Source organism: Rhizobium sp. Root483D2 (assembly GCF_001426685.1).
Classification (GTDB): domain Bacteria; phylum Pseudomonadota; class Alphaproteobacteria; order Rhizobiales; family Rhizobiaceae; genus Pararhizobium; species Pararhizobium qamdonense.
This window is the reverse complement of sequence record NZ_LMFB01000037.1, coordinates 1-57,671: the sequence shown is the minus strand read 5'-3', so window position 1 is coordinate 57,671 and position 57,671 is coordinate 1. Positions and strand designations below refer to the sequence as shown.

General features: G+C 59.1%; 49 protein-coding genes (1 of these 49 running past the window's edge). 22 read left to right on the top strand and 27 right to left on the bottom strand.

Going from position 1 to position 57,671, the window contains the following annotated elements; translation table 11 throughout:
- The 6 genes from ASD32_RS22730 to ASD32_RS22705 form a co-directional block, all read right to left on the bottom strand.
- Positions 1–458 carry the 5' end (the start) of an ABC transporter permease gene (locus ASD32_RS22730; RefSeq protein ID WP_060640309.1) on the bottom strand. The gene continues 517 nt to the left of window position 1, outside the view, so the window shows 458 of its 975 coding nt (coding positions 1–458); the start codon lies at positions 456–458; the stop codon falls past the left edge of the window.
- A gap of 42 nt (positions 459–500) precedes the next feature.
- On the bottom strand, positions 501–2,051 hold the full coding sequence (locus tag ASD32_RS22725; RefSeq protein ID WP_060640308.1) for a sugar ABC transporter ATP-binding protein: 1,551 nt from the start codon (positions 2,049–2,051) through the stop codon (positions 501–503).
- 118 nt (positions 2,052–2,169) lie between these two features.
- The gene (locus ASD32_RS22720; protein WP_060640307.1) at positions 2,170–3,159 is read right to left on the bottom strand and encodes an ABC transporter substrate-binding protein; all 990 of its coding nucleotides are present in this window, start codon (positions 3,157–3,159) and stop codon (positions 2,170–2,172) included.
- A 239-nt stretch (positions 3,160–3,398) separates the two neighbouring features.
- Positions 3,399–3,845 (bottom strand): RbsD/FucU domain-containing protein, encoded by a 447-nt coding sequence (locus ASD32_RS22715; RefSeq protein WP_060640306.1) that lies wholly within the window; start codon positions 3,843–3,845, stop codon positions 3,399–3,401.
- Positions 3,846–3,874: 29 nt separating this feature from the next.
- On the bottom strand, positions 3,875–4,894 hold the full coding sequence (locus ASD32_RS22710; protein ID WP_060640305.1) for an aldo/keto reductase: 1,020 nt from the start codon (positions 4,892–4,894) through the stop codon (positions 3,875–3,877).
- A 31-nt stretch (positions 4,895–4,925) separates the two neighbouring features.
- Positions 4,926–6,431 carry an altronate dehydratase family protein gene (locus tag ASD32_RS22705; RefSeq protein WP_060640304.1) on the bottom strand — a complete coding sequence of 502 codons (1,506 nt, stop codon included), beginning with the start codon at positions 6,429–6,431 and terminating at the stop codon, positions 4,926–4,928.
- A gap of 283 nt (positions 6,432–6,714) precedes the next feature.
- Here ASD32_RS22705 and ASD32_RS22700 point away from each other — a divergent pair, with 283 nt between their 5' ends.
- A complete protein-coding gene (locus tag ASD32_RS22700; protein ID WP_060640303.1) occupies positions 6,715–7,593 on the top strand; it encodes a GntR family transcriptional regulator in 879 nt (292 codons plus the stop codon).
- Between the two features lie 14 nt (positions 7,594–7,607).
- Positions 7,608–8,702 (top strand): D-mannonate oxidoreductase, encoded by a 1,095-nt coding sequence (locus ASD32_RS22695; RefSeq protein WP_060640302.1) that lies wholly within the window; start codon positions 7,608–7,610, stop codon positions 8,700–8,702.
- On the opposite strand, the gene ASD32_RS22690 is transcribed toward ASD32_RS22695, so the two are convergent.
- Both ASD32_RS22690 and gabD read right to left on the bottom strand, forming a co-directional pair.
- Positions 8,703–9,506, bottom strand: coding sequence for an HpcH/HpaI aldolase/citrate lyase family protein (locus ASD32_RS22690; protein WP_060640301.1), 804 nt, complete (start codon positions 9,504–9,506; stop codon positions 8,703–8,705).
- Positions 9,507–9,617: 111 nt separating this feature from the next.
- Complete coding sequence (gabD, locus tag ASD32_RS22685; protein ID WP_060640363.1) at positions 9,618–11,072, bottom strand: NADP-dependent succinate-semialdehyde dehydrogenase; 1,455 nt, start codon at positions 11,070–11,072, stop codon at positions 9,618–9,620.
- A gap of 257 nt (positions 11,073–11,329) precedes the next feature.
- On the opposite strand from gabD, the gene ASD32_RS22680 reads away from it, so the two are divergent.
- On the top strand, positions 11,330–11,932 hold the full coding sequence (locus ASD32_RS22680) for a nitroreductase family protein (RefSeq protein WP_060640300.1): 603 nt from the start codon (positions 11,330–11,332) through the stop codon (positions 11,930–11,932).
- Positions 11,933–12,008: 76 nt separating this feature from the next.
- On the opposite strand, the gene gyrB is transcribed toward ASD32_RS22680, so the two are convergent.
- From gyrB to ASD32_RS22655, 5 genes are all read right to left on the bottom strand, one after another.
- Positions 12,009–14,444, bottom strand: coding sequence for a DNA topoisomerase (ATP-hydrolyzing) subunit B (gene gyrB / locus ASD32_RS22675; protein WP_060640299.1), 2,436 nt, complete (start codon positions 14,442–14,444; stop codon positions 12,009–12,011).
- Positions 14,445–14,594: 150 nt separating this feature from the next.
- Positions 14,595–14,969 (bottom strand): helix-turn-helix transcriptional regulator, encoded by a 375-nt coding sequence (locus tag ASD32_RS22670; RefSeq protein ID WP_060640298.1) that lies wholly within the window; start codon positions 14,967–14,969, stop codon positions 14,595–14,597.
- Entirely contained in the window at positions 14,966–15,535 is a 570-nt protein-coding gene (locus ASD32_RS22665) for a Smr/MutS family protein (protein ID WP_060640362.1), read from the bottom strand. Before ASD32_RS22665 ends, ASD32_RS22670 begins: the two co-directional genes overlap by 4 nt.
- Positions 15,528–16,637, bottom strand: a complete 1,110-nt coding sequence (locus tag ASD32_RS22660) for a murein transglycosylase A (RefSeq protein WP_060640297.1) — start codon at positions 16,635–16,637, stop codon at positions 15,528–15,530. The genes ASD32_RS22665 and ASD32_RS22660 overlap by 8 nt, the downstream gene beginning before the upstream one ends.
- A 28-nt stretch (positions 16,638–16,665) precedes the next feature.
- The gene (locus ASD32_RS22655) at positions 16,666–17,364 is read right to left on the bottom strand and encodes a Tim44/TimA family putative adaptor protein (RefSeq protein ID WP_060640296.1); all 699 of its coding nucleotides are present in this window, start codon (positions 17,362–17,364) and stop codon (positions 16,666–16,668) included.
- Positions 17,365–17,502: 138 nt separating this feature from the next.
- Here ASD32_RS22655 and ASD32_RS22650 point away from each other — a divergent pair, with 138 nt between their 5' ends.
- Together ASD32_RS22650 and secB are read left to right on the top strand one after the other, a co-directional pair.
- A complete protein-coding gene (locus tag ASD32_RS22650) occupies positions 17,503–18,027 on the top strand; it encodes an FxsA family protein (RefSeq protein ID WP_060640295.1) in 525 nt (174 codons plus the stop codon).
- A gap of 90 nt (positions 18,028–18,117) precedes the next feature.
- Complete coding sequence (secB, locus tag ASD32_RS22645) at positions 18,118–18,606, top strand: protein-export chaperone SecB (protein ID WP_060640294.1); 489 nt, start codon at positions 18,118–18,120, stop codon at positions 18,604–18,606.
- A 57-nt stretch (positions 18,607–18,663) separates the two neighbouring features.
- Here secB and dnaQ read toward each other — a convergent pair whose 3' ends face one another.
- The 5 genes from dnaQ to ASD32_RS22620 are packed head-to-tail and all read right to left on the bottom strand — an operon-like array spanning position 18,664 to position 22,265.
- On the bottom strand, positions 18,664–19,368 hold the full coding sequence (gene dnaQ / locus ASD32_RS22640; protein ID WP_060640361.1) for a DNA polymerase III subunit epsilon: 705 nt from the start codon (positions 19,366–19,368) through the stop codon (positions 18,664–18,666).
- Positions 19,368–19,961: a dephospho-CoA kinase gene (gene coaE, locus ASD32_RS22635; protein ID WP_060640293.1), complete on the bottom strand. Its 594-nt coding sequence runs from the start codon at positions 19,959–19,961 to the stop codon at positions 19,368–19,370. Before coaE ends, dnaQ begins: the two co-directional genes overlap by 1 nt.
- A complete protein-coding gene (locus ASD32_RS22630) occupies positions 19,958–20,818 on the bottom strand; it encodes a shikimate dehydrogenase (protein WP_060640292.1) in 861 nt (286 codons plus the stop codon). The genes coaE and ASD32_RS22630 overlap by 4 nt, the downstream gene beginning before the upstream one ends.
- Positions 20,811–21,410 carry a Maf-like protein gene (locus tag ASD32_RS22625; protein WP_060640291.1) on the bottom strand — a complete coding sequence of 200 codons (600 nt, stop codon included), beginning with the start codon at positions 21,408–21,410 and terminating at the stop codon, positions 20,811–20,813. The genes ASD32_RS22630 and ASD32_RS22625 overlap by 8 nt, the downstream gene beginning before the upstream one ends.
- A 30-nt stretch (positions 21,411–21,440) precedes the next feature.
- Positions 21,441–22,265 (bottom strand): pyruvate, water dikinase regulatory protein, encoded by an 825-nt coding sequence (locus ASD32_RS22620; RefSeq protein WP_060640290.1) that lies wholly within the window; start codon positions 22,263–22,265, stop codon positions 21,441–21,443.
- Positions 22,266–22,669: 404 nt separating this feature from the next.
- Here ASD32_RS22620 and hemE point away from each other — a divergent pair, with 404 nt between their 5' ends.
- The 8 genes from hemE (at position 22,670) to ASD32_RS22580 (ending at position 31,529) form a co-directional block, all read left to right on the top strand.
- Positions 22,670–23,704: a uroporphyrinogen decarboxylase gene (hemE, locus tag ASD32_RS22615; protein ID WP_060640289.1), complete on the top strand. Its 1,035-nt coding sequence runs from the start codon at positions 22,670–22,672 to the stop codon at positions 23,702–23,704.
- Positions 23,701–24,240: a protoporphyrinogen oxidase HemJ gene (gene hemJ, locus ASD32_RS22610; protein ID WP_060640288.1), complete on the top strand. Its 540-nt coding sequence runs from the start codon at positions 23,701–23,703 to the stop codon at positions 24,238–24,240. The genes hemE and hemJ overlap by 4 nt, the downstream gene beginning before the upstream one ends.
- Before the next feature lie 207 nt (positions 24,241–24,447).
- Positions 24,448–25,713: a transcription termination factor Rho gene (gene rho, locus ASD32_RS22605; RefSeq protein WP_099050890.1), complete on the top strand. Its 1,266-nt coding sequence runs from the start codon at positions 24,448–24,450 to the stop codon at positions 25,711–25,713.
- Positions 25,714–25,840: 127 nt separating this feature from the next.
- Complete coding sequence (mnmE, locus tag ASD32_RS22600) at positions 25,841–27,184, top strand: tRNA uridine-5-carboxymethylaminomethyl(34) synthesis GTPase MnmE (RefSeq protein ID WP_156383298.1); 1,344 nt, start codon at positions 25,841–25,843, stop codon at positions 27,182–27,184.
- Between the two features lie 88 nt (positions 27,185–27,272).
- Entirely contained in the window at positions 27,273–29,156 is a 1,884-nt protein-coding gene (gene mnmG, locus ASD32_RS22595; protein WP_060640287.1) for a tRNA uridine-5-carboxymethylaminomethyl(34) synthesis enzyme MnmG, read from the top strand.
- On the top strand, positions 29,153–29,791 hold the full coding sequence (gene rsmG, locus ASD32_RS22590; protein ID WP_060640286.1) for a 16S rRNA (guanine(527)-N(7))-methyltransferase RsmG: 639 nt from the start codon (positions 29,153–29,155) through the stop codon (positions 29,789–29,791). Before mnmG ends, rsmG begins: the two co-directional genes overlap by 4 nt.
- Positions 29,792–29,805: 14 nt before the next feature.
- Positions 29,806–30,600 (top strand): ParA family protein, encoded by a 795-nt coding sequence (locus ASD32_RS22585; protein WP_060640359.1) that lies wholly within the window; start codon positions 29,806–29,808, stop codon positions 30,598–30,600.
- A gap of 41 nt (positions 30,601–30,641) precedes the next feature.
- Positions 30,642–31,529 (top strand): ParB/RepB/Spo0J family partition protein, encoded by an 888-nt coding sequence (locus ASD32_RS22580; protein ID WP_060640285.1) that lies wholly within the window; start codon positions 30,642–30,644, stop codon positions 31,527–31,529.
- Positions 31,530–31,583: 54 nt separating this feature from the next.
- Here the strand turns inward: ASD32_RS22580 and holA are convergent, their stop codons facing one another.
- From holA to leuS, 3 genes are read right to left on the bottom strand one after another with little or no spacing between them, the layout of a single operon-like run.
- On the bottom strand, positions 31,584–32,618 hold the full coding sequence (gene holA / locus ASD32_RS22575) for a DNA polymerase III subunit delta (RefSeq protein WP_060640284.1): 1,035 nt from the start codon (positions 32,616–32,618) through the stop codon (positions 31,584–31,586).
- A 25-nt stretch (positions 32,619–32,643) separates the two neighbouring features.
- On the bottom strand, positions 32,644–33,177 hold the full coding sequence (gene lptE / locus ASD32_RS22570; RefSeq protein WP_060640283.1) for an LPS assembly lipoprotein LptE: 534 nt from the start codon (positions 33,175–33,177) through the stop codon (positions 32,644–32,646).
- On the bottom strand, positions 33,164–35,794 hold the full coding sequence (gene leuS / locus ASD32_RS22565; RefSeq protein WP_060640358.1) for a leucine--tRNA ligase: 2,631 nt from the start codon (positions 35,792–35,794) through the stop codon (positions 33,164–33,166). The genes lptE and leuS overlap by 14 nt, the downstream gene beginning before the upstream one ends.
- Before the next feature lie 210 nt (positions 35,795–36,004).
- On the opposite strand from leuS, the gene ASD32_RS22560 reads away from it, so the two are divergent.
- Both ASD32_RS22560 and ASD32_RS22555 read left to right on the top strand, forming a co-directional pair.
- A complete protein-coding gene (locus tag ASD32_RS22560) occupies positions 36,005–36,664 on the top strand; it encodes a YggS family pyridoxal phosphate-dependent enzyme (protein ID WP_060640282.1) in 660 nt (219 codons plus the stop codon).
- Between the two features lie 116 nt (positions 36,665–36,780).
- Positions 36,781–38,688 carry a propionyl-CoA synthetase gene (locus ASD32_RS22555; protein ID WP_060640281.1) on the top strand — a complete coding sequence of 636 codons (1,908 nt, stop codon included), beginning with the start codon at positions 36,781–36,783 and terminating at the stop codon, positions 38,686–38,688.
- A 379-nt stretch (positions 38,689–39,067) separates the two neighbouring features.
- Here ASD32_RS22555 and ASD32_RS22550 read toward each other — a convergent pair whose 3' ends face one another.
- Positions 39,068–39,769, bottom strand: a complete 702-nt coding sequence (locus tag ASD32_RS22550) for a DUF1013 domain-containing protein (RefSeq protein WP_060640280.1) — start codon at positions 39,767–39,769, stop codon at positions 39,068–39,070.
- 235 nt (positions 39,770–40,004) lie between these two features.
- Here ASD32_RS22550 and acs point away from each other — a divergent pair, with 235 nt between their 5' ends.
- Positions 40,005–41,954, top strand: a complete 1,950-nt coding sequence (gene acs / locus ASD32_RS22545; protein ID WP_060640279.1) for an acetate--CoA ligase — start codon at positions 40,005–40,007, stop codon at positions 41,952–41,954.
- 36 nt (positions 41,955–41,990) lie between these two features.
- On the opposite strand, the gene ASD32_RS29165 is transcribed toward acs, so the two are convergent.
- From ASD32_RS29165 to ASD32_RS22535, 3 genes are read right to left on the bottom strand one after another with little or no spacing between them, the layout of a single operon-like run.
- Entirely contained in the window at positions 41,991–42,287 is a 297-nt protein-coding gene (locus ASD32_RS29165) for a hypothetical protein (protein ID WP_244490239.1), read from the bottom strand.
- A 60-nt stretch (positions 42,288–42,347) separates the two neighbouring features.
- Complete coding sequence (locus ASD32_RS22540; RefSeq protein ID WP_348270748.1) at positions 42,348–42,845, bottom strand: thermonuclease family protein; 498 nt, start codon at positions 42,843–42,845, stop codon at positions 42,348–42,350.
- Between the two features lie 23 nt (positions 42,846–42,868).
- Positions 42,869–43,117: a DUF1674 domain-containing protein gene (locus ASD32_RS22535; RefSeq protein ID WP_060640357.1), complete on the bottom strand. Its 249-nt coding sequence runs from the start codon at positions 43,115–43,117 to the stop codon at positions 42,869–42,871.
- Positions 43,118–43,186: 69 nt separating this feature from the next.
- Here ASD32_RS22535 and htpX point away from each other — a divergent pair, with 69 nt between their 5' ends.
- From htpX to purH, 4 genes are all read left to right on the top strand, one after another.
- The gene (gene htpX, locus ASD32_RS22530; RefSeq protein WP_060640277.1) at positions 43,187–44,149 is read left to right on the top strand and encodes a zinc metalloprotease HtpX; all 963 of its coding nucleotides are present in this window, start codon (positions 43,187–43,189) and stop codon (positions 44,147–44,149) included.
- Between the two features lie 56 nt (positions 44,150–44,205).
- Positions 44,206–45,561 carry an RsmB/NOP family class I SAM-dependent RNA methyltransferase gene (locus ASD32_RS22525; protein ID WP_244490237.1) on the top strand — a complete coding sequence of 452 codons (1,356 nt, stop codon included), beginning with the start codon at positions 44,206–44,208 and terminating at the stop codon, positions 45,559–45,561.
- A 209-nt stretch (positions 45,562–45,770) separates the two neighbouring features.
- Positions 45,771–47,456 carry a heparinase II/III family protein gene (locus tag ASD32_RS22520; RefSeq protein WP_060640275.1) on the top strand — a complete coding sequence of 562 codons (1,686 nt, stop codon included), beginning with the start codon at positions 45,771–45,773 and terminating at the stop codon, positions 47,454–47,456.
- A 126-nt stretch (positions 47,457–47,582) separates the two neighbouring features.
- Entirely contained in the window at positions 47,583–49,196 is a 1,614-nt protein-coding gene (purH, locus tag ASD32_RS22515) for a bifunctional phosphoribosylaminoimidazolecarboxamide formyltransferase/IMP cyclohydrolase (RefSeq protein WP_060640356.1), read from the top strand.
- 49 nt (positions 49,197–49,245) lie between these two features.
- On the opposite strand, the gene ASD32_RS22510 is transcribed toward purH, so the two are convergent.
- Both ASD32_RS22510 and ASD32_RS22505 read right to left on the bottom strand, forming a co-directional pair.
- Complete coding sequence (locus tag ASD32_RS22510) at positions 49,246–50,634, bottom strand: MFS transporter (protein ID WP_060640274.1); 1,389 nt, start codon at positions 50,632–50,634, stop codon at positions 49,246–49,248.
- Positions 50,635–50,676: 42 nt separating this feature from the next.
- On the bottom strand, positions 50,677–55,464 hold the full coding sequence (locus tag ASD32_RS22505; RefSeq protein ID WP_060640273.1) for an NAD-glutamate dehydrogenase: 4,788 nt from the start codon (positions 55,462–55,464) through the stop codon (positions 50,677–50,679).
- Between the two features lie 284 nt (positions 55,465–55,748).
- On the opposite strand from ASD32_RS22505, the gene pdxY reads away from it, so the two are divergent.
- Both pdxY and ASD32_RS22495 read left to right on the top strand, forming a co-directional pair.
- Positions 55,749–56,624: a pyridoxal kinase PdxY gene (pdxY, locus tag ASD32_RS22500; protein ID WP_060640272.1), complete on the top strand. Its 876-nt coding sequence runs from the start codon at positions 55,749–55,751 to the stop codon at positions 56,622–56,624.
- 215 nt (positions 56,625–56,839) lie between these two features.
- Entirely contained in the window at positions 56,840–57,481 is a 642-nt protein-coding gene (locus ASD32_RS22495) for a carbonic anhydrase (protein WP_060640271.1), read from the top strand.
- Positions 57,482–57,671 lie beyond the last annotated feature (190 nt).

Genomic DNA, 57,671 nt, shown 5'->3' with positions numbered 1-57,671 from the left:
ATGGTCGAACCGTTTGTCACCAGGAGGCCGATGCCGCGCAGCGAGGTCAGCGTCGCCAGCGTGATGATGAAGGCGGGCAGGCCCATGCGGACGATGCCGAAGGCATGGAAGGCGCCGATCGCCACACCGACCAGAAGCGTAATGCCCATGGCCGGCCAGAGCGGCACGCCATGCTGCAGCAGCCAGGCGACCGTGACACTGGAGAAGCCGACCACGGCGCCGACGGACAGATCGATACCGGCAGTAATGATGACGAAGGTCTGCCCGACCGCAAGGATCGCCGTCATGGCGCCCTGCCGCAGCAGGTTGCTGATATTGTTGGAGGTCCAGAAACTCGTCGTGGAGAGGCCGAGAAGCAGCCAGAGGAACAGCAGGAGCCCGAGCAGGGTCAGGCCGAACAGGATGTTCATGCCCTTCTTCGGCACCGGGGCGGTTTCCGTTGTGGTCTCTACGCTCATGATTTTCCTCCACGCATTTTCTTATCCGGTCTTTTCATGATGCTAGACGCCGATCGCCTGGGTCAGCACTTCTTCATGCGATGCACTACGATAGGTGTGGCTGGCAACCAGTCTTCCCTGCCGGAACACATGCAGCCGGTCGGACAGCTCGTAGACCTCCGGCAGATAGGACGAAATCAGGATGATACCTGCGCCCTGCTCCAGAAGCCGGGCAAACAGCCGGTAGATCTCCGCCTTGGTGCCGACATCGACGCCGACGGTCGGCTCGTCGAAGATGAACAGCTTGGCGCCATGGCTCAGCCATTTGCCGATGACGATCTTCTGCTGGTTGCCGCCGGACATCGCCGAGGCCAGGACACGCCGCGTCGGTGTCTTGATCTTCAGGTCCTTGATCTGGCGATCGGCATTCTCGATCTCACGCGCGCGATTGATGGTCAGGCCGCGCGATAGCCGGTCAAAGACCGGAAGATTGATATTGAGCCCGATCGGCAGGTTAAGGCAAAGCCCCTGGTCGCGGCGGCTCTCGGGCGCGAGCGCAATGCCGAGATCCATGGCATCGCGCTCATTGCGGATCTTCACCTTGCTGCCCTGCCAGTAGACTTCGCCGGCGCTGAGCGGCTGGCGGCCATAAAGCCCGAGGGCGAATTCGCTGCGCCCGGCGCCGATCAGGCCATAGAGACCGACGATTTCGCCTGCCCGCACTGATAGCGAAACATCGGAAAATCCTGGACCGGAAAGGCCACGCGTCTCAACGATGGTGGCGCCGATCGGCAGCGTTTCCTTGTGATAGATCTGCTCGATGGTGCGGTTGATCATCATCGAGATCAGCTCGGCATCGTTGGTCTCCGCGATGTTGCGGGTGCCGATATGGGTGCCATCGCGCAGGACCGAAACCCGGTCGGCCAGCTCGAAAACCTCTTCCATGCGGTGGCTGATATAAACGATGGTGACGCCTTCGCCCTGTAGCCGGCGAATGAGCCGGAAGAGCTGCGCCGATTCCTGGCGGGTGAGGTAAGCGGTCGGCTCATCGAAGATCAGAAACTGGGTACCGCGCATCGCCGCGCGCGCCGTCGCCACCAGTTGCTGCTGGCCGATCGTCAGGTCGCTGAGAAGAGCGGCAGCGGGGAGATTGAAACCGAGATCGTCGAGCACGGCCTGGGCGGCATCGGTCATGGCGCGCTTGCGCATCAGGCCGTTTTTGTTGATTTCGTCGCCCAGAAACATATTGGCCGCAACCGACAGATGGCGGCAGAGCACGACTTCCTGATGCACTGCATTGATGCCACGCGAAATCGCTTCATTGGGCGTCGCAAGCTGCACCGCATCGCCGCACCAGAAGACCTCGCCGGATGTGCGCCGGATGACGCCGGTCAGGAGCTTGATCAGCGTCGATTTGCCGGCGCCGTTTTCGCCGACGATCGCGTGGATTTCGCCGGACAGGAAGGTGATATTTGCCGGCTTCAGGGCCTCGACGGCCCCGTATTTCTTCTGCAGGCCGCGCAGTTCCAGGATCGGTTCGCCCTTGGGAACAGGGTGCTTGGCAATTGCCGCCGCGCCCTCGTGCCGGTGGCTGACATCTTGAAGTCCGGTCATGGCGCCTCTCCTCCGGGTCCAAATTCCGTTTTAAAATGGCCAGCCATGTCGAAACGGATCTGGATGACATCATGCAACAGACGGCAGGCCGTTTGGACGGCCTGCCGCAATGTTCGGATCAGTTGACCTTGGGGTTCAAGAGCGCGTCGATCTTCGGTTCAGCCATGTTGGCCTTCGTCACCAGGTTTGCACCGGTATCGACATTGGCCTCGACCTTTTCCTTTTTCGATGCAGCAAGAGCGGTTTTGATGCCGTCATAGCCCATGCGATAGGGGTCCTGGACGACGAGGCCGGCGAGAACGCCTTCCTTGAGGAAGCCGACCGTCTTTTCGTCGCTGTCGAAGCCGATAACCTTGATCTTATCGCCGAGCTTGTTTTCAGCAATCGCCTGGCCAACGCCCTGCGCCATGATCAGGTTGGATGCAAAGACGCCAACGAGGTTCGGGTTTGCGGTGATCAAGTCTGTCATCATGTTGAGGCCGGTGGTGGCCTGGCCGTCGGCATATTTGTCGGCCACGACCTTGAGGCCCGGATATTTGGCCGTGATCTGCTCGACGAAGCCGTTATGGCGCTGATCCAGCGAACCGACGCCCGGCAGGCTGGTAATGATGGCGATATCCCCTTCTTCCTTGCCGGTTGCTTCCTTGATCGCCGCAGCAAGACCATCAGCGGCGATACGGCCCCCTTGGGTGTTGTCGGTGGTCAGGAACGAGGTGAAGGCCTTGGAATCAGCGCCGGAATCAATACCGATGATCGGCACGGCCTTGGCTGCCTCATCGATCGGCTTGCCAAGCGCCTTGAATTCCGTCGGCGAGATAACGACAGCGGCCGGAGCGCCGGCAACGGCATTTTCCAGGATCGTGATCTGGCCGTTGATGTCGGATTCCGACTGGGCGCCGAGTTCCGGCACGTTGACGCCGAGATCCTTGCCGGCAGCGCGGGCGCCGGCCAGAACGATCTGCCAGTAGAACGAGGTCGTATCCTTGACGATGATCGGGATGGTGACATCCTGCGCAAACGACGCCACCGGCATCATCGTCGCGAAAACAGCGGCACCGGCCAGGCTGGTAAAGGCGCGGCGCGACAGGATATTCTTCATAAGGGTCATGGTGTTGTTCTCCTCCAACAACGTCTTGTTCAGTTCTCCTCAGACCGGGCTGCAAGACGCAAACAGTTCGATCTTTTATCCATAAAAAACATTTTGCCTTGGCAAGCTATCTCAGCAATTTCGAAATTGCAAGCGGTCGAAATTTGCCTTGAACATTGCTTTCCTCCCAACGCCAAGCCTTTGTTTTTTCACCCCGAAGATGAACCGGCCCACCTCCATGGGCCGGGTACCAGCGTGCATCAGACGCGGTAGAGTTCTTGCGGATGCACGACACCCTTTTTCAAGATGATATTTCCGTAGAGCCGGAATTCTGTCGTCGCGACAATATAGGCGGCCTTGCGCGAACGCTCATAGAAGGCGAAGCGTTCGATCGGCACGACCTTGAAATCACCGGCAAGCTTGTTGACCAGGCTCTGGAACTTGACGCAGACATCCGGCACCGCCTGCGGATCGCCGACGACTTCCATGCGCCAGGCGGACTCATCCACGAATGTATCGAGCGGCATATGTGCCAGGATCGCCTCTGTTATGCTCAGCGCATCGACCCCGTCCGCCCGCACGACCTTCGGGCCCATGGTGCTGGCCGGAAAGTTGGCATCGGCAATCACGATCTCGTCCCCATGTCCCATCGTGCGGATCGCATGCAGCAATTCCGGACCGAGCAATGGATGTATTCCCTTCAGCATTCCTTATTCCTTTGTCTCTTGAAAGCCGGCTAGACCCGAACGGCATCCGTGCCGAGTTCCGGGGCGACCAGCGTATGCGCTTCATAGGCCGTGAAGTCATCCGGCTGCAAACGCCGCTCCGTCAACTCCATATTCCGTATCAGGCTCGACGGCTTGGCTGTTCCAAGCAGAACCGAGGCCACCGCCGGGCTCTGCAGAGGAAACTGGATCGCCGGCGCTGCCAGCGGCAGGCCCTCAGATCGCGCAATAGCCTCCATCGCCCGCACCTTGTTGAGAACGTCCGGCGTTGCCGGCATATAGTCGAAATGTGATCCCTCCACCGGACCGGTGGCCAGAATACCCGAATTGAATACGCCGCCAACCACCAGCGAGGTTTTCTTTTTCTCACAAAGCGGTAGCAGTTCGGCGGTGGCGGTTCGATCAAGAAGCGTATAGCGCCCGGCCAGAAGGATACAGTCGATATCCGCCTCGGCCATCACATCGAGGCAAACGGGCACTTCATTGACGCCCAGCCCGTAAGCCGCAATCGCGCCGCTCGACTTCAGCTCATCCAACGCTTTCAAACCGCCATCCAGCAATTGCCGAAGATAGACCGCGTTGCGCTCCGCTCCATGCGTATAGACGCCGATATCGTGGACGAAAAGAATATCGATGCGGTTGAGCCCAAGGCGGGCATAGCTGAATTCGACAGACCGCATGATACCGTCATAGGAATAGTCATAGTCCGTTTCAAAGGGCAGCGGATCGACGAAACCGTAGCTCGGCACCTTGTCATCGGCGACCGGCCGCTGCAGCCGCCCAACCTTGGTCGATAGAACGTAACTGCCCTTGGGCTTGTCGCGCAGGAAATCGCCGACGCGCCGTTCGGCCAGGCCAAACCCATACCAGGGGGCGGTATCGATGAACCGGAGACCGGCGGTCCAGGCGGCCTCCAGCGTTTCCATCGCGGTTTCGCGCGGGCAGGCCCGGTACATGCCGCCGAGCGGCGCCGTGCCAAAACTATATTCGGTAACGGACAGGTCGGTCTGGCCGATTTTTCTCACGTTCATCAAGTCTCTCCTCCGCTTTGGCGGCCGCCCGTCAAAGTGTCGCGCCGAGGTGCCAGGGCACGAATTCATTGTCGCCGTAACCGAACAGTTCGCTCTTGGTTTTCTTGCCCGACGCCGTATCGATGATCAGGTCGAAGATATCGCGGCCCATGCCGGCGATCGTCGCATCGCCGGTGGCGATCGTGCCGCAATCGATATCCATGTCCTCTTCCATGGCCCGGTAAAGCGCAGTGTTGCTCGTCAGCTTGATCGACGGGCAGGGGCGCGAACCGAAACAACTGCCACGGCCGGTGGTGAACGTGATGACATTGGCGCCACCCGCCACCTGCCCCGTTGCCGAGACCGGATCGTAGCCGGGCGTATCCATGAACACGAGGCCATGTTCCGTCACCCGCTCGGCATAATGATAGACCGCCGTCAGCGGCGAGCGGCCGCCCTTGGCGACGGCACCGAGCGATTTTTCCAGGATCGTGGTCAGGCCGCCGCGCTTGTTGCCCGGCGACGGATTGTTGTCGAGCGAAGCGCCATGCATGGCGACATAATCTTCCCACCAGGAAATCAGGCCGTCGAGCTTTTCGGCAACGCCATCATTGACGGCGCGGCTGCGCAGCAGATGTTCGGCACCATAGATTTCGGAGGTTTCCGACAAGATGGCCGTGCCGCCGGCGCCAGCCAGAATATCGACGGCCGCTCCCAGAGCGGGATTCGCCGTGATGCCTGAAAGCCCATCGGAACCGCCGCATTGCAGGCCGACGATGATTTCGCTGACCGGGATCGCAATCCGCCTGGCCGTTCCGACTTCCGCTGCTATTTCTTCGAGCACACCGAGCGCGCGGGCGACAGCACGGCGCGAACCGCCGGCATCCTGAATGTTGAAATGCCGTTTTCCGGCACCCGCTCCGGATTGACCGTAGAGCGTCAGCTGGTTCACCTCGCAGCCGAGTCCGACCATTAGCACGCCGCCGAAATTCACATGGCGCGTATAGCCGGCCAGCGTTCGATGCAGGTTCTTCATGCCGTCGCCGGTCGAACTCATGCCGCAGCCCTGATCATGGACGATCGGCACGAAACCGTCGATACCCTCATAACGCGGCAGGATGACCTTGTTGGCCTCCTCGGCGATTGCGCGGCAGACGGTGGTGGAACAGTTGACGCTGGCGATGATGCCGATGAAATTGCGGGTCGCGGCGCGCCCGTCGGCGCGGCGGTAGCCCATGAAGGTGCGCGCCCTGTCGGCACTGCTCGCCGCTTCCGGCGGCACCGGCGCGCCGATCGACAGCCGGTCCTGATCGAAGGCCAGATTGTGGGAATGAACGTGGTCGCCCGCAGCGATCTCGACGGTTGCCCGGCCGATCGCCTGGCCGTATTTCACCACCGGCTCGCCGACATAGACGGGATGGATCGCCACCTTGTGGCCGGGATCGATCCTGCCATTGGCGCGCACGCCACCCGGCAGTTCACCGCCCGCCTCAATGGCCAGCGATGCGACGGCGACATTGTCGTCCGGCGACAAAACGATGAAGGAAGGTGCGGTCACCCTTGGTATCTCCCTGGACGGTTTTATCCGAATGAGCCTCTCATTCATTTTGTCTTTTATCCACAATAGACAGTTTATCGTCAATGGGTATTATGGGATGCGGCTGCCATGCTCCCCGTCACCACCATGCCAAAGCAAAATCAGATCAAAGACAAATCAGGGACGAAACACGATGAAACCTTACTTCAAAACCCAAGACAGGATCGATCGGACCGGATAGAGCACCCTCAAAAACAAAGCCCGCGCTTCGGGTCTACAGAACTCACATCCGGTCGATACAGTCATGGCGAAACAGAACACCGTCTTCAAGGACGCCTTCAACCGTTGCCTCAAGCTCCTGGCGGAAACCTCAAGCCTGCCATCCGAGCCGGAGCTCGGCACGACGCTCGGCGTCAGCCGCACCACCATCCGCGCCATCCTGACGCGGATGGAAGAGCTGCAACTGCTGGCCTGGGACAAGCGGGCAAAGGTGGTGCTGCGCCAGCCGAAACCGGAGGATTATTACCCGGCGGAGGAAACCGATTCGCTATCCGATATCATCGAGCGCAGTTTCATGCGCCGGATTCTGGCCGGTGGTGCCGAGCCCGGCATGCAGATCAATGAATTGGAACTCGCCCGCGACATCGGCACCGGCACGACCAGCGTGCGCGAATTCCTCATCCGCTTCAGCCGCTTCGGCCTGATCGAAAAACGGCCGAACAGCCATTGGATCCTGAAGGGTTTTACCCGCGAATTCGCACTGGAACTGACGGAAGTGCGCGAAATGTTCGAACTGCGCTCGGCCGCCAGCTTTACGGCGCTGGCCCCGGAGCATCCGGCCTGGGCGGATCTTGACCGGATCGAAACGCTGCACCGCGAAATCCTTGCCGATATCGACAATCGCTACAGGGAATTCTCGGAACTCGACGAGCGCTTCCATCTTCTCGTGCACACATCGTCGAGCAACCGGTTTATCGTCGATTTCTATGACATCATCACCATCGTCTTTCACTATCACTACCAGTGGAACAAGACGAATGCGCGCGAGCGCAACGCCCGGGCGCTGGAAGAACATCTCGACTATATCGCTGCGCTGCGCTCCCGAGACCCTGCGCGCGTCGAGGCGGCCTGCCGCCGCCATTTGAAATCGGCGCGCGAAACGCTGCTCCAGTCCATTCAATAGCCGGATTCAAAGATATGACCACGACGCCTATCGTCCAGTTTGGAACCAGCCGCTTCCTGCAGGCCCATGCCGATCTCTTCGTCAGCGAAGCCCTGGAAAAAGGCGAGGCGCTGGGAAAGATCACCATCGTCCAAACCACGGGATCCGTGGAACGCGCGGGACGGCTGACGGCCCTTTCGGCGCCGGACGGTTTTCCAGTCATCATTCGCGGGCTCGCGGAAGGGGCCGAAATCGACCGCACCCAGCAGGTCAGAAGCGTCGCGAGGGCTTTATCAACGGCAGCCGATTGGGACGAAATCAAGCGGATCGTGGCCAGGGAAGCGGAGGTGCTGATCTCCAATACCGGCGATACCGGTTATGTCATCGGTCCCGACGATCTTGCAGCGGACATTCCCGCATCATTTCCCGGCAAGCTGCTCGTCCTGTTGCATGAACGCTATCGCGCGGGCGGCGGTGCGCTGACGGTTCTTCCCTGTGAATTGGTGGCCCGCAACGGCGATACCTTGAAAAAGGTGATCCTCGATCTGCAGTCAGAACGGTTCGCCGGCGCTGATTTCGCAGGATGGCTCACAACAACAGTGATCTGGGGCAATACGCTGGTGGACCGGATCGTATCCGAGCCGCTACAGCCCGCCGGCGCCGTGGCGGAACCCTATGCCCTCTGGGCCATCGAGGCCCAGCCGAGACTGAAACTGCCCTGCACGCACCCGTCCATTCTGCTAGTGGACGATCTCTCGCCTTACGAGAAGCTGAAGCTGCATATCCTCAATCTCGGCCATACGGTGCTCGCCGATCTCTGGCTGAAAAACGGCCGCCCTCAGGACGAGACCGTCAAAGCCATCCTGCAAGACCCGGACATCTTCGCAACGCTGATGGAGATCTATGAGACCGAGGTCATTCCCGGCTTTTCCGCGAAGAGCCTCGGAGAGGAGGCGGAGCGCTATGTCGCGCTAACGCTCGACCGGTTCCGCAATCCGTTTCTCAACCACCGCATCAGCGACATCGCCAACCATCACGCCGAGAAAATTACCCGGCGGCTCGCAGATTTCAAGGCCTGGAGCCCTAACGTGGCGATGCCAAGGCTGACCGCGATCATCGAAAGGCGCTGATCAGTAGCCGGCAACCGGCTTGGCATTGCCCGTTTCGCCGGACAGGAAATCCTCCCGCAACCGGGTCGTGGCGCTGACCAGCAGCGTCACGTCTGTGCCGATCGCCATGAAGTCCGCGCCCATCTCGCGGTACATATGCGCCTGCTCAAGGCTGAGCGTCATGATGCCCCGCGCCTTGCCCGCCTCTGCGATGCGATCGAAGGCGTCCTTGATCGCTGCCGTCACCTCGGGATGGCCTGGCTGTCCGAGATATCCCATGTCGGCTGCGAGATCAGACGGGCCGACGAACAGGCCGTCGATCCCCTCAAGCGCAGCAATATCGTCCAGTGCAGCTAAGCCGGCACGGCTCTCGATCTGCACGATCAGGCAGATCTCGTCATTGGCCGTTTCAAGGTAGTCACCGATCCGGCTGAACTGCGATGCCCGGCCAAGGGCTGCACCGACGCCGCGCACGCCATGCGGCGGATAGCGGACGGCGCGTACGAGAGCCTTCGCCTGCTCGACGCTCTCAACCATCGGGATCAGCAAGGTCTGCGCGCCGGTATCGAGAATCTGCTTGATCATCCAGGTTTCCCCGACCGGAAGCCGGACCATGGGATGGCTGCCGGAGCGGGCGATGGCCTGGATCTGCGCCGAGAGAAGCGGAATATCGTTCGGCCCATGCTCTCCATCGATCAAAAGCCAGTCATAGCCGCTGCCCGCAACGATCTCCGCCGCGTAAGGACTGGCCAGCGCGACCCAGAGGCCCAGCTGAAAACGATCCTCGCGAAATGCGGCTTTGAAGGTATTTTGGGGGGCGGGCATGGCTGTCTCCTGCTGTCTTCGTGCTTTTACCGCTAAGTAAAAAAACCGGCCAGAGCTATCCGGCCGGTTTTCTTCAAGACCTGACTGGCAGATCAGGTCCCGATGGGTACATCAGGAAATGCCGCCAAGGCAGACATATTTGATCTCGGTGAATTCCTCGATGCCGTATTTCGAACCCTCGCGGCCAAGTCCGGACAGCTTGACGCCGCCGAATGGCGCTTCAGCGGTCGAGATCAGGCCGGTATTGACGCCGACCATGCCATATTCGAGCGCTTCGGCGACCCGGAAGACGCGCGACAGATCCTTGGCATAGAAATAGGAGGCCAAGCCGAATTCCGTGTCGTTGGCCTGCTCGATCACGTCGGCTTCGCTCTTGAAGCGGAAAAGCGGCGCGAGCGGCCCGAAGGTTTCTTCGCGGGCAACCGCCATGTCCTTGGTAACATCGGCCAGGATGGTAGCCTCAAAGAAGGTGCCGCCAAGCGCATGCGGCTTGCCGCCCTGTAGGATGCGCGCACCCTTTTTCAACGCATCGGCAATGTGTTCCTCGACCTTATTCAAGGCGGCCTTGTCGATCAGCGGCCCCAGGATCACGCCTTCATCGAAGCCGTTGCCGGTTTTCAGCTTGCCGACTGCCGTTGCCAACTTTTCAGCAAAGGCATCGTAAACGCCATACTGAACATAGATACGGTTGGCGCAGACGCAGGTCTGGCCATTGTTGCGGTATTTGGCGATCAGCGCACCTTCGACGGCCGCATCGAGATCCGCATCATCGAAAACGATGAACGGCGCATTGCCGCCAAGCTCAAGCCCGAGTTTCTTGATGGTCGGCGCGCTCTGCTTATAGAGCTCAGTGCCGATTTCGGTCGAACCGGTGAAAGTGAGCTTGCGCACGGTCGGGTTGGAGGTCATTTCGCCGCCAATGGCCGCAGCCGAACCGGTGATGACGCTGAAGAGACCCTTTGGAATCCCGGCGCGCTCGGCCAGAACCGCAATCGCGATGGCCGAAAACGGCGTCTGCGATGCCGGCTTCAACACCATGGCGCAACCGGCGGCAAAAGCGGGGCCGGCCTTGCGGGTAATCATCGCATTGGGGAAATTCCACGGGGTGATCGCAGCCACGACGCCGATCGGCTGCTTCATCACCATGATACGCTTATCCGGCTGATGACCGGGGATCATGTCGCCATAGATGCGGCGGCCCTCTTCGGCAAACCATTCGATGAAGCTGGCGCCATAAACGATTTCACCGGTCGCTTCTGCCAACGGCTTGCCCTGCTCGAGCGTCAGGATGCGGCCGAGATCGTCCTTGTTTTCGATCATCAGGTCGTACCATTTGCGGAGGATGCCGCAGCGTTCCTTGGCTGTTCTCGCAGCCCAGCCCTTCTGCGCGATGCGTGCCGCCTCGATCGCAGCCTTTGTTTCCGCAGCGCCGAGTTTCGGAACGCGGCCGATGATCTCGCCGGTCGCCGGATTGTTTACCTCGATGGCGTTGTCCGGATCGGCTTCGATCCAGTTTTCGCCGACGAGTGCGGCCTGGCGAAACAGCGAAGGGTCTTTCAAGGTCACGGTCATCAGCGGCAAATCCCTTTTGAAGAAAATCTACAGAACTTATACAACTTTTTTCCGGCGTTCGACAATAACCCTCATGCGCGTTTTTGCCGTCTCTTTTAGTGCGCTTACGGACAGTGAAACCAGTCGGCCACCTTTGTCGTCAAATTGGAAACGGTGCATCTCCAAAACAGGACCTATGACCCAAGGCTGCAATCACTATATGCGGACCATGTCCGCTTCAAAAACTGTCCTCCCAAGATAGGAATATACCCATGACAACCACCAGCAACTACCGCCAGGCAGACTACCCGATCGAGCCCAGCTTTCTCAATCGCTGGTCTCCGCGCGCCTTTACCGGCGAGACCATCTCCGAAACCGAGCTTCTGACCATTCTGGAAGCCGGCCGCTGGGCTCCGTCGGCTTATAATTCGCAACCGTGGCGCTTCGTCTACGCGTTGCGCGGCACCGAGCAGTGGGACAGGATTTTTCCGATCCTCAATGATTTCAACCAGAGCTGGGCAAAATCAGCCTCGGCATTGGTGATCCTGATCTCCAAGACCCATTTCGCCGCACCGGGTGCCACAGAAGAAGCCCTGTCCTACAGCCACAGCTTCGATACCGGCGCTGCCTGGGGATCGATCGCCCATCAGGCGCATTTGCTTGGCTTCCAGGCCCACGGCATGACCGGCATCCATTTCGACAAGGCCGTTGAGATTCTGGGCATTCCCGAAGGTTACCGCGTGGAAGCCGCTGCCGCCATTGGCCGCCTGGGCGACAAGACGCAATTGCCGGACTATCTGCAGGCCCGCGAAACTCCGAGCCCGCGCCGTCCGCTGTCGGAAGTTGCCTTTAACGGCACGTTTGTTGCCGGCTAAGCACAAAAGAAAACCACGCCTTTCGGATGGGAGGCGTGGTTTGCAATAAGACGCTGAAGCGGCAGTGCCGCTTGGCTCAAATATCCAGGTTGGCGACGCTCAGCGCGTTTTCCTGAATGAAATCACGCCGTGGCTCGACCTCGTCACCCATCAGGCGCGAGAAGAGACCATCGGCATCGGTCGCATCCGGAACGCGGACCTGAAGCAGCGAGCGGACGTTCGGATCGAGCGTCGTTTCCCAGAGCTGCTCGGCATTCATTTCACCCAGACCCTTATAACGCTGCATCGACAGGCCCTTGCGGCCGCTGGCGAAGATGGCGTCGAGAAGTGCGCGCGGTCCGCTGATCTCGATTGCACCATCCTTGCGCTTCAAGGTCGGCGGAATGGCGTAGATTTCCTTCAGGCGCGGTGTCATCAGATCGATATGGCGGGCGTCCTGTGATCCGATCAGCGCCATGTCGAGCGAGGCGACTTCCTTGACGCCGCGCACCATGCGCTCGAACTTCAGACCGCCATCGCTGGCAACTGCAACAGCCCAGCCACGCTCGGTTTCCTCGGCAATCAGATCGAGGCGCTTGGCCACTTCGGCGGCGGTCGCTTCCGACTGTGCCTGGTTGTTGTTCAGCTCCGGATTGAGAGCGCCAGCAATCGCTGCCTGTTCGACGACCGAGCGGCTGTAGCGCGAGTGCAGGGATTCGACCAGCGTGCGCAATCTCAGTGCATCGATGATGACCTCGCGCAGGTCCTGGCCGACCCGGACTTCGCCGGAACCGAGTTCAAGGGCTGCATCTTCCAGACCCGTGGAGATCAGATATTCTTCCAGCGCCTTTTCATCCTTCAGATATTGCGCCGACTTGCCGCGCGCCACCTTATAGAGCGGCGGCTGGGCAATATAGAGATGACCGCGCTCGATCAGCTCGGGCATCTGGCGGAAGAAGAAGGTCAACAGCAGTGTGCGAATGTGGGCGCCGTCGACGTCAGCATCGGTCATGATGATGATCTTGTGGTAGCGCAGCTTATCCGGGTTGAACTCGTCCTTGCCGATCGATGTGCCGAGCGCCGTGATCAGCGTGCCGATTTCCTGGCTGGACAGCATCTTGTCAAACCGCGCGCGCTCAACATTGAGGATCTTGCCGCGCAGCGGCAGGATCGCCTGGTTTTCGCGCGAACGGCCTTGCTTGGCCGAACCGCCGGCGGAATCCCCTTCCACCAGAAAGAGTTCGGACTTGGCGGGATCGCGTTCGGAGCAGTCGGCCAGCTTGCCGGGCAGCGACGAGATATCCAGCGCGCCCTTGCGGCGGGTCAGTTCACGGGCCTTCTTGGCAGCCTCGCGGGCGGCAGCCGCCTCGATCACCTTGCCGACGAGGATCTTGGCATCGCCCGGATGTTCTTCAAGCCAGGTGCTGAGTGCCTCGTTGACGAGGCTTTCAACGACAGGACGAACCTCGGAAGAGACAAGCTTATCCTTGGTCTGCGAGGAGAATTTCGGATCGGGAACCTTGACGGAGAGAACAGCGGTCAGGCCTTCGCGGCAGTCTTCGCCTGTCAGCGTGACCTTTTCCTTCTTCATGATGCCGGAGCTGTCACCATAGGAAATGATCTGGCGCGTCAGGCCGCCACGGAACCCCGCCATATGGGTGCCGCCGTCGCGCTGCGGGATGTTGTTGGTGAAGCAAAGCACATTCTCGTGGTAGCTGTCATTCCACCACATCGCCACTTCGACGGTGATGCCATCCTTTTCGCCGCGAATGGCGACGGGCCTGGAGACCAGCGGCTTTTTCGCCCGGTCGAGATAGGCAACGAAGGCTTCGAGGCCGCCGTCATACATCATCTCGGTTTCGCGGACATCGGAATGCCGCTTGTCGGTGAGGAGAATGCGAACACCCGAATTGAGGAAAGCGAGTTCGCGCAGGCGATGCTCCAGCGTTCCATAGTCGAACTCGATCATCGTGAAGGTTTCGGTGCTCGGCAGGAAGGTGACTTCCGTGCCGGTCTCGCCATTGCTGTCGCCGATCACCTTCAGCGGTGCATCGGCAACGCCGTGGGTGAAGTTGATTTCGTGGATCTTGCCCTGGCGCTTGATCTTCAGCTGCAGCTTGACCGACAGCGCGTTGACGACGGAGACGCCGACGCCATGCAGACCGCCGGAAACCTTGTAGGAATTCTGGTCGAATTTGCCCCCGGCATGCAGCTGCGTCATGATCACTTCGGCTGCCGAAATGCCCTCACCCGTATGGATATCGGTCGGGATGCCGCGGCCATTGTCGGTGACCGTTACCGAACCATCGGCATTCAGCGTCACGGTGACGATATCGGCATGGCCAGCCAGCGCCTCGTCGATCGCGTTATCGACGACTTCATAGACCATGTGATGCAAGCCGGAGCCGTCGTCGGTATCGCCGATATACATGCCCGGCCGCTTGCGGACGGCATCGAGACCCTTCAGGACCTTGATGGAATCGGCACCATATTCGGCGTTTGCGCCGGCTTCGGTTTCAGGCAAATCGGTCATTCGGCTATAAGTCTTTCCAGGTTTCGATGCCATGTCTTCGGGATTGGGATTCCGTGCGAATCACCCCTCGATGGCGCTCCCCGAATATAGGGATTTTGTCCATAGTTCCAAATCCCGTGCAGCCTGAAAGCGGCAGAAATCAGGGGATCATCAGTGTTCCTTATCAGGAAAGCGGGCTTTTTCCAAAACATCTTCCAGGATACGGATGGTTTCACCGGATAAGGTGCGGATACGGCCCGCAAGCCGGTTGGCAAACGCCGTATGCGCCGCAGGCAGACCGGACGTATTGAGCATCACTTTCGGGTCAGATAGGGCCGCGATCCCGAACAGTTCGTCCGCATCGTCCCAGATGACGTTGAAATAACCGGCGACCCTTTGCAGAAATTCAAAGCTCGGCGCGCCGCGCTTGCCGTGCTCGAGCGCCGAAAGATAGGCGGGCGATACGCCGATCGCCGCAGCCATCTGTTTCTGCGATACGCCCTTCTTCTGCCGCAACAGGCGAACCGCATCACCGAACGGGGTCATGGGGCCATGCCTCTGGGACGCGACAGCCGGACATAGAGCGCGCCATCGCCGCCATGGTTGCGAGCGGCCGGTTCATAAGACGAGATCAGCATGCGGAATTCCGGTAGCGAAAACCACATCGGTACCGCCCGCTTGAGCGCGCCGTCGCTGCCCAGCGACGTGCCCTTGCCGGTAATCACGAGAACATGCCGCAGTCCACGATCATAGGCCCGCACCAGGAAATGCAAAAGCAATCCATGCGCCTCGCTCTGGATCATGCCATGCAGATCGATCCGGGCTTCGATGGCCAGATGGCCCTTGGCGAGCTTGCGCTTGACCGGCTTTTCCAACGGATGATGCATCCTGGCCGTCTTCTTTGGCACATCTGCCGGAGCGGCCCCAAAAGCCTCGGTCAGCGACCGGCCCTCCTTCATCACCGGCATCGGTGGTTTTTCCGGCGCGGGCTTAGGTTTCGGCTCCTCGAATTCTTCAAGCTCGTCCATGCGTCCAGGCAGCGGCCGGGTGGTGCGGGCGACCTTGCCCCAGAGGATGCGGTCTTCGCTGGTGAGTATCTTTCCCTTAGCCATGGCCATATCTTGCCGCAGCGGTTTTCGGGATGAAAATGAAAAAGTCGGCTTCATTACGCACCGCACCGGCAAGCCGTCCAGCCTCGCCGCCGGAGCCAGTAAAGATATCGCCGCGAGCCGGGCCGACGATCGCCGAGCCCGTATCGAGCGCCAGCATCAGCCTGCGGAACGGACAGCCGCCGTCGATCGACGTCAGGCTGTCGCTCGCGATGAAAAAAGGAACGCCGAACGTATGGATCAGGCGATCGACGGCAAGCGAGCGGCCGGGCTCCAGCGCCACTTTCGCGGCGGCAACGGGGCCAAGTGCTGTATCGCCGACCTCGGCCTCCCGGAAGAAAATGAAGGACCGGTTGTGCCACAGCACTTCGTCGGCCTCATCCGGATGATCGTCCAGCCATTGCTTGATCGTCTGCATCGATACCGTTGCGGCGTCGATCTTGCCGCGCGCGATAAGCAGCTTGCCGGTGGCGGAGAAATAATGGCCGGTCTTCGCTGCATAAGTCACCCGCTTCATCGATCCATCGGGATAGACCAGCCGGGCGGCACCCTGAACATGGGCGAAGAACACATCGGTCTTTGATTTGGCATAGGCGATCTCCAAGCCCTGCCCGGCCAGATATCCTTGTTCGATCGCCCGGCGATCCGGATATTCGCTGACCTGACCATCCTTCAGCCGGCCAAAGGCAAAATAGGGATCCATGCCTTCGGGACGGTTGCCGTCATCGATATCGACGAGATCATCCGGGCGGCGATAGAAGGGAAAACGGAAGGTATCGTCCATGGTCGCGCTGACCTGAACTTCGGGTTCGAAGAAGGCGGTGACGAAACCGGGTTTGCCGTCGTGGCTGACGATCTTGAAGGCCACGAACTGCGCTTCGAAGAAAGCACGGGCCTCGCCTGCACCCTGCGGACGGGCGTGCCTGGCCGCATCATAGGCCGGCATCAGATCGGCGGTGGAAATGCCGAGCGACGCCGTCTTGTGCGGTTTGACGGTGGTGACCTGCCGGCGGCAGCGCTCAAGCGCCGGCAGAAGCGGTGATGGATCGTCGGATTGCCAACCGGGAAGGTCGGAAAAGTCGACCCGTTGCAAATCGAAATCCATCGCCGCCAGTCCCGTATCTATATTCCGATCAGTTTTCGGATTCCGTCGCGATCAGCTTCCAGTTCGGATCGCGCGAGCGGGTGTCGCGCGAGAAGGTCCAGAGATCGTTGACCTCGGACACCGCTTCGGCATCGCCATCGACGATCGCACCGGCCTTGTCATAGGTGGCCGAAATCAGCTGGCTGACGATGCGCAGCGTGATATTGGCTTCGCTGTCCTTGATCTCGGCATGCACCATGTCGGCCTTTTCAATGCCGACGAAGGTGGACTTGACGATTTCGCCCTTGCTTTCGCGTTCGGAAATCGCCGCATCGAAACCATCATAGACGTCGCGGGACAACAGGCCCTTGAGCGTCTTGCGGTCGCCATCGGCAAACGCCATGACGATCATCTCATAGGCCATCTTGGCGCCATTGACGAATTCCTTCGGATCAAAGGCCGGATCAGCGTCATTCATCCGGCGCAGCGCGTCGTTGAGCGGCGTGCCGGCCTTGGTGAAGGCGTCGATCCCGGCATAGCGCGAAATCTCCTCGCCTGCCCCATCGCGGCGGGGCAATTGCACCACTTTGCCGGATGCTTCGGGGCCTTCGGCCGCTTCGCGGGGCGAATAGGGATCGACCGGCGGACGTTCGTTGCCGGTCCGCTTGCCCAGAACGCTGCGCAGTTGCAGGAAGATGATCACCGCAGCGACCAAGAAAAACAATGTGATGAAGTCGAAAGAGCCCATTTCCACCCAGAACCGCTGTTAATATGCCGTGCGATCATCCCATATAGTCTGCATGGCACGATCATTCAAATGGCTATATCACTTCTTTGCAATTGCCGGTGCGGTTCGGCTCGATCACTTTCACCTGAGTAGATAACAATGCGCTCCCTGATCATCCCCTTCGTTTTCCTGTTGATGCCGATCGCGGAGATCGCAACCTTCATCATCGTCGGCCGCGAGGTCGGTGTCGGCATCACGCTTCTCCTCATACTGGGTAGCGCTATTGCCGGTGCGGTCCTGCTGCGCATTCAAGGCTTTGGTGTTTTGAGAAAAATCCAGGAGGCTTCGCAGACCGGCACCGATCCCGGCCGCCAGCTTGTGCATGGCGTCATGATCGTGATCGCCGCCTTCCTGCTGATCATTCCAGGTTTCATCAGCGACATCGCCGGGCTGTTGCTCTTCATTCCCGCAGTCCGGGATTTCGGCTGGTCCTTCGTCAAGAACCGCCTGACGATCGTGACAACCGGCATGGGAACCGGACGCGGCTTCTCCCGCGCACCGGAACCCGACCGGAACGGTCCCCGCCGCGCTGGCCCCCGGGTGATCGATCTCGACGATGATGACTATTCCCGCACCGATGGCCGCGGCCGCACCGATCCGAACGAGCGCGACCGCCTCAAGTGAACGATAGCACCTGAACCGGCAACGGGTTGTAAGCCCCGGTGCGAAATGCTAGATGCCTCACCAAATTTCATGTCCGAAGGAAATGGCCTTATGACCGATACCGCATCCCCGACAAACGGCGCGACCGAGAGCCCGTCCGTGAATATCCTGGCCCAGTACATCAAGGACCTTTCCTTTGAAAACCCGGGTGCACCGCGTTCGCTTCAGGCGCGCGAAAAGGCTCCGGCGATCAACATCAATGTCAACGTCAATGCCAATCCGTTGTCGGACGCGGAATTCGACGTCATCCTGACGCTGAACGCTGAAGCCAAGGACGGCGACAAGATGCTGTTCAATGTCGAACTGTCCTATGGCGGCGTTTTCCGCGTCACCGGTTTCCCGCAGGAACACATGCTGCCGCTGCTCTTCATCGAATGCCCGCGCCTGCTCTTCCCGTTTGCCCGCCAGATCGTTTCCGACGCGACGCGCAACGGCGGCTTCCCGCCGCTGATGATCGACCCAATCGATTTTGCCCAGATGTTCACGCAGCGCATGGCAGAAGAAAAAGTGCGCTCGCAGGTTTCGACGACCACGAACTGATCCGGCACGCGCCGCGATCCGATTGCCTAAAATGCCCGGTCATCGACCGGGCATTTTTCATTTGGCCAATTCGTATTTCGCCCAGATGGCTTTTTCGCCCATCTTGGCAATAAGAGCCGCATGCGCATTGGCTTCTTCGCCGGTCAGACGCGGTGCGAGCGGATGCGGCCGTTGTCCGGCAATTACGATGACCTCGTCGGTTTCGTTCGTCTGGCCGCGACTGTCATTGCTGTGCAGGCCAAACGCCGTCTGCCGGCCGCCGATCAGCTCGATATAGACTTCCGCCAGGAGTTCGGAGTCGAGCAGCGCACCGTGTTTTGTCCGATGGGAATTATCGACGCCATATCGGCGGCAGAGTGCGTCAAGCGAGTTGGGGCCCATCGGATGCTTGCGGCGGGCGAGCGCCAGCGTATCGGTAACCACATCATTGGTGATCGCCGGCAGGCCCAGCCGGGCAAATTCGGCATTCATGAAGCCCATGTCGAAGGTGGCATTGTGCGCCACCCACCGCGCATCGCCGAAGAAGGAAAGCAACTCATCGACGATGCCGGCAAAGTTCGGCTTGTCCTTCAGCGATTCGTCGGAAATGCCATGGATCGCCAGGGCGTCGGGATGTACCTTGCGATCGCCGGGATTGATATAGACATGGAAGGACCGGCCCGTCGGGAAGTGGTTGTCGAGCTCGATGCCGCCGATTTCGATGACGCGGTCGAGCTTGTTGTCGAGACCCGTCGTTTCCGTATCGAAAATGATTTCGCGCATCATGGCCTCTTCTGGCTGTTCAGCCGCTGAACGATCGCCGCCACCTGTTCACGGGCCGAATCAAGTCCGTGGCCGGTATCGATGATATAGTCTGCTTTCGCACGTTTTTCCCTGTCAGGGACCTGACGCGACAGGATGAGCGCGAATTTTTCCTCCGTCATCCCCGGTCTTTTCAGCACCCGTTCCCGTTGGATCTGCGGATCGCAGGTCACGACGGCGACCGCACCGACGCGATCTTCGCCCTTCGTCTCGTAAAGAAGCGGAATGTCGAGCACCACGAGCGGTGCGCCAGCGGCGCGATGATGATCGAGAAACATTCGCTCCTTGTCGCGCACCAGAGGGTGAACGATCGCTTCCAGCACCTTGAACAGCGCGGGATCCTTAGCAAGCTGGCGGGACAGTTCGGCCCGGTCGATGCTGCCCGCCTCTGCCGTTCCGGGAAATGCCGCTTCAATCGGCGCCACAGCTTCATTCTGGTAGAGCGCATGAACGACGGCATCGGCATCGTTGACCGGCACACCCATCTCCGCAAACATCTGGGCGGTGGTGGATTTTCCCATTCCGATCGATCCGGTGAGGCCGAGGATGATCATGCGTGGCTCGCCATGTCGTCGATGATGATCTGGCGCAGGGCTTCATCCACGACCGGCCGCCTGCCGAACCACTTTTCAAAACCGGGAGCCGCCTGGTGCAGCAGCATTCCGAGACCATCGACCGTCGCGCGCCCTTGTGTCTGCGCCTGCGCCAGGATCGGCGTCTTCAACGGCACATAGACGATATCCGTGACAATGCTCCTGGGTGCCATGCTGGTGAAGTCGATTTCGGGGACGGCCGTGCCATCCATGCCGAGCGATGTGGCGTTGATGAACAGGCCGGCATCTTTCATCACCTCGCTCAAAGCCTCCATCGGCTGTGCATGAACAGCCGCGCCAAACCGGTCGGCCAGTTCCTGGGCGCGGGTAACGGTGCGATTGACGACATGGATGGTGTTGACGCCACGATCGCGAACCGCCTGGATCACCGCGCGGCTGGCGCCGCCGGCACCGAGGATCACCGCCGTCCGACACTGGTCCCAGCCTGAGGCCCGTTCATCGAGGTTGGCGGTGAAGCCATGGCCGTCGGTGTTGGTCGCATGCACCAGGCCGTCTTCTAGCCAAAGTGTATTCGACGCGCCAAGTTCCGCGCTCAGCGCGTCCGGACGATCGGCCAGCGTAAAGGCCAGCTCCTTGTGGGGAATGGTGACATTGCCGCCCGTGAAACCGGACGTTCCGTTTTTGAGTGAGGCGATGAAATCAGCAAACTCTTTCGGTGGGATGGCATGGGCGCGGTAGCTGCCCGGCAAACCCAGCTGTTTCAGCCAATAGCCGTGGATCAGCGGCGAGCGTGAATGCTTGACCGGATAGCCGGTGACGAAGGCATGGTTAACAAATGTTTCACGTGAATCACGCATCGATCACCCGCAGATCCCTCAGTTTTTCGAGCAACGGCAGCATGGGCAGCCCGAGGATTGTGAAATAATCGCCGTCTATCGCATCGAAAAGCTGGATGCCCTCGCCTTCCAGCTGATAGGCGCCGACGCTGGACAGGGCCTTCGTTCCGACGCGGGCAAGATGCGCGTCGATGAAATCGGGACTAAGCACGCGCACCGACAGACGCGCCGAAGACACATGTTTCCAGAGAATGTCATTGCCCTGCGTCAGGACGATAGCACTGTTTAACTGGTGCGCCTTGCCGGAGAGCGACAGGAGATGATCGCGCGCTTCGTTCATATCGCGCGGCTTGTGATAGACCCGCGTGCCCAGGGACATGGTCTGGTCCGACCCGATGATAATGGCATCGGGAAAAGCCTGACCGACATTCCGGGCCTTGGCTTCGGCGAGAACCAGCGCAACCTCTTCCGGGGATGAGCCCTGCCGCTCGATCTCGCCCTCGATCGCCCGCTCGTCAATGTCGGCTGCCTGCGCCTGAAACGCGATGCCGGCATTGTCCAGAAGCGTGCGCCGGAACGGGCTTGCGGAAGCAAGGACCAGTGAACCTGCCATTGTCGTCCATCCTGTTTGATTGGATTCGCTCTAACGCAGCCGGGGGCGAAGGGCAACGATGGCGGCTGCGGTTTCCTCGATCGAGCGGCGCGTCACATCGATCATCGGCCAGTTGTTGCGGGCGCAAATCGAGCGCGCATATTTCAGCTCCTCAGTGATCGAGGCGCGATCGACATAATCCTCCGCGTGATAACTATGGCTCGCGGTGCCCAGAATGCGGTTTTGCCGGACCTGCGAAATCCGGTCTGCGGTTGCGATCAAACCGACCACCAGCGGCTTGGTCGCTTCCATCAGCCGGTCGGGCAACGCGACGCCAGGCACGATCGGGATATTGGCCGTCTTGATGCCGCGGTTGGCAAGATAGATGCTGGTCGGGGTTTTCGATGTCCGGCTGATGCCGATGAGCACCACATCCGCATCGTTAAAATCCGCCGGCAATTGCCCGTCGTCATGATCCATGGTGAAATTCAGCGCGTCGATGCGGGCAAAATAATCCGCGTCCATCACATGCTGCGCACCGGAGCGCCGGCGCGATGTTGCGCCGAGATAGGACTGGAAGAGATCGATGATCGGCTCCAGCACCGAGACGCAGGGCAGCCCCATCTCCTTGCATGTCACATTGATGATATCGGCGAGTTCGCGATCAACGATCGTATAGAGCACGATTCCCGGCGCGCCATCGATGGCTGCCATCACCTGCATCAGCTGCTTGCGATTGCGGATCAGCGGATAGACATGTTCGAGCGCATGCGCCGACTGGAATTGCGATGCGGCCGCCCTGCCCGCCGCGATCAGCGTCTCGCCGGTCGAATCGGAGATCAGATGCAGGTGGAAATAGTTTTTCTGGTTCTCCACGCTATTCTCCGAGGGCTGTTGATAAACCGGGACAGCGACAGCTAAGGACCGGCGGGGTTCGAAGGCAAGGGGAAAACCTGCGAGTTATGCACAATCGCGATTCCGGGGAGCCGGATTTGCGGCGCATGTGGAAAAGACTCATGCGTCACTGAAGCCTTGACGTTATCCACAAGCAGTCCACATCCCTGATTGAACTCTATCGATCAACGAAGCGCCTGACTCCTCATTCTTTTTTACGATTGTCCCCGCTCCTATCTGTCGCATAGCAAAATCAGCCAGGAGATTCTATTGAACGGGCCAGCATGTGGAAAAGAGTCGGACTGGCTATAATCCTTGATAGTCACAGACTCTAAGAAATAGAATCCTTAGATATAGATATCTTTTATAGTGGGAGAACGTGTCCGGTGACTGCGCAAAGCTGTAAGGTGCTACAGGTGTTGAAGGGTGAAACGCTCTCACCTCCCCCAATCTGGCTGATGCGGCAGGCAGGTCGATATCTTCCCGAATACCGCCAGACCCGGACCAAGGCCGGCAGCTTTCTCGATCTCTGTTATTCGCCGGATATGGCAGTGGAAGTGACCTTACAGCCGATCCGGCGTTACGCCTTTGATGCAGCCATCCTGTTTTCCGATATTCTGGTCATTCCCGATGCCCTGAAGCGCAACGTTCGTTTTGAAGAAGGGCATGGACCAAGGATGGATCCAATCGATGCGTCGGAGATCGCCAAGCTCGACGTCCGCCCTGTATCGGCCCATTTGCAGCCGGTGATCGAAACGGTTCGCCGCTTGCGAAAGGAATTGCCGGAGGAAACGACATTGCTCGGTTTCTGCGGAGCACCCTGGACGGTCGCTACCTACATGATTGCCGGGCACGGAACGCCTGACCAGGCCCCGGCGCGGCTTTTTGCCTACCAGCACCCCGAAGTTTTCGATCGGCTGCTGGCGGTGCTTGCTGAGGTCTCTGCGGATTATCTCGTCGAACAGATCGATGCCGGCGCTGATGCCGTGCAGATCTTCGATTCCTGGGCGGGCGTTTTGGGTGAGGAAGAATTTCGCCGCTATGCGGTCAACCCCGTGCGCCGGATGATCGACAGTGTTCGTGCCCGACGGCCTGACGCGAAAATCATCGCGTTTGCCAAGGGCGCCGGAATTCTCCTGAAGGATTACCGGCAAGCGACCGGTGCCGATGCCATCGGTCTCGACTGGTCGGTCCCCCTCTCGTTTGCCGCCGAGTTGCAGAAGGACGGCCCTGTCCAGGGCAATCTAGATCCGATGCGCGTTGTGGCAGGCGGTCGGTCGCTGGATGATGGGATCGACGCAATCCTGCAGAAGCTTGGAAACGGCCCGCTGATCTTCAATCTGGGCCATGGCATTACGCCGCAGGCCAATCCCGATCATGTGACCCAGCTTGTCGCTCGCGTTCGCGGAACTCAACGATGAGCGAACGCCAGACAGATATCCGGCCGGGAAAAAAAGCCCGCGCCCGCGCCTTTGTTGCGATCGCCCTGTTCGTGGCGCTGCTTGCCGTCCTGTTTGTCTGGCAGCCTGATAATCTCTATCTCTGGATCAAGGCGCTGCATCTTATCGCGGTCATGTCCTGGATGGCGGCCCTGCTCTACATGCCGCGATTGTTCATCTATCACACCGACGCAGCGCCCGGCTCCGAACAGTCGGAAACTTTCAAGATGATGGAGCAGCGGCTTTTGAAGGTGATCATGAACCCGGCGATGATGATCACCTGGGTGCTCGGCCTTTATCTCGCCTGGAGCGTCTATGGTTTTCAGGGCGGCTGGCTGCACGTCAAACTTCTGCTCGTCGTCCTCCTCACCGGCGTCCACATGCTGTTCAGCCGGGCGGTCCGAGCGTTTTCGCGCGATGAAAACACGAGGAGCGCCCGTTACTGGCGGCTGATGAACGAAGCGCCGACGCTTCTGATGATCCTCATCGTCATCATGGCGGTGGTGAAACCTTTTTGAGCCATGGACGTTTAAGGGGGACGTTGAAAAAGGAAACTTCCGGTAATTACCGTAAACCCCTTGCGGCGCATCGCGTGAATCGCTATTTTCCCGCCATCTCCTCTTTCGTGGCATGTGTAAACGTTACGAGCCTGCCCCTTCCGCTGCAGCTCTCCTTACATCAAGCACGCCGACTTTCCTCTTCGAATTCCAAGTGTGGTCCCCTTCATGGCTGAAATGAAGCTACAAGAACTTAAAAACAAAACTGCTACCGATCTCCTGGCGTTTGCCGAGTCGGTCGAGGTCGAAAACGCCAGTGTCATGCGCAAGCAGGAACTGATGTTTGCGATCCTGAAAATGCTGGCAAGCCAGGACGTCGAGATCATCGGCGAAGGCGTTGTCGAAGTGCTGCAGGACGGCTTTGGCTTCCTGCGCTCGGCCAATGCCAATTACCTGCCGGGGCCGGACGACATCTATATTTCTCCCTCGCAGATCCGGCGCTTCTCGCTGAAAACCGGCGATACCGTCGAAGGCCCGATCCGTGGTCCGAAGGAAGGTGAACGTTATTTCGCTTTACTCAAGGTCAACACGATCAATTTCGAGGATCCCGAAAAGATCCGCCACAAGGTCCATTTCGACAATCTGACGCCGCTCTATCCGAACGAGCGTTTCAAGATGGAACTCGAAGTTCCGACCTCCAAGGACCTGTCCGCCCGTGTCATTGATCTGATCGCCCCGCTTGGCAAAGGCCAACGCGGCCTTATCGTCGCACCGCCGCGCACCGGTAAAACCGTGCTGCTGCAGAACATTGCGCATTCGATCACCGCCAACCATCCAGAATGCTATCTGATCGTGCTTTTGATCGACGAGCGGCCGGAAGAAGTCACCGACATGCAGCGTTCGGTGAAGGGCGAAGTGGTTTCCTCCACTTTCGACGAACCGGCAACGCGCCACGTGCAGGTCGCCGAAATGGTCATCGAAAAGGCCAAGCGCCTCGTCGAACATGGCCGCGACGTCGTTATTCTGCTGGATTCGATCACCCGCCTTGGCCGCGCCTATAACACCGTCGTTCCGTCATCGGGCAAAGTCCTGACCGGTGGTGTGGACGCCAACGCCCTGCAGCGCCCAAAGCGCTTCTTCGGTGCCGCCCGTAACATCGAAGAGGGTGGTTCGCTGACGATCATTGCGACTGCCTTGATCGATACCGGCAGCCGCATGGACGAAGTCATCTTCGAAGAGTTCAAGGGCACCGGCAACTCCGAAATCGTGCTGGACCGCAAGGTCGCCGACAAGCGTATCTTCCCGTCGATGGATATCCTCAAGTCCGGCACGCGTAAGGAAGACCTCCTGGTCCCGCGTCAGGATCTGCAGAAAATCTTTGTTCTGCGCCGTATCCTCGCCCCGATGGGAACGACTGATGCTATCGAGTTCCTGATCGACAAGCTGAAGCAGACCAAAACCAACGGCGACTTTTTCGATTCGATGAACACCTGATCGATCGCCATAGTTTATCGCGGAGCCCAGGTTTATCCTGGGCTTTTGTTTTTCTGGCAGAAATTATGTAGCCGGATTCCGTCTTCGTATTCTAACGCCATTTAGTGCTAGCAATAAAGAACCCACGTTGAACCAGCCGCAGCAGTACATTTCTGACACAATTTACGCGTTGTCTTCCGGCGCTTTGCCGGCCGGCGTTGCCGTCATTCGTGTCAGCGGCCCTCGTACGTCAGAGGTTTTGTTGAAACTTTGTGGCTCTCTTACCCTACCACGGCAGGCTACGCTGCGATCGATTCGCAATCGAAACGGTGACGTTCTGGATCATGGACTGGTGCTTTACTTCAATGCGCCTGCATCATTCACTGGCGAAGACTGTGCTGAGCTTCAGGTTCACGGTGGCCGCGCCGTGGTCGATGCCATTCTGGCTGAGCTGGACGTCATTCCAGGTTTGCGGCATGCGGAAGCCGGAGAATTCTCGCGGCGTGCTTTTCAAAATGGCAAACTCGATCTTGTCGAGATCGAGGGTCTCGCAGATTTGATCTCCGCCGAAACAGAGATGCAGCGGCGCCTGGCGCAGGAACATTCCAGCGGGAATCTCTCCAAAATCTACGATGGGTGGGCGCGCAGGCTGACCCATGCCCGTGCCATGATCGAGGCAGAACTGGATTTCGCTGACGAAGACGACGTCCCGGGCTCCGTTGCAGAGAAAATTTGGGCGGATATGCGGGCGTTAAAGGGGGAAATTTCAGACCATCTCGATGGCGCGGGTATTGCGGAGATTATCCGGGATGGCTTGAAGATCGTCATTGCCGGCGAACCCAACGCAGGCAAGTCCAGCCTGCTCAATCATTTGGCACAACGCGATATCGCCATCGTTACCGATATCGCAGGGACGACGCGTGACATTCTCTCGGTTGATTTATCCTTAGCCGGATTCCGTGTTCAATTATTCGATACGGCGGGTCTTCGGGAAACCGATGACAAAGTCGAACAGGAGGGGATACGCCGCGCCCGTCTTACCATCGATCAGGCCGACATTGTTCTTCTTCTGGCAGATGCACCGAATGGCTTCGTTTCCCTTGGAGTATCCCAAGCGGCGGAGAAACCCATTATTAGGGTCGGCACCAAGATTGATCGTTCGCCGCTTTTATGGGATAAGGCCACCGTCGATGTGCTGATTTCTACGCAGACAAACGAGGGCATCGACCGGCTATTGGATATACTGGCGGATCATCTGCCAGACTTGTCCGGACAAAATGCCCTGTCTTTACCGACACGCAAGCGGCATATGAGTTGCCTTCAACAAACTCTCGCTGCTATCGATATGAGCTTGGCACAATCAAATCGCGGACTTGATATTCAGGCTGAATATTTGCGGCAAGCTGGCGATTCCCTGGGACGTATTACGGGTCGGGTGGATGTCGAGGATTTACTTGGTGTCATCTTTTCCGAATTTTGCATCGGAAAATGAAATGCTGGTTTTACAACGCTTGCGAGTCTTAAAAAGTGTTTCACGTGAAACGATTCGCCGCCGTAACACCGTGATGGAGACGGTTTAAATGTTTGATTATGATGTGGTTGTTATCGGCGGCGGTCATGCCGGTTGCGAGGCCGCAAGCGCTGCAGCGCGAATGGGTGCCAAGACTGCGCTGGTGACGCACAAACTCGATACGATTGGCGTTATGTCCTGCAATCCTGCGATTGGCGGTTTGGGAAAAGGCCATCTTGTGCGCGAGATCGACGCGATGGACGGGTTGATGGGTCGCGTTGCGGATGCTGCGGGCATCCAGTTCCGTTTGCTCAACCGCCGAAAGGGGCCGGCCGTACGCGGCCCGCGCACCCAGGCAGATCGCAAGCTTTATCGCCAGGCGATGCAGTCTGAAATTGACGCCATTGATAATCTGGATGTGATCGAAGGTGACGCTTTTGATCTGCGGCTCGATCGCGGTCGGGTGACTGGAATCATTCTTGCTTACGGCCGCATCATATCCTGTGGTGCCGCAGTTCTAACGACGGGGACCTTTCTGAGAGGTCTTATCCATATTGGAAACCGCAAGATCCCAGCCGGACGCGTCGGGGAAAGTCCTTCCCTTGGATTGTCCGGCACGCTCGAACGGTTTGGCTTGTCCCTCGCCCGCCTGAAGACAGGAACGCCGGCCCGTCTTGACGGTAAGACGATCGATTGGCAATCCGTGGGCCGTCAGGGTGCCGATGATGAGCCGGTGCCATTTTCGTTTATGACCGAGAGCATCACAAACCGGCAAATCGAATGCGGCTTGACGCGCACAACGGACGCGACACATAAAATTATCTCAGATAATCTGATGAAGTCGGCCATGTATTCCGGCCAGATCGAAGGCGTTGGGCCGCGTTATTGTCCGTCGATCGAGGACAAGATTGTCAAGTTTGGCGAACGGGACGGTCATCAAATTTTTCTGGAGCCGGAAGGTCTCGACGACGATACGGTGTATCCCAATGGGATTTCGACCTCCCTACCGGAGGACGTTCAACAGGCCTTCATTCAAACGATCCCAGGGCTGGAACACGTAACCATCCTTCAGCCTGGATACGCAATCGAGTATGACCATGTCGATCCGCGCGAACTTTCGCTCTCCCTGGAAGTGCGCAAAATCCCCGGCCTGTTTCTCGCGGGTCAAATTAATGGCACGACCGGCTATGAGGAAGCGGGCGCTCAAGGCTTAGTGGCTGGCTTGAATGCCGCCCTCCTCTGCGCCGGTAACACACCGCATGTCTTCAGCCGAACAAATTCCTATATGGGTGTGATGATCGACGATTTGACGTCGCGCGGCGTGGCAGAACCATACCGGATGTTTACGTCTCGAGCCGAGTACCGGCTGTCGTTGCGGGCGGATAATGCAGATGTTAGGTTGACGCCAGAGGCAATGGTGCTTGGGTGCGTTTCCGCTGAACGCGCCACAAAGTTCAATTCTTGGGTTGATGAACTCGAGAGAAAGCGTCAGTTGTTAAAGTCTCAAACAATCACGCCGACGGAAGGCCGAACGCATGGTCTGAAGCTAAATTTGGATGGTCAACGACGGTCTGCCTTCGAGCTGCTATCCTACGCTGATCACTCGATACAGTCTCTGAGCGCCGTTTGGCCGGAACTGAACGAGATCGATAAAAAGCTTGCCGAGGCACTCGAGATAGATGCGACCTATGCTGTCTATATGGATCGTCAGGCTTCCGATATTGCCAACGTCCGGAGCGAAGAAAGCCGTGTGATCCCTGAGGATTTTGAGTTTCACGTCTTGTCCGGGCTTTCGAATGAGTTAAAGCACAAACTACACTTGGCTAAACCGCGCAATCTGGCGCAAGCCATGAAGATAGATGGCATCACCCCGTCTGCGATATCGCTGATCCTAGCGCATATGCGTAAGGGCAACCACAGCCAGACAGAGCATATCAAGCAGGCGATTCAATGATTGCGAGTCCACCCCGTGAGCTAAACGGATTGCGTGTTTCACGTGAAACGTCGGAGCGGCTCGAACATTTCGCCAGTCTTTTTTTGAAATGGGCGAAATCGATAAACCTCGTTGCGCCCTCCACCCTCGGGAATCTGTGGCAGCGCCATATTGCCGATAGTGCCCAAATTTTTCAACTGGCACCAGGCTCCAAACGTTGGGTCGATCTTGGCAGTGGTGGTGGCTTTCCTGGCATTATCACTGCAATTTTCTTAGCGGAACTGAATGATGGATGGGTCCATCTGGTCGAAAGCAACAGCAAGAAAGCGGCATTTCTCCGCGTTGCGTTGGCTGAGACCGGTGCGAGGGGTTCCGTGCATCCAATTCGAATCGAAGACGCGGTAACCGTCATTCCGCAATGCGATGCCATTTCCGCAAGAGCGCTCGCTGATTTGAGCCAGCTCCTCGTTTATTGCGCTCCTTGGATGACTGGAGACACTCAAGCAAAGGCATTTTTCCATAAAGGCCGGGATTATCAGCAAGAAGTTGACAAAGCCGTTAGCCGCTTTCAGTTTGATCTGGTAAAACATGCAAGCGTCGTCGAGCCGGACTCTGTGGTTCTCGAAATCGCAAATCTTTCGCGGAAAATTCAATAGTGGCAGAATGCGGTATGATAGGCGAGAAAAATAGGATCATCACGATTGCCAACCAGAAGGGCGGAGTGGGGAAAACCACGACAGCCATCAACCTGGCAACCGCATTGGCCGCGATCGGCGAGAAAGTCCTTATCGTTGATCTGGATCCGCAGGGCAATGCGAGCACCGGCCTCGGCATTCAGCGCCGGGATCGCAAGCTCTCCTCCTATGAGTTGATGATCGGTTCGCACAATATCGCTGATATCGTTCAGGACACCGTTGTTCCAAATCTTTCGATCGTGCCGTCGACCATGGATCTGCTGGGTGTCGAGATGGAAATTTCGGCGGCCAGTGATCGCGTGTTTCGACTGCGGAAGGCACTTGCTTCACCCGAAGCGCTTGCTTATTCCTATGTTCTCGTAGATTGCCCGCCGTCGTTCAATCTTTTGACAATGAACGCCATGGCTGCTGCGCACTCGGTTCTCGTCCCGTTACAGTGCGAGTTCTTTGCTCTTGAAGGCTTAAGCCAGTTGCTCGAAACTGTCGATCAAGTCCGGCGCTCGGTCAACCCAACCCTGGATATCCAGGGCATCGTTCTGACCATGTTCGACTCGCGCAACAATTTGGCGCAACAGGTCGTCAATGACGTGCGGACCCATCTGGGCGAAAAGGTCTACCATACGCTTATCCCGCGTAATGTTCGCGTTTCAGAAGCACCATCCTATGGTAAGCCCGCCATCCTGTATGATTTGAAATGCGCCGGCAGCCAAGCCTATCTGCAGCTGGCATCCGAAGTGATACAGCGCGAGCGGCTACGGAAGGCCGCCTAAGCAATCGATTCGACATCGTAACGATAAGTGTGAGTACAGCGATGAATGACGACAATTCGAGACGGAGACTTGGACGCGGTCTGGCTGCTCTGATCGGCGAAATGGACCAGCCCCTGCAGGCCAGTAGCCCTGTTGCGCCCGTTAATGCGGACCGGCGTATTCCGATCGAATTTGTCGCCCGTAATCCGCGCAATCCGCGGCGGACGTTTGACGAGGCGGAGTTGCAGGACCTGGCGAGTTCGATCCGCCAGCACGGCATTGTCCAGCCCGTCGTCGTTCGCACGATCGCCGATGAACGATATGAAATCATCGCTGGTGAGCGCCGCTGGCGTGCCGCGCAACTGGCTGGATTTACCGATATCCCGGTTATTGTTCGCGATGTCGACGATCGTACAGCTCTCGAAATCGCAATCGTGGAAAACGTTCAGCGGTCAGACCTCAACCCGCTGGAAGAAGCTTTGGGTTACGATCAGCTGATTGCGGAACACGGCTATACCCAAAATGATCTTGGCGAAATCATTGGCAAAAGCCGCAGCCATGTTGCCAATAGTCTTAGGCTTTTGAAGCTACCGGAGCCAGTGCGGGATATGCTTTCTTCCGGCACCCTGTCCGCTGGCCATGCTCGCGCTTTGATTCCCACCTCTGATCCGGTTTTGTTAGCGCGATCGATCATCGCCAAGGGCCTTTCGGTGCGTGACACCGAACGGCTGGCTCAGAACGATATTCGCGCCCAGAATGATCCGAACTACGGCAAGCCCTCCCCCAAAGAGGAAAAGGATGCGGATACGCTGGCGCTGGAGCGGACGCTGTCCGACAGCCTTGGACTTGATGTCACCGTCAATCACAAGGCATCTGGCGGACAGCTGCGAATTTCGTACAAGACGCTCGATCAGCTCGAAGAAATCTGCCGGCTGCTTGAGCGCCGTTAAAACCAATTCGGTTACGAAACAAAATAAAAGTAAAATAATATCAAGAAGATAGGTTTATCTACGCGCTGATTGCAAGGTGATCGCCAGCAATGTCTGCATGGCGATGCTGTCTTCAAGGCTTTGCCGTGTGCGACTTTGAAGAATTGCCGCTTGCAAGCGCGCAAGTTCCCGCCGGATGGCTGGAAGTGTCCAGGTCTTCAAGGCGCCTTCAATCAGGGGCTTGCGGCGAAAATGCAGATGCCGTCCGAGTGTGGCGACGACCTGTGTGGGTTGCTGCCGCTTGTCGTCCATCTCGGACCGCATCAAATCCAGCAGCTGAAATTGTTTCAGGCAGGCCTGTAGCACCAGGAAGATAGCGGTCTTCGACGCCACGATCTTTCGGATAGCATGCTGCAACTCGTCGGCGTCGCCTTTGAGGACCGCATCGATTGCGTCATCGACGGACACCGCGCTGGCGTCGCCGACAATGTCGAGAACGTGGTTTTCCTCAATCGAGCCCATGCCTCGGCAATAGAGCGCCAGCTTGCGGATTTCGTTGCGCGAGGCGATCCTATCGCCGCCCAGCGCCTCGTTCAGCCGTTCGCGTGCAGCGGGGGAAATACGCAGGCCTTCCAGTCCGAGTTCCTGGTCGATCAGCGCATTTACTGCCCGGGCATCGTCGCTATAGCAGGCGATCGAGACGACCGACCGGCTATTTTCACCGATCTTACGAATGCCGGTTCCCTTCTTGAGATCACCGGCTTCGATGATCACATAGCTGGCATCCGGTGGCTGCTGCGATAGGAGGCTGAGCCCCTCTATCAAGGTTTTCTCGGTGCCCGCAGCCCGTATCCAGACGAGCTTCTCGCCGCCGAAGAGACCGATCGTGTTGACTTCGTCGAGCAGACGTCCCGGGCTCTGCTGGAGATCGGTGCCATCGAGCCGGATCAAAGAAAACGGATCGTCAAGCGCAACTCCGGTCTTGCCGGCAATCTGGGTGGCGCGTTCGGACACCAGTCCGCGGTCAGGACCGTAGATCAAGTAGATGCGATTATCCCGCAGCGGACGCTGCAGGAACTGCTCGAATTCGTGCGATTTGATCTCGGTCATACCGCCACCTTATGCCGCAAACCGCTCAGCGGCCGAGCGCTGCTGCAAGATCGGCACGGATGATCTCTGCCAGTTCCTTGGCCGCCCGCTTTTCGCCATCGCGGCTGGCGCGAACCTTGGCAAATTCCTGCTCCGGAAAATCGACCAGTGCAACGGAGGTGCGGTTGCCGGAGCGAACGGTTTCGCCCGTATCCGCCCGCGTCAGGTTATAATCGGCCGAAACCACGACGCGGCCTGCACCGGCAGTGTCGGTGTTGTCGTCAGTGGTGTTCTGGTCATAGAGAACGCCCTTGATGCTGCTTGTGACGCTCAAAGCCAGCTTGTATTGGGCGTTCTTCGGCTCACCTGCTCCCCCTGATGTCAGGAAGATCAGCGCATTGCGCACCTCCTGCTCAACGCGGTCGCCAGCTTCGGAAATCTCGATCGATGCCAGCGCCTTGGCGGGCTTGCCCGATGGGCCGTCCGAATAAAGCGGCTTGACCTGGCAACCGGCGAGGACCGCAAGCGTGCCGAAAGCCAGAAGCTGCGCGTATCTTTGAGCTTTTTCAGACAACGACATTCACGATCCTCTGCGGCACGACGATGATCTTTTTCGGGCTTTGTCCGTTCAAGGCAGTCTTGACCGGCTCCAGCGCCAGAACGGCGCTCTCGATTGCAGTCTGATCCGCATCGCGCGCAATTGTCAAATCGGCGCGCTTCTTGCCGTTGATTTGAACGGGCATGGTCACCTCGTTCTCGGCGACCAGCGCTTCCGAGTAGACCGGCCACGCTGTCTGCGCGACCAGGCCTGCTCCGCCAATTTCCTGCCAGCACTGCTCGGCCAAATGCGGCATCATCGGCGCAACAACGCTGATCAGGATCGATACTGCATCCTTGACGGCTGCGGTCGTGGCCGCGTCGGCGGTTCCGGCTGCAACCTGCGTCAGCGGGTTGGCAAGCGTGTTTACGAGCTCATAGAGCCGCGCCACGGCCTTGTTGAAGGCGAGCTTGTCGTAATCAGCCTGAACAGCCTTCAGCGTCTTGTGTGTGGCTTGCGAGATCGCAAGGGCCGAGCCGCCTGAGGCGGGCTTTGCCTCAACCGCCTTCAGCGCATCGGACGCTTCCGAGATCAGCCGCCACAGGCGCTGGACGAACCGATGCGCGCCTTCGACGCCGGCTTCCGACCAGATCACATCACGATCGGGCGGAGAGTCGGAGAGAACGAAGAAGCGAGCGGTATCAGCGCCATAGGACGCGATAATATCGTCGGGATCGACAACATTCTTCTTCGACTTCGACATTTTCTCGATCGAGCCGATGGTGATGGGTTCGCCGGTTTCGATCAGGCTCGCCTGCCGCTTGCCGTCGTTCTCGACGATGATGATTTCGGCCGGCGTCACCCATTCGCGCTGGGCGCCGTCGCTGCGGCTATAGGTTTCGTGCACGACCATGCCCTGCGTGAACAGGCCCTTGAAAGGCTCGTCCAGTCCGGCATGGCCGGTGGCCTTCATGGCGCGGGTAAAGAAGCGCGAATACAGCAGATGCAGGATCGCGTGTTCGATACCGCCAATATATTGATCGACAGGCAGCCAGTGATCGACTGCCGCCGGATTGGTCGGCTTGTTTTCCCAAGGTGCCGTAAACCGTGCGAAGTACCAGGACGAATCGACGAACGTATCCATCGTATCGGTTTCGCGGCGGGCATCCTTGCCGCATTGCGGGCAGGAGACGTGACGCCAGGTCGGGTGGCGGTCGAGCGGATTGCCCGGCTTGTCGAAGGTGACGTCATCAGGCAGCTTGACGGGCAGATCAGCTTTGGGAACTGGAATGACGCCACAGTCATCGCAATGGATAACCGGGATCGGGCAGCCCCAATAGCGCTGGCGGGAAATACCCCAGTCGCGCAGACGGAAATTGACCTTGCGCTCGGCTTGCGGGGCATTGCCAATCGAGGCCTGCTCCAGCGTTGTCGCAACCTTCTCAAAGGCTTCTTCGATCGTCAGGCCGTCAAGATAGCGCGAATTGATCATCACGCCGTCGCCGGTATAGGCTTCGTCACCAATGGTAAAGCTCGCAGCATCACCATCCTTCGGCATCACCACGGCAATGGCCGGGAGGCCGTATTTGCGGGCGAAATCGAGGTCGCGCTGGTCGCCGGAGGGGCAGCCGAAGATCGCACCGGTGCCATAATCCATCAGCACGAAATTGGCGACGTAAACAGGCAGCTCCCAGCTCAGGTCCAACGGATGCTTGACGCGGATACCCGTATCAATGCCCTTTTTCTCAGCCGTTTCCAGCGCCGCCAGCGATGTGCCGGCCCGGCGGGTTTCCTCGCAGAAGGTTTCGATCTCTGGGTTACCCGCAGCCGCCTGGCGGGCGAGCGGATGATCGGCGGCGATCGCCAGGAACGAGGCGCCAAACAGCGTGTCTGGGCGGGTCGTGTAGACAGCGACCTCGGTCGCGTCGGCAGCGCCAGTACCCGGAACGATTTCCCAGCGGATCGTCAGGCCTTCGGAGCGGCCGATCCAGTTCTTCTGCATCAGGCGGACCTTTTCAGGCCATTGATCCAGCGTGTCGAGCGAATCGAGCAGATCCTGGTTGAAGTCTGTAATGCGGAAGAACCACTGCGTCAGTTCGCGCTGTTCGACCAGCGCGCCGGAGCGCCAGCCGCGTCCGTCGATCACCTGTTCATTGGCAAGAACCGTGTTATCGACCGGGTCCCAATTGACCTTCGACTGTTTGCGGTAGACCAGGCCTTTTTCCAGGAAATCCAAGAACAGGTGCTGCTGATGCTGGTAATATTCGACATCGCAAGTGGCAAATTCGCGCGACCAATCCAGCGACAGGCCCATCACCTTCAGCTGCGCCTTCATCGAGGCGATGTTCTGGTAGGTCCAGGCGGCCGGATGCACGCCACGTTCCATGGCGGCGTTTTCGGCTGGCATGCCGAACGCGTCCCAGCCCATCGGATGCAGGACATTATAGCCGCGGGCGCGCTTGTAACGCGCCACGACGTCGCCCATGGCATAGTTGCGGACATGGCCCATATGGATCCGGCCGGACGGATAGGGGAACATCTCGAGCACGTAATATTTTTCGCGCGGATCGTCATTGTCTGTGAGGAAGACTTTCTTCTGGTCCCATTCCCGCTGCCAGCGGGGTTCGGAATCGCGCGGATTGTAACGTTCAGTAGCCATGTGATTGATGTTCCGGAAATTGGGCGAGGGGAAATCGGTCCCCTGGATATTTGGCGTGACCTTCACCATGAAACAAGCGTAGCGTCAAGTTTGGAAGGCTTTGGGGCGAAACTTTGAGCATTTGACCGGCGTTGCTCGATTACGGCTTGGCAGTCCGGTTCAGTTTGACTATTGCGCCCTGCAAGCCTGAACGTGATGGAGATGTAGGCAATGAGCGTGGAAGAACGGTTGAACGATGTCCTGGCCCGGATTCGCGACGCAGAAGAGGCCAGCCACCGCCCGGTTGGCACCGCCTCTCTCGTTGCCGTTTCCAAGACCTTTGAAGCCGATGCCATCCGTCCTGTCATTGCGGCGGGACAGCGGATCTTCGGCGAGAACCGTGTGCAGGAAGCGCAGGGCAAATGGCCGGCATTGCAGGCGGAAACGGCTGGCATCGAGCTTCATCTGATCGGGCCGCTGCAATCCAACAAGGCGGCCGATGCTGTGGCGCTGTTCGACGTGATCGAGACGATCGACCGCGAGAAAATTGCGCGCGCGGTTGCGGCTGAAATTGCCCGCCAGGACAAGTTGGTTCGCCTCTACGTTCAGGTCAATACGGGGCTTGAGCCGCAAAAGGCGGGTATCGCGCCGGATGAGACCGTGGCCTTCGTCACGCTGTGCCAGGAAACGATTGGTATTCCCGTGGAGGGATTGATGTGCATTCCGCCGGCAGATGAAAATCCCGGTCCGCATTTTGCGCTGCTTGCCAAGCTTGCCGAACGTTGCGGCCTGGATAAGCTCTCCATGGGCATGTCTGGTGATTTCGAGACTGCCGTGCAGTTTGGCGCCACCAGCGTGCGTGTTGGCTCGGCAATTTTTGGAACGCGCTGATCTTTTCAGGTCCCCGGAAACTCTAACCCTTTCGTCTGGCTTCTCCGCGCGCCTTCAATCTCCTATTGTCCTCCCTGGAGGCTGGGTTCGCCCGGTATGGAGTGGAGGAGACGGCAATGGCGAGCAGCTATTCCGGCGTTTATGCTGCGTGGAAACAGGACCCGGACGCTTTCTGGGCTGAAGCGGCCCGGGAGATTGACTGGTTCCGGCCATTCGATCAGGTTTTTGATCCCGCCCAGGGCGTTTACGGGCGCTGGTTTCCAGGCGGCGAAACCAATACCTGTTTCAATTGCCTGGATCGCCAGATAGCCCGAGGGCTCGGTGATCAGACTGCCCTGATTTATGACAGCCCTGTCACCGGCACGATCGAGCATTGGACATACCGCGCCATCTTGGACGAGGTCGTCGCGCTGTCGTCGGTCTATCAGGATCTCGGCGTCGCAAAGGGCGACCGGATCATCATCTATATGCCGATGATTCCGCAGGCCGTGTTCGCGATGTTGGCTGCTGCCCGCATCGGCGCCGTTCACTCCGTTGTGTTCGGAGGCTTTGCAGCAAGCGAACTGGCAACCCGCATCACCGATAGCGAAGCCAAGCTGGTCGTGTCGACCAGTTGCGGTATCGAAGGCGGAAAAATCATCGCCTATAAACCCTTACTCGACGCTGCCATCGAGATCAGTTCGCATAAGCCGGCTCACTGCCTTGTTTTCCAGCGGCAGGCGTTGAAGGCCGATCTGTCGGCTGTCCGGGATCTCGATTTCGCCACGGCTGTTGCTGCCGCAAAAGAGCGGGGCGTCGACATCCCCTGTACCCCGGTCTTGGCGACTGATCCGCTCTACATTCTCTACACGTCGGGAACCACCGGCCAGCCGAAGGGCGTGGTGCGCGACAATGGTGGCCATATGGTTGCGCTTGTCTGGTCGATGCAGCATTTCTTCGGCATCAAGCCGGGCGAAGTCTTTTGGGCCGCCTCCGATATTGGCTGGGTGGTTGGGCATTGCTACATCGTCTATGGCCCGCTGCTGAACGGCAGCACGGCCGTTCTTTACGAGGGGAAGCCGGTCGGCACGCCGGATGCCGGCGCCTATTGGCGGGTGATCGAGGAGCACGGCGTCACCACGCTGTTTACCGCCCCAACGGCATTTCGTGCCATCCGCAAGGAGGATTCGCAGGGCGATCTTATCCACCGTCATGATCTGCAAAATTTCAAAGCGCTGTTTCTTGCCGGCGAGCGTGCCGATCCCGATACCGTCATCTGGGCCGAAGAAAAACTTGGCGTTCCTGTCATCGATAATTGGTGGCAGACGGAAACCGGCTGGCCGGTTGCCGGAAACCCGCTTGGGCTTGGTCTTCTCCCGGTCAAATACGGTTCGGCGGCTGTCCCCCTGCCCGGATATGATGTTCAGGTTCTCGATGATGCCGGCCATCCGGTACCGGCCGGAACGCTTGGCAAAGTTGTCATCAAGCTGCCAATGCCGCCAGGCTGCCTGCCGACATTCTGGAAGGCCGACCAGCGTTTTCGCGACACCTGCCTTGCCGAGTTCCCAGGCTTTTATCGCACCGCTGACGCCGGCTATATCGACGAGGACGGCTATATCTTCATCATGTCGCGCACTGACGATATCATCAATGTCGCCGGCCATCGCCTATCCACTGGCGCGATGGAGGAAATCTGCGCTGGCCATGCCGACGTCGCCGAATGCGCCGTTATCGGCATTGCCGATCCGATCAAGGGTCAGGTCCCCGCTGGCTTCCTGGTCATCAATGCCAATGTTTCCCGTGAAACAGCCGATATCGAGAGAGAGGTTGTGGGACTGGTGCGCGACCGCATCGGTCCCGTCGCCGCATTCAAGACGGCCATCTGCGTCAAGCGGCTACCGAAGACGCGCTCCGGCAAGATCCTGCGCGGCACCATGCAGAAGATCGCTGACCGCGAGGTTTGGAAAATGCCAGCGACGATCGATGATCCGGCAGTCCTGGAGGAAATCACTGCAGCCCTGAATGCACGCGGTATTGGCGTGTAGTACCAGGATTTCTTAGCCGGAGTCTGGGAAAGTTTCTGCGGTATCAATATGTAAAATTCGGGATCGGACGACCCGGATTATAAAGCTTGGAATTTTATAGATTTTTAGCTGCACCCCTCACTCACCGTCATCCTCGCCCTTGAGGCGAGGATCCAAAAAACGGATACTGAACGGGCAAAAAAACCGACCCTGATGTCCGGTCATCTCCGCGCTTCTCATAAACAAGCCGGCCCCAAGTCTGGGGCTCAAAGACGTTTGACCAAAATGACATCGGAGCGCTGGATCCTCGCCTCAAGGGCGAGGATGACCGGAGTGTGTGGTTAGGCTCCCGGCGAATATCCAATTTCTCGGTTTGCAGTCAAGAACGGTGCGCTGCCAATCAGAAGGCTTCGTCTTCGTCCTCGTCCTTGCGATCGGACTTGAGGGCCTTGAGCTTGGAGAAGACGGCGTCGGCGTCGATCTCTTTTTCCTCTTCGCGATCGTAGGAGAACGGCAGCTTTTCCGTTTCCTTCGAGGCTTCCAGCGTGGCGCCGAGTTCGGCTGCGGTTGGGAGCGGGCGGCCCTTGTTGGCGCGTTCGACTTCGAGGTCGAGATCGATCTGGGTGCAGAGACCCAGCGTGACCGGGTCCATCGCCGTCAGGTTGGTCGAATTCCAGTGGGTGCGCTCGCGGATCTGCTCGATCGTTGACTTGGTGGTGCCGACGAGACGCGAGATCTGAGCATCCTTCAGTTCGGCATGATTGCGCACCAGCCACAAGATGGCGTTGGGGCGGTCCTGGCGCTTGGAAACCGGGGTATAGCGCGGGCCCTTGCGCTTGTTGTCGGGAACGCGAACCTTTGGCTCGGAAATCTTCAGCTTGTGGTTCGGATTGCCTTCGGCGCGGGCGATCTCGTCGCGCGATAGCTGGCCGGTGGCGATTGGGTCGAGGCCCTTGATGCCCTGGGCGGATTCACCGTCGGCGATTGCCTTGACTTCAAGCGGGTGCAGCTTGCAGAACGTGGCGATCTGTTCGAACGACAGAGCAGTGTTGTCAACAAGCCATACGGCCGTCGCTTTGGGCATAAGCAGTTGTTGAGCCATGGGTATAGTCCTTCTGTCCGTCCGCGCCGGTGTCGCGGGCCGTGGGGTGTAACCACTTAATTTCCGGGAAATTAGCGCCTCTATACCCTCGTCGTCTCAGAAATGCAATTCTTCTTGAAGAAATGACCTTTTGTCTAATGGACGCCGTGCTTTGACCTGATATGTATGGCGCCCGAAGCGGGCGAGCATGAGGAGATGTGCTGCCTGAAACTGCCTGCGCAGGGAGGAAATCATCATGTCTGCCAAAACCTATCCGATCCTGGAGTCCGCCCGCAACCGGGCTTTGATCGACGATGCGACCTACCAGGCCTGGTACAAGCAAAGCGTTTCCGATCCGGAGGCGTTCTGGGGCGAGCATGGCAAGCGCATCGACTGGTTTACGCCCTATACCAAGGTCAAAAACACATCCTTTGAGGGCGATGTCTCGATCAAATGGTTCGAGGACGGCATCACCAACGTTTCCTACAATTGCATTGACCGGCATCTTGAAAAGCGCGGTGACCAGGTGGCCATCATCTGGGAAGGCGACAACCCTTATGACGACAAGAAGATCACCTATCGCGAGCTGTATGAGCATGTCTGCCGCCTCGCCAATGTGCTGAAACAGAATGGCGTCAAGCAGGGCGATCGTGTCACCATCTATATGCCGATGATCCCGGAAGCCGCGTATGCGATGCTGGCGTGTACCCGTATCGGCGCAGTGCATTCCATCGTCTTCGGCGGCTTTTCGCCGGATGCGCTGGCCGGACGTATCGTCGATTGCGAATCCACCGTCGTCATCACGGCCGACGAAGGCCTGCGCGGCGGCAAGCCGATCCCGTTGAAGGCCAATACCGACCAGGCGATCGAAATCGCAGCTCGCGGCGGTGTCGAAGTCAAGTCGGTGATTGTCGTTCGCCGCACGGCCGGCAAGATCGCCTGGTTTGCCGAGCGCGACGTCTGTTACCATCAGGCCGTTGCCAATGTGGAAGCCGATTGTCCGCCGGCGCAAATGAAGGCCGAAGACCCCCTGTTCATTCTCTACACGTCGGGATCGACCGGAAAGCCGAAGGGCGTGCTGCATACGACTGGCGGCTATCTCGTCTATGCCTCGATGACGCATCAATATGTCTTCGATTATCACGAGGGCGATATCTACTGGTGCACGGCCGATGTCGGCTGGGTCACCGGCCATTCCTATATCGTCTACGGTCCGCTCGCCAATGGCGCGACAACACTGATGTTCGAGGGCGTGCCGACCTATCCGGATGCCGGCCGTCTCTGGGATGTGGTCGATAAGCACCAGGTCAATATTTTCTATACCGCACCCACAGCCCTCCGGGCGCTGATGGGCCAGGGCGATGCCTTCGTCACGCGGTCCAAGCGCTCCTCGCTGCGCACGCTCGGCTCGGTTGGCGAGCCGATCAATCCGGAAGCCTGGGAATGGTATTATCACGTGGTCGGCGACGGCCGCTGCCCTGTGGTCGATACCTGGTGGCAGACGGAAACCGGCGGCATTCTGATCACGCCTTTGCCGGGCGCCACGGCGTTGAAGCCGGGCTCGGGCACCCGCCCCTTCTTCGGCGTACAGCCGCAGCTGGTCGATGGTGAAGGCACAGTGATCGAGGGCGCTGCGGACGGCAATCTCTGCATTACCGACAGCTGGCCCGGCCAGATGCGCACCGTCTATGGCGATCACGAGCGCTTTATCCAGACCTATTTTGCCACCTACAAAGGCAAATATTTCACCGGCGACGGCTGCCGCCGCGATGAGGATGGCTATTACTGGATTACCGGCCGTGTCGATGATGTCCTGAATGTCTCTGGCCACCGCATGGGCACGGCCGAAGTCGAATCAGCGCTTGTCAGCCATGATTCGGTGTCGGAAGCAGCCGTTGTCGGCTATCCCCATGACATCAAAGGCCAGGGCATCTATTGCTACGTGACACTGATGGTCGGCCAGACCGGTTCGGATGATCTGCGCAAAGCACTGATCACCCATGTCCGAAAGGAAATCGGTGCCATCGCCTCGCCCGACAAGATCCAGTTCGCCCCCGGCCTGCCGAAAACCCGCTCGGGTAAGATCATGCGCCGCATCCTGCGCAAGATCGCGGAAGACGATTTTGGTTCGCTCGGCGATACCTCGACACTCGCCGATCCCGCTGTTGTCGATGACCTGATCGCCAACCGGCAGAACCAGAAGTAAGACGTCCGCTGAGCCGTTTCCGGCTAAGGGAATGGCTCAGCAATCGACCTGCTTGCGAATATCGTCCACCTGTTTCCGGGAATGGCAAATGTTTTCACAGGGAATCCCATCATCGTCAGCATCTGCGCGCCGGTAACCGCTGCACCACAGCGCTACAGCGTCTTCGCAGGACACGACTTGTTTGCAGGTCCGCGCCGCAATTCGATGAACGTCACCTGCGGTTTGATAAGAGACGTTTGGCGGCATGGAATGAACCGCGCCAACATTTGTCAGAATCAGACTCAAGCCAACAATAACGATGCGATATCGAGTACTCCCCATGCCGAAAGCCATGCAGAGGGTATCTCGTGGTGTCAACCAACCGGCGGCACCTCAAAATTGCAGCATTGGCTTTCACCAGCCGTTCGAACAGGTTTTTGGTTTGCCTCCGCCATCATAAGGCGTGACATATCCTGCAGATAACATTTCCTGAGCCGGATTCCGCCCATCGGAAAGGTGCATATCCGCGACGACCCTGCCAAAATATTTATCGCCGGAAATATGCGTCAACTGGATTGGGCCTTGGCCAACTGTCAGACTGTTAAGCGCTTCCCGTGCCTGCCGTCCAGCGTCTCGGGTGGCTGAACAGGCCGATTTCAGCTCCGGAGCATCGATGCCGCGCAGCCGCACATAGACCTCCATGGTCTGTTGCGGCCAGGGTTTTGCCGCGACCAGGATCGTATCGCCATCGATGACCCGGATGACCTCTGCGGTCACAGGCCCCGCAATATCAATTTTTCTGCCAGATTCTGACGCATGCGAAGACGCTGCCGCCAGAAGAACGGGGAGAGCGGCAGCAAGAAATGGAATGAGCCGATAGATCATAAATAGGAAAATATACCGTCTATCCATTCGGATCAATAGGAATTATTTCCTTAGAAATCGATGGCCCGGCCGTTGATTTCCCAGTCGCCAAAGCGGGATGGTTCGGCGCCGCCGCGCCCACCCAATTCCTCCGGCAGTTGCACTGGCTTTTGCGCCTTTCGGCGTTCTTCCGCTTCGGCGAGCGCCCGCTTGGCGGCTGGCGAAAGAGGCTTGCGCGGCTCGACCGGCAAATTGTCGTTATCGTTTTGCATGCGAATTTCCGCGAACACGTTGAAGAATGCGCCTAATGTCCCCATCATATAGGAAATCTTTGTTGAAGCGAAACCGTGATTCACGTGAAACATCGGCAAACTTTGGAGACGTGACTGATGAACCTGATGCGCACCGCGATGCTTCTGGCCTTTATGACCGCATTGTTCATGGCGGTCGGCTTTCTCATTGGCGGCAAGGGCGGCATGATGATCGCGCTCGTCATTGCCGCCGGCATGAATTTCTTTTCCTATTGGAATTCCGACAGTATGGTCTTGCGCATGTACCGCGCGCAGGAAGTCGATGCGCGCACGGCGCCGGAATATTACGGCATCGTGCGTGACCTGGCCGCCAATGCCGGGCTTCCCATGCCCAAGGTCTATGTCATCGATAATCCACAGCCGAACGCTTTTGCAACGGGGCGTAACCCCGAAAATGCTGCGGTGGCAGCATCGACCGGTCTCCTCAATGCGCTGTCTTATGATGAAGTCGCAGGCGTCATGGCGCATGAACTGGCGCATGTGCAGAACCGCGACACGCTCACCATGACGCTGACGGCAACGCTGGCCGGTGCGATCTCCATGCTCGGTAATTTCGCCTTCTTCTTCGGCGGCAATCGTGAAAACAACAATCCGCTGGGGTTCATCGGCATCATTGTAGCCATGATTGTCGCACCCCTGGCGGCAGCGATCGTGCAGATGGCGGTCAGCCGCACACGCGAATATTCGGCCGACCGGCGCGGCGCGGAAATATGCGGCAAGCCTCTGGCTTTGGCCTCGGCACTGGCCAAGATTTCGAATTTCGCCCATCAGGTGCCGAATGATCAGGCCGAGCGCAATCCGGCCACAGCACATATGTTTATCATCAATCCGCTGTCGGGCGAGCGCATGGACAATCTATTCTCCACGCATCCGGCAACGGAAAACCGCATCGCGGCGCTGCAGCAGATGGCCCAGGAGATGCAACCGGTCTCGACGCCGCCGGTCAGGGCTGATACTCCCGTGCGCAAATCGCGCTCCGTGCCGCCGACAGGCTGGGGTCGCGGTGGTTCCGAACCACCGAAAAAAGGTCCCTGGTCTTGACGTCTGACGATTCTAAAACTGATTCACATCCGAAACGAAATAACCGCCCTGCCCGTTTGCGCGGCCAGAGTGCTGAAAATCCGGCCTTCGAGCGTAGCGACAAGCCGGGAATCCGGGCGCGGCAAGCGGCTGCCAAGATGCTAGCCGCCGTCGTTGACCGCAAGACGTCGCTGGATGGCATGCTGGATGCCGGCAATGGCAATCCGGTCTATCGCGAACTGAATGAAGCCGACCGCGCGCTCGTCCGGGCCATCCTCAATTCGGCGCTGCGGCAATTGCCGCGCATCGAAGCGATGATCGGCTCACTGTTGCAGAATCCGCTGCCGGAGGGCGCCCGCGCGCTTGATCATGTTCTGACTGTTGCTGCGGCGCAAATCCTCTATCTCGATATTCCCGATCATTCCGCCGTCGACCTCGCGGTCGAGCAGGCACAGATCGATCCGCGCAACAAGCGTTTTGCCAGTCTTGTCAATGCCGTGCTGCGCCGCATGTCCCGCGAAAAGCAGGATCTGCTGGAAAATGTCGGCGAAAAAATCCCGGCAATTCCAGCCTGGTTCCATAAGCGCCTGGTGACTTATTATGGTGCGGACGAGGCGGCACGTATCGCCGATGCGTTATTGGCGCCTGCAGCGATCGATCTGACGGTGAAATCCGATCCGCAGGGCTGGGCTGAGAAGCTGAATGGCCGTCTGCTGCCGACCGGCTCGGTGCGGCTGGCCGGGTTTTCCGGCTCGGTGCCATCGCTCGAGGGCTTCGAGGATGGCGAATGGTGGGTGCAGGATGCCGCCGCAGCGCTGCCCGCCAAGCTTTTCGGTGATCTTGCAGGCAAGCGTGTCGTCGATCTTTGCGCCGCACCAGGCGGCAAGACGGCGCAGCTCATTCTGGCTGGCGCTGACGTCACCGCACTCGACCAATCGGCGAGCCGCCTCAAGCGCCTTAAGGGCAATCTGGCGCGCTTGGGACTGGCAGCCGCGACCCAGGAAATCAACATGGCCGATTTCCGCACCGGCGAGCTGTTCGATGCCGCGCTTCTTGATGCGCCCTGTTCCTCGACCGGCACGATACGCCGTCATCCGGATGTGCTTTGGACCAAGGGGCCGGAGGATATCGAAAAGCTGGCTGTTCTCCAGGAAAAGCTACTGCGTCATGCGCTGACACTGGTCAAACCCGGCGGTCTCGTAGTCTTTTCCAATTGCTCGCTCGATACGCGCGAAGGTGAGGATGTCACCGCGCGTGTCTTGGCCGATGGCGATTGCGAACGGGTGGCGATCCGTCCGTCCGATTGGTCAGGTCTGGAAAAAGCAGTGACCCCGCTTGGAGAATTCCGCACCACACCGGCCATGATCGATCCACAGGATGGGTTTGCGGGCGGCTTGGACGGTTTTTATGCCGTCGTCCTGCGCAAGATTTAGCGACAGCTCTGTCAACAGCCGCATGACGGGCGTCAATTGACGCTCGTTAAGCCTTTACCTAAACAAGAGGGGTGCGATCCATAAAAGTTTAACGATTTTTCAGGCACGATCGTCGTCCTGGCAGTATCTGGTACGGACAGCAGTCATTCCGGTTTTTCAGCGCCGTATGAGGCTAGTCCGGGAGTAGGGGAGACGCGCAGGCGTCGAAAATGCAGATTTCAGACCGGCAAAGGCTTCTATATCTGTATGCGCGTGAGGGCTGGCGGCGGTTCTCGCGCAGGCTTGCCTTGGGCCGCAACACCGCATTCCGCTTTGCTGGGACAACACCGGACCGCCTGATCGTCGCGCCGACGGATCTGCGCGCCATTGATCCCTTCGTGGCGCAGGAAATCCTGCAGGGCCGCTTCCCCCTGGCCGGCCGTGTGCTGGACGTGGAAGGCGAATCCCCGTTCGAAATGGATTTGCCATCGCACGAATTCGCCGTCCGGTTGCATTCTTTCGGATGGGTCCGGCATATGCGTACGGTCAAGGACGACGAGGCGTTTGCGCATCTGCGCCATATCGTCAATGACTGGATCGTCACGCATGGCCGCTATATCGGCGGCATCGCCTGGGACGCGGATATCATTTCGCAGCGCCTCATCGCCTGGCTTTCGCATTCGCCGATCATCCTGCGCAATGCCGAACATCCATTCTATCGGCGCTTTCTGAAAAGCCTCGCCTTTCAGGTGCGCTATCTGCGCCATATTACCGACACGACCTGCGACGGCGAGGCGCGCCTGCGCGCCCGTATCGCGCTCGCCATGGCCTCGGTTGCCATGCCTGCATCCGAAGCGACGATCCGCAAGGCCGCCCGCAATCTCGATGTGGAGCTGGACCGGCAGATTTTGCCCGATGGCGGCCACAGCTCGCGCAATCCGCGCACGGGTCTGGAATTGCTGATCGACCTTTTGCCGCTGCGCCAGACCTACGTCAATCTTGGCCATGAGGTGCCGGCAAAGCTCATTCCCTGTATCGACCGCATGTATCCGGCGTTGCGGTTCTTCCGGCATGAGGGCGGCGAACTTGCCCTGTTCAATGGCGCCACCTCGACGCTGGCTAACGAGCTGATGGCCGTGCTGCGCTATGACGAAACCGCCGGTGCAGCCTTCAAGGCGCTGCCGCATCTTCAGTATGAGCGGTTGGCGCATAACAATGTCGTCGTCATCATGGATACCGGCAAGCCGCTGTCGCCGGAATTGTCGCGCACGGCGCATGCCGGCTGCCTGTCGTTTGAAATGTCGTCGGGCCGCCACCGGTTCGTCATCAATTCCGGATCGCCAAAGTTTGCCGGCGAACGATTCCGCCAGATGGCGCGTTCGACAGCGGCCCATTCGACCGTGACGATCAATGACCGTTCTTCATCGCGCCTGTCGCAATCCGGTTTTCTCGGCCCGATCGTCACCGGCGGCGTCTCCAAAGTGAATGTCCGCCGTGAAGAGCGCGCCGGCCAGCCGGATGCCGTCATCGCCAGCCATGATGGTTACGCGCAGGCCTTCGGCCTTGTGCATGAGCGCGATATCGGAATTAACGGCCAGGCCAATGCCGTTCGCGGCCGCGACCGGCTGTTTCACCCGGATGGCTCGGAACCGGCGCAGACCCATAGCGCCGTCGCCATTGCGCGGTTTCATATTCATCCCTCGATCACCATCCGCCAGCACAGCGCCCATGAAGTCTATTTGAGTGCTCCGGATGGTGAAGTCTGGCTGTTTACCTGCCGCGACGGCGAAGTCGCGGTTGAGGAAGACATTTTCTTTGCCGACCCATCGGGCTTGCGTAAGTCGTCGCAGCTGACCGTCACCTTCGCGGCGGCCTCACAGCCGGAAATCCAGTGGATTTTTTCCCGCGAAGCGTAACAATGGTCCCGTCAGCGCATTGATTGCCGTGACTGCGGTTTCTTCAGGCAGAAAGCTGTGTTAACGGCAGGCGGACATTTGCCGGAAGACCCTCCCGATATCCGGCGCCTACCAAGGAGCTTGATGATGGCTGTCGCCTCCAAGAAAATTCCCGCCCCGGACCATGTCACGGTCCGTACCGCCCTCCTCTCCGTCTCCGACAAGACCGGCATCGTCGATCTCGCCCGCGCGCTGCATGATAAGGGCGTGCACCTGGTCTCAACCGGCGGCACGCACAAAGCGCTGGCCGATGCCGGCCTGCCTGTGACCGACGTGTCCGAGCTCACCGGTTTTCCCGAAGTGATGGATGGCCGGGTGAAAACGCTGCATCCGGGCGTGCATGGCGGCCTTCTGGCGATCCGTGACGACGAAGACCATGTTCAGGCGATGACCACACATGGCATTACCGGTATCGATCTCGCCGTTATCAATCTTTATCCGTTCGAGGATGTGCGCGCCAAGGGCGGCGATTACCCGACGACGGTGGAGAATATCGACATCGGTGGCCCGGCCATGATCCGCGCCTCGGCCAAGAACCATGCCTATGTCACCGTCATCACCGATGCCTCCGATTATTCCGGGCTTCTGGCAGAGCTTGGCACCGGTGCCGCCACGTCGTTCCAGTTCCGCCAGACAATGGCCGCCAAAGCCTATGCGCGCACTGCCGCCTATGACACCGCCATTTCCGGCTGGTTCGCCGAGGTGCTGGATACGCCGATGCCGCTTCACCGCACCATCGGTGGGGTGCTGAAGGAAGAAATGCGCTACGGCGAAAATCCACATCAGAAAGCCGGATTCTACGTCACCGGCGAGAACCGCCCGGGCGTCGCGACCGCGACCCTTCTGCAGGGCAAGCAGCTTTCCTACAACAATATCAACGATACGGATGCCGCCTTCGAGCTGGTTGCCGAATTTCCGGCCGATAAATCCCCGGCCGTCGCCATCATCAAGCATGCCAACCCCTGCGGAGTGGCAACCGGCGCCACCCTGCTGCAAGCCTATGAGCGGGCGCTTGCCTGCGATTCCACCTCGGCTTTCGGCGGCATCATCGCGCTCAACCAGGAACTGGATGGCGCAACGGCGGAAGAAATCGTCAAGCTGTTCACCGAAGTCATCATCGCCCCCTCGGTCAGCGATATCGCCAAGGTGGTCATCGCCGCCAAGCCGAACCTGCGTCTCTTGATCACCGGCGCCCTTCCCGATCCGCGCATACCCGGCCTGACGGCAAAAACCGTTGCCGGCGGCCTCCTGGTGCAAACGCGCGACAATGGCATGGTTGAAGATCTCGAGCTGAAGGTCGTCACCAAGCGTGCGCCGACGGCACAGGAACTGGAAGACATGAAATTCGCCTTCAAGGTGGCCAAACATGTGAAGTCCAACGCTGTCGTCTATGCCAAGGATGGCCAGACCGTGGGCATCGGGGCAGGCCAGATGAGCCGGGTCGATTCCGCCCGTATCGCCGCGTTGAAAGCCGAAGAAGCCGCCAAGGCTCTCGGCCTGCCCGCGCCGCTGACACGCGGTTCGGCTGTGGCGTCCGAAGCCTTCCTGCCCTTCGCCGACGGCCTGCTGTCGATGATCGCGGCCGGCGCCACCGCCGTCATCCAGCCTGGCGGCTCGATGCGCGACCCGGAGGTCATCGCCGCCGCTGACGAGGCCGGCGTGGCCATGGTGTTCACGGGCATTCGCCATTTCCGGCATTGATGCTCAAGCCCAAAAAATTGCTCAGAAACCCGCCTCTCCGGCGGGTTTTTTATGCAGGTCTATTCGCCGGGTAAGGAGTGCGAATGAGAATCAGCAATCCAACGGCCAAAAACACGACCAGCGCCATCATGCCGATGCGGGCGGAGCCGGTTACAAGCGTCACGGTGGCGACGGCGGCGGGGGCGAGGAAGGTCGTTGCGCGTCCTGAGAGCGCGTAGATGCCGAAATACCGGCCGGCCTCTTCGGGGCTGACGCTGCGCGCCATATACGAGCGGGACGACGCCTGGACCGGGCCGAATGCAATACCAACCAGCAGGCCGAAGACGATATAGGCCTTTTCCGCAGCGGTGCCGAAAAGGCCGCCTGAATCGGTTGCAGGCAGCGGGAGCAGGCCGAACAGCGTATAACCGGGCCCGGTCGAGACGATCCCGAGCGTGGCGATGGTCAGGCAGATGAGGCTGGCGGTGACGATCACCTTCGATCCGAGCTTCGCATCAAGCCGGCTGGCATAGAGGCAGCCGCCGATCGCCACCACATTGAGAATGATGCCATAGACGCCAAGTTCGACTGTCTGCCAGGCAAACATGCTGGCTGCAAACGTGCCGCCCAGCGCCAGTAGACCATTAACGCCGTCCTGAAAGATCATCCGGGCGATCAGAAAGCGCAGGATGCCGGAGCGGTGGCGCAGTTCGCTGATCGTGGCGCGCAGTTCCAATACTCCGCTACGCACCGCAGTCATCGCCGGCATGGCCGCCTTTTGCGCATCGGGTGTAAACAGGAACATCGGCAGGATGAACACCAGATACCAGAGGGCCGAGATCGGCCCGGTGACCCGCGCGTCGGCGCCGGTTGCCGGATCGAGACCGAACAATGGATCGAGCCCAAGAATTGTTTTGCCGGATTCCGGGCTACCCGCAAGCAGCGTTACAACCGCGATCAGCACGATCATGCCGCCGAGATAGCCCAGTCCCCAAGCCATGTTGGAAATCCTGCCAATTTCTTTTTCACCCACGAGGCGGGGCATCATCGAGTCATTGAAAACGATCGAGAATTCCGCCGCGATCGACGCAAGAATGATGAAAATGAACGGATAGATCAGTGATGAGCCGGGAACCGCAAACCAGAGCATCGCCAGCGAGACGATCTTGATGACGGCGAAGAAGGCAATCCAGGGTTTTCGGGCGCCGGTCTGGTCGGCGATCGATCCGAGCACTGGCGACAGAACCGCGATCACGATGCCGGAGATGGTCAGCGTATAGCCCCACATGGCCTGGCCGTGAGCCGGATCATCCGTGAGCCGTGACACGAAATAGGGGCCGAAGATGAAGGTGATGATCACGGTGAAGAACGGCTGCGCCGCCCAGTCGAACAGCATCCAGCCGCCAAGGCCGGCGCGCGATACTTTCGGTTCGTCGCCGGCCGGTGCTGAAATGCTCACTCTGTTCTCCACTGCTGCTTGCCCCGTTCAGGGCAAACAGTGTCACCTCATCCTGTTCTGTGCAAGATCGCTGAGCAAACCGGCCGCAACCGTGATTTTGGCCAGTGTCGTCTCGCCCTTTTCCGTCAACTGCGTCAGCTGGTCGGTAACGCGGGAAATCCGGCTATTGTCGCTGTCTCGCCAGGCTGCGACCGGATTGCGCTCATCCTTCTTGTCGGTGAGTGCGGCAATCGTGATGTCTTTACGCGCAGTGGCGATGTCGTTGATGCTGCGCGAGAGCGCCATGGCCTCGTATTGCTCGGTTGCCGAAACGCGCTCGGCAGCTGCCAGGAGCCGGGCGATCCGCAGGTTCTGCGTCACGCCGAAATAGCTCTGGGCCGTTCGCGCCAGCGATACGCCGGTATCGGCGGCAATCTGGATGATCTCCGGCACGAAGGTCATGACAGCAAGAGAGGCAATCTCTTCGGCGAGAGCCGCCGGCACGCCACGCTCGATAAAATAGTCGGTCCTTTGCCGTACCTCGGCCGTTGCGTCTTCAGGGAGCGAGCTTTGCAAGGCTGTTTTGAGTTTGCGCAGCGCGTCGCGTAGCTGCTCAATCGCTTCGCCGAGCGGTGCCTGCATCGCCGTCGTCCGCAATGTGCGTTCGGTGACGATCGCGAAAATATGTGCGGCTTCCTGATAAAGCTCGTTCTGCACTGTACCGCTGATAACGTTGTCGAGGGCGTCAATATCGCTGTAGATCCGCGTCAGGTCATAACCGTCACGGGTGAGCACAGCCGCCTTGACCACATCCGCCGGCATGAAGCCGGTTTGATCGATCAGCGTGCTGACAAAGGCCGGTCCGCCGCGATTGATGACGTCATTGGCCAGAACCGTGGCGATGATCTCGCGGCGCAGCCGATGCCCGTTGATATCGGCGGCATGGGCCTTGTGCATCTTGGCTGGAAAATAATCGCGTAATGTCGTTGCCAGATAATCATCGTCGGGCAGGCCGCTCGCGACAATCTCGTCGAACAGCACGATCTTTGCGTAGGACAGAAGCACGCCGATCTCGGCGCGTGTCAGCGTCTTGCCGCTCTGGTAGCGCTCGCTCAGCGCCAGGTCGTTCGGCAGCACTTCTACCTTGCGGTTGAGATGGCCGTCCGCTTCCAGCCGGGTCATGAGCCGGGCAAGAGCTGTCCGGTTGCCGGCGCCCTGCATTTCCGTGAGAGAAATCGATAGCGACTGTTCGTAATTGTTGCGCAGCACCAGCGCTGCCACCTCGTCGGTCATCGATGCCAGAAGCGTGTTGCGTTTAGCGCGCGTCAGCCGCTCGTCGCGCATGGCGGAGGCCAGCGCGATCTTGATATTGACCTCGAAGTCGGAGGAATTGACGCCGGCCGAGTTGTCGATCGCGTCGGAATTGCAGCGTCCGCCCTTGAGGCCAAAGCCGATGCGGCCGCGCTGGGTTACGCCCAGATTGGCGCCCTCGCCGATCACCTTGGCGCCGACATCGTCCGCCGTGATGCGGATTGCATCATTGGCGCGGTCGCCGACATCGGCATCGGTTTCGTTTGCCCCGCGCACATAGGTGCCGATGCCACCGAACCAGAGCAGATCGACGGGGCTCTTCAGGATCGCCGTCATGATTTCCGATGGCGTCGCCTGGCTTTTTTCAAGACCAATTGCCGCCATCGCCTGTGGCGTCAGCGCCACCGATTTTTCCGTGCGCGGAATGATCATAGCGCCGCGTGACAGCGTCGAGCGGTCATAGTCCTGCCAGCTGGAGCGCGGCAGGCCGAACATACGCTTGCGCTCGGCAAAGGATTTTTCGATATCCGGATCAGGATCGATGATGATGTCGCGGTGATCGAAGGCGGCGATCAGCCGGATTTTCTCCGACAAAAGCATGCCGTTGCCAAACACGTCGCCGGACATGTCGCCCACGCCAACAACAGTGAAGGGTGTCGTCTGGATATCGATATTCATCTCGCGGAAGTGCCGCTTGACGGTTTCCCAGGCGCCGCGCGCAGTAATGCCCATCTTCTTGTGGTCGTAGCCGGCCGATCCACCGGATGCAAAGGCGTCGTCCAGCCAGAAGCCGGCTTCCTGCGCCAGGGCGTTGGCTGTGTCGGAGAAGGTCGCGGTGCCCTTGTCGGCGGCGACAACGAAATACGGATCGTCTCCATCCAGCCGCAACGTATCGGCCGGGGCGACGATGTCCTGGCCGACGATATTGTCGGTGATCGACAGCATGGTGCGGATATAGGTCTTGTACGCCTCGGTCCCGGCCTTGAAAATTTCGTCGCGCGTACCGCCGGCCGGCAGTTGCTTCGGATAGAAGCCGCCCTTGGCACCGACGGGAACGATCACGGCGTTCTTGACCTGCTGCGCCTTGACAAGGCCGAGCACTTCGGTGCGGTAATCCTGTGACCGGTCCGACCAGCGCAGGCCGCCACGGGCCACCTTGCCGAAGCGCAGGTGCACGCCTTCGACCTGGGTTCCGTAGACGAAGATTTCGCGGAAGGGACGCGGCTCCGGCAGGCCGTCGAGGATTTTTGGATCCAGCTTGAATGCCAGCATCACTTTCGGATTGCCGCTGGTATCGCGCTGGAAATAGTTGGTGCGTAGCGTCGCCTCGATGGCGTTGACGTAACGGCGCAGGATCTGATCTTCGTCAAGGCTCGGGACGGCGTTGAGCGCCTCCTCGATCGCCGCTCTCAAAGCTGCCGTGCGCTTGGTCTTCGGCTTGTCTTCCAGCTTGGGGTCCATGCGGGTGACGAAAAGCTTGAAGATATCGGCTGCGATGGAAGGATATTTGTTCAGCGTCTCGGCCAGATAGCCTTGCGAATAGGTGATGCCCGTCTGGCGCAGATAGCGCGCATAGGCGCGCAGCACCGTCACTTCGCGGGCGCTAAGGCCTGCAAGCAGGATCAGCCGGTTGAAGCTGTCATCCTCGACCAGGCCGTTCCAGGCAGAGAGATAGGCCTCTTCCAGCATCGGTCCGGTCTTGTCGAGATTGAGCAAGTGCCCGTCGCGGTGGATCAGCTCCATGTCGTGGAGAACGACGAGCCGCTCGCCGCCCTTGGCGCAGGACGCGGTGATATCATAAGTCTGTTCGCTGATGACCCTGAAACCGAGATTTTCCAGGAGCGGAACCCGGTGCGAGAGCGAGACCGGCTCGCCCGTATGGAAAATCTTCAGCTCCAGCGATTGCGGGCCTTTGCCGCGCTTCTGGTAAAAAGCGATGCGGATCGGATCGTCCGGCGAGCAGGCGGCGATATCGGCGAGATCGGCATGCGCCTCGGCCGGCGTGAAGGCCGCCTGATAGGCCGCATCGACGGAGATCTCGACGCCGTCGTGACGGGCGAGCAGCTTGAACCGGTCGATCCAGCGGGTGACGATATCGCGAACCGCATCTTCGAGCTTTGCCTGCGCCACGCGCGGCGTCTTGCCGCCGGAACGGCCAATGATGAAATGCACGCGCGCAAGGCCGCCTTCCGGGAAAGCCGGGTAATAGGCGGACACGCGGCCGTCATAGACGGTCTTCAGATAGGTGCCGATCTTCTCGCGCACGTCGGAATCATATTGCTCGCGCGGGACGTAGACGATGACGGAGACGAAACGGTCGAAATGGTCGATACGCGGCAGAACCCGGATTCGCGGCCGGTCGGCCAGCTCGTTGATCTGCTCGCAGAAGCTTGCCAGAAGGCTGATATCGATCTGGAACAGATCGTCACGCGGATAGGATTCCAGCGTATTGGTCAGCATCTTGCCGGAATGGCTCTGCGGATCGAAACCAAAGTGATCGACAATCTTCTCGACCTTGAAGCGCAGCAGCGGAATGTCGGCGGCCGGGCGCGTATAGGCGCTGGAGGTGAAAAGACCGACGATGCGCAACTCGCCGGTAACATTTCCGGCCTCGTCGAAGCGCTTGACGCCGATATAATCCATATAGGCGCGGCGGTGCACGACCGATTTGACATTGGCCTTGGTGACGATGAGGAAATCCGGACCGTTGAGGAAAGCCAGAATTTCCGGCGTCGTCAGCACCGCATCCTTGCCCTGGCGCAGCACGCGCACATCGGGGTTGGAGAGAATGCCCAGGCCACGGCCTTCGCCACGCTCGACCACGGCATCGTCACCCTTGCCGGAATAGGTATATTCCCGCATGCCGAGGAAGGTGAAATTATTGGCGCGCAGCCAGCGCAGGAAGGCCAGCGCCTCGTCGCGATCGCCCTTTTTGCGGCTCGGCGCATGGTTTTCCAGCTCGTTCATCGCCTGGTCGAGCAAAACCGTCATCTGGCTCCAGTCGCCGACGGCCTGGTGAACTTGGGAGAGGACGTTGGCGATCCGCTCCTTGAGGTCCTCGGCTTCCGTTTCGGTCAGACGGGCGAGATGAATCTGGATATGGCTGATCCGCGTTGCCGGATCGCTTTTCTCTTCCGGATCGAAGATCTTAGCCGGCTTGCCCGCTTCGAGAACCAGAATGGGATGCACGGCAAGATGAATGTCACGATGGGTGGTGGTGACTTCCCCCATGATGGAATCGTAGAGAAACGGCATGTTGCGGTCGGTGACGGACAGAACCGAAACCTCGTTACCGCCGGGGGCAATGCCCTCGACGGTCTCGACGCTGATGACCGGCCTATCGCTTTCCGTGCGGTTGATGGCTTCCAGTGCATGGGCGGCGGTCAGCGCCAGCATATCGGGCGTGTAGGCATCGAGATCGTCATGGCTGGCGCGGCGAAAAAGGATATCTGGAGCAAGCATTTTGCGCCCAAGCGCCTTGCCGGCGTCGCTCACCGCTTCGAAATGAAGGTCTTTTTTCGGATTGTATTTGGTGCCCATGACGTATCTCCCCGCAATCACCATTTTGGCCGAACCTAACAGAAGAATTGCCCATGGCGATTGTTTTTGTGGCTATTTTTCGGTCAGATTGATCCAAATCGGAATGGCTTTATGAAATTTTCGGCAAGAATCGGCCGATTTTCAGATTCAATCGGTTGTATCAGCATATTTGTTTATTCTCACTAACGAGCCTGAAATGGCCGTTCCGATCTTTTGTCAGGTGCAGTTGACAGCGGCATGACTGTCGGGCGATCTGGGCAGGTCGAAACAGCGGAAAATCAGAAATGTCCGAGCCTGCCTCCGGCGCCGTCATCGTCATTTCCAGCCATGTGATTCGCGGATCCGTCGGCAATCGCGCCGCCGTGTTTGCGCTGGAGACGCTGGGCTATCCGGTCTGGGCGGTGCCGACGGTGATCCTGCCCTGGCATCCCGGCCATGGTCCCTCGACGCGGGTGACGATCGGCGAGGATGATTTCAATGCCGTCATCGACGATCTCATCCGTGCACCTTGGGCGGGGGAAGTCCGGGCCGTCCTCTCTGGCTATCTTGGCGGCGCCCATCAGGCGCAAGGTGTCGCACGGCTGGTGAACGCCTTGCGGGTGAACAAGCCGGACCTGTTTTATGCCTGTGACCCGGTGATGGGCGATGTGGGTGGGCTCTATGTGCCGGAGGCGACGGCGGTCGCGATGCGCGACATATTGTTGCCGCTCGCCTCTCTCGCCACGCCGAACCGGTTCGAACTGTCCTGGCTGTGTGGCGCCGAGCTTGAAACGAACGCCGCCTTTCTCGAAGCGGCGCTGTCGCTCGGGCCTGCCCGCATGTTGGTCACGTCGGCCGTCCCGATGATGCAGGGCAGTACCGGCAATCTCTATCTGTCCGGCAATCATGCGCTTCTGGCCGAGCACCGGTTGATCGACAATCCGCCGAACGGCACCGGCGATCTCCTGGCGGCACTGTTTGTCGCGCGGCTTCTGGAAGGGCTGAACGAGGAGCGGGCCCTGCAGCTCGCCACCGCCAGCGTCTTTGAGATCATCGCCCGCACCGGCAAGCGCGGCGCCGATGAGTTGACGCTCGAGCGGGATGCGTCCAGTCTGGCAACGCCGATGGCGATGGTTCAGATGCGCAGGCTGATGCATCCCGGGCAGAAACGCCGGTCCTGATATTTCCCAGCGCACTTCCTCTTGCCAGCCTATAGCTTGAGCGAATAAACCGTTTCCACCCTACGCAAACCATACGGAGAATATCACGGATGTCACCGGCGGCGCGGGCTGCCGAAAATTTCGCTGTGTGCGGCGCACAAAGATGATATGCCGCGTGCGGCTGACAGACAAAACAGACATCTCAATTCTCTTAAAAGTTGGAGTGATCGAGCACCATGCAGCGTTTCCCGGAATATTTGCTGAACGGCTACAACAACTTCATGAGCGGCCGCTTTAGCGAGCAGCAGCAGCGCTACAAGGCTTTGGCCGAAACCGGCCAGCAGCCGAAAACCCTGGTCGTTGCCTGTTGTGACAGCCGCTCGGCGCCGGAAACCATTTTCGACAGCGGTCCGGGCGAGCTTTTCGTGGTGCGCAACGTTGCCAATCTGGTGCCCCCTTATGAGCCGGACGGGCAATACCATTCGACATCGGCGGCGCTTGAGTTCGCCGTGCAGGTGTTGAAGGTCAGCGATATCGTCGTCATGGGCCATGGCCGCTGCGGCGGCATCAAGGCAGCGCTGGATGTCAATGCCGAGCCGCTCTCCCCCGGCGATTTCATCGGCCGCTGGATGAACCTTTTGAAACCCGCTGCCGAACAGATCCACAGCAACAACATCATGACGGCGGCGGAACGCCAGCGGGCACTGGAGCGGGTCTCCATCCGCAATTCCATCGCCAATCTGCGCACGTTCCCCTGCGTCCAGATTCTGGAGCAGCGGGGGAAGCTGCAGCTGCACGGCGCCTGGTTCGATATTTCGACAGGGGAGCTTTGGGTGATGGACCCCAAAACCGGCGATTTTGTGCGCCCGGGAATGTGATTTTTCGGGGGGAGCCTTACGGGCCGGTCGGCGACGGGAACGTCCGCCTGCTGACTGTGTGGAGTTGTCCAATACGGAGGCCAATTTTACCGTACAACTCTCCCCGCACTCCGTCATCCTCGGGCTTGATGTAAAGCCCGGAGACATCCCTGACAGGTGTTCGGAGACATGCTTTACACATTTGGCTGGG

Bases quoted from the DNA above. Each gene is read 5' to 3' on its own strand.
- ASD32_RS22650 (WP_060640295.1), top strand. From the start codon at position 17,503: ATGCGCTCCCTGATCATCCCCTTCGTTTTCCTGTTGATGCCGATCGCG.
- ASD32_RS22520 (WP_060640275.1), top strand. From the start codon at position 45,771: ATGCAGATTTCAGACCGGCAAAGGCTTCTATATCTGTATGCGCGTGAG.
- ASD32_RS22715 (WP_060640306.1), bottom strand. From the start codon at position 3,845: ATGCTGAAGGGAATACATCCATTGCTCGGTCCGGAATTGCTGCATGCG.
- ASD32_RS22540 (WP_348270748.1), bottom strand. From the start codon at position 42,845: ATGGATAGACGGTATATTTTCCTATTTATGATCTATCGGCTCATTCCA.
- ASD32_RS22725 (WP_060640308.1), bottom strand. From the start codon at position 2,051: ATGACCGGACTTCAAGATGTCAGCCACCGGCACGAGGGCGCGGCGGCA.
- dnaQ (WP_060640361.1), bottom strand. From the start codon at position 19,368: ATGCGCGAAATCATTTTCGATACGGAAACGACGGGTCTCGACAACAAG.
- lptE (WP_060640283.1), bottom strand. From the start codon at position 33,177: ATGTCGTTGTCTGAAAAAGCTCAAAGATACGCGCAGCTTCTGGCTTTC.
- ASD32_RS22630 (WP_060640292.1), bottom strand. From the start codon at position 20,818: ATGCGTGATTCACGTGAAACATTTGTTAACCATGCCTTCGTCACCGGC.
- ASD32_RS22695 (WP_060640302.1), top strand. From the start codon at position 7,608: ATGACCACGACGCCTATCGTCCAGTTTGGAACCAGCCGCTTCCTGCAG.
- ASD32_RS22585 (WP_060640359.1), top strand. From the start codon at position 29,806: ATGATAGGCGAGAAAAATAGGATCATCACGATTGCCAACCAGAAGGGC.
- coaE (WP_060640293.1), bottom strand. From the start codon at position 19,961: ATGATCATCCTCGGCCTCACCGGATCGATCGGAATGGGAAAATCCACC.
- ASD32_RS22555 (WP_060640281.1), top strand. From the start codon at position 36,781: ATGGCGAGCAGCTATTCCGGCGTTTATGCTGCGTGGAAACAGGACCCG.
- holA (WP_060640284.1), bottom strand. From the start codon at position 32,618: ATGACCGAGATCAAATCGCACGAATTCGAGCAGTTCCTGCAGCGTCCG.
- mnmG (WP_060640287.1), top strand. From the start codon at position 27,273: ATGTTTGATTATGATGTGGTTGTTATCGGCGGCGGTCATGCCGGTTGC.
- hemJ (WP_060640288.1), top strand. From the start codon at position 23,701: ATGAGCGAACGCCAGACAGATATCCGGCCGGGAAAAAAAGCCCGCGCC.
- ASD32_RS22560 (WP_060640282.1), top strand. From the start codon at position 36,005: ATGAGCGTGGAAGAACGGTTGAACGATGTCCTGGCCCGGATTCGCGAC.
- rho (WP_099050890.1), top strand. From the start codon at position 24,448: ATGGCTGAAATGAAGCTACAAGAACTTAAAAACAAAACTGCTACCGAT.
- rsmG (WP_060640286.1), top strand. From the start codon at position 29,153: ATGATTGCGAGTCCACCCCGTGAGCTAAACGGATTGCGTGTTTCACGT.
- ASD32_RS22535 (WP_060640357.1), bottom strand. From the start codon at position 43,117: ATGATGGGGACATTAGGCGCATTCTTCAACGTGTTCGCGGAAATTCGC.
- ASD32_RS22710 (WP_060640305.1), bottom strand. From the start codon at position 4,894: ATGAACGTGAGAAAAATCGGCCAGACCGACCTGTCCGTTACCGAATAT.
- ASD32_RS22580 (WP_060640285.1), top strand. From the start codon at position 30,642: ATGAATGACGACAATTCGAGACGGAGACTTGGACGCGGTCTGGCTGCT.
- leuS (WP_060640358.1), bottom strand. From the start codon at position 35,794: ATGGCTACTGAACGTTACAATCCGCGCGATTCCGAACCCCGCTGGCAG.
- acs (WP_060640279.1), top strand. From the start codon at position 40,005: ATGTCTGCCAAAACCTATCCGATCCTGGAGTCCGCCCGCAACCGGGCT.
- ASD32_RS22495 (WP_060640271.1), top strand. From the start codon at position 56,840: ATGCAGCGTTTCCCGGAATATTTGCTGAACGGCTACAACAACTTCATG.
- ASD32_RS22690 (WP_060640301.1), bottom strand. From the start codon at position 9,506: ATGCCCGCCCCCCAAAATACCTTCAAAGCCGCATTTCGCGAGGATCGT.
- secB (WP_060640294.1), top strand. From the start codon at position 18,118: ATGACCGATACCGCATCCCCGACAAACGGCGCGACCGAGAGCCCGTCC.
- ASD32_RS22700 (WP_060640303.1), top strand. From the start codon at position 6,715: ATGGCGAAACAGAACACCGTCTTCAAGGACGCCTTCAACCGTTGCCTC.
- ASD32_RS22625 (WP_060640291.1), bottom strand. From the start codon at position 21,410: ATGGCAGGTTCACTGGTCCTTGCTTCCGCAAGCCCGTTCCGGCGCACG.
- ASD32_RS22505 (WP_060640273.1), bottom strand. From the start codon at position 55,464: ATGGGCACCAAATACAATCCGAAAAAAGACCTTCATTTCGAAGCGGTG.
- ASD32_RS22655 (WP_060640296.1), bottom strand. From the start codon at position 17,364: ATGGGCTCTTTCGACTTCATCACATTGTTTTTCTTGGTCGCTGCGGTG.
- ASD32_RS22720 (WP_060640307.1), bottom strand. From the start codon at position 3,159: ATGACCCTTATGAAGAATATCCTGTCGCGCCGCGCCTTTACCAGCCTG.
- ASD32_RS29165 (WP_244490239.1), bottom strand. From the start codon at position 42,287: ATGGCTTTCGGCATGGGGAGTACTCGATATCGCATCGTTATTGTTGGC.
- ASD32_RS22550 (WP_060640280.1), bottom strand. From the start codon at position 39,769: ATGGCTCAACAACTGCTTATGCCCAAAGCGACGGCCGTATGGCTTGTT.
- pdxY (WP_060640272.1), top strand. From the start codon at position 55,749: ATGTCCGAGCCTGCCTCCGGCGCCGTCATCGTCATTTCCAGCCATGTG.
- gyrB (WP_060640299.1), bottom strand. From the start codon at position 14,444: ATGACCGATTTGCCTGAAACCGAAGCCGGCGCAAACGCCGAATATGGT.
- ASD32_RS22660 (WP_060640297.1), bottom strand. From the start codon at position 16,637: ATGGATTTCGATTTGCAACGGGTCGACTTTTCCGACCTTCCCGGTTGG.
- ASD32_RS22670 (WP_060640298.1), bottom strand. From the start codon at position 14,969: ATGACCCCGTTCGGTGATGCGGTTCGCCTGTTGCGGCAGAAGAAGGGC.
- ASD32_RS22680 (WP_060640300.1), top strand. From the start codon at position 11,330: ATGACAACCACCAGCAACTACCGCCAGGCAGACTACCCGATCGAGCCC.
- htpX (WP_060640277.1), top strand. From the start codon at position 43,187: ATGAACCTGATGCGCACCGCGATGCTTCTGGCCTTTATGACCGCATTG.
- purH (WP_060640356.1), top strand. From the start codon at position 47,583: ATGGCTGTCGCCTCCAAGAAAATTCCCGCCCCGGACCATGTCACGGTC.
- ASD32_RS22665 (WP_060640362.1), bottom strand. From the start codon at position 15,535: ATGGCTAAGGGAAAGATACTCACCAGCGAAGACCGCATCCTCTGGGGC.